The following is a 54,970-nucleotide window of genomic DNA, read 5'->3' as shown; positions in this document are numbered from 1 at the left end:
CTCGATGCTAAGACGGCTATCCAGCGCGCCCTGAGCGAAACGCTCGCCCATCACCGGTCGGCCCAAGCAGAGCGTTTCCCAGGCCAGCAGGCGAGCACCGGGCTCAAGGGTGAAGCGGCTGTCGAGGCTGGCCCGTGCACCGGAAAAGAAAATGCTGTCCTGGGGCAGCCACTCCAGGGTGCTGCCCGCTTGCAGATGAAAACGTTGGGTCAGCCATGCGGTGGGGCCGATACTTCGATAAAACTTGCTGGCGCCAGGCATGGTCAGCAATGCATGGCTGCCAGGCTCTAGCTGAAGATCCAGTTCCAGGCGATCACCGGCAACGATGCCCCCTGGCGGGTGCAGCACATAGACGTGGCACGGCGCACCTTCCGGGTAGAACGGCCGCTGCACCAAAAGCGGGCCAAAATGACGACGCGCACCAAGGCGGGTCACGCCAGCACGCGCGACAAAGCGCAACTGCAGGTAGGCGCTCCATCCTGCATCATGTTCAGATTTTTCGACGCGCTCCGCCAGCAACATCCTATAGCCCCTGATTTTCACGGCCTCATGGCCGTTGCGAGCACCAGCGCCGCGCACTGACGTGCTGCAGGCCTGACCACTCGATCAAATTCGATTGGCTGGGATATAGCAGTTTGCGGGCCAACTACGCAGGTGAAGCCACATGAAACATAAAGCGCAAGGCTCTGGCGTGGGGCATGCCCGCTCATGGCGCACGACACGAGGGCACGCATCAGCCCTGTTTCGGTGCTCGAATCAGCCAGGGTGTTTCCCCGCGAACAGGACAGCCCGCCGCCACAATCGGTAGACTGGCAACCCAGTCACATACCGTCCACGGCCAAGGAACCGCCATGCCTCTCGCCCCTGCCATCCCCATCCTGCGTATTTTCTCGGTCGAAAAGGCCAAGGAGTTCTACCTCGACTTCCTCGGCTTCACCCTGGACTGGGAGCACCGCTTCAGCCCGGACCTGCCTTTGTATGCGCAAATTCATCGCGACGGCCTGATCCTGCACCTGAGCGAGCACCACGGCGACGCGTGCCCAGGCTCGTCGGTGTTTGCCCGCACCGACGAACTGCTGGCACTGCAACGTGAACTGCAGGACAAGCAGTACGGCTATGCCCGCCCACAGGCTGAGCGCGTCGATTGGGGCCTACAGATGCAGATACGCGACCCGTTCGGCAACCTGCTGCGTTTCTGCCAGCAGATCGATGACGAGGCCGCGCCATGAAAGCATTGGGCAAACGCGAACTGGCTCGCCTTGAGCGTGAACTGGTGGCATGCCTGACCGACGCATGCGAAACGGCCAAGGCACAGATCGTCGGATTCAGCTGGCTGACCCATCGCCTGGACCCTGAACAGTTCCCTGCCAGCTTGCGCATCACCTGGGTCTTCGAGCGCGAAGTCGACAAGGCCGCAGCGCTGGCGGGTGATGCCAAGGCTCGCATGCTCAAGCTGACAGCCCAGGCGCTGGACGAAGCAGGCGTAACGCTGGATCACCCGGCATGGCATGTGCGCTTTGACAGTGAAGAGGCGTGTGAGCGAAGCCATGGCGGGGATTGGAACAGGCGGCTCGGTGCTGCGCGCTAGCGCTGGAGGCAGTCACATGGCGCAATGCTGGCCCTGATCGGCCCCAAGGACACCGCGAATCCATCGCCAGCCCCGCGCCCCCAATTCGTGACTGGGCGTTCCCGATCCGCGGCGGATGTATTATCGTGGCGAGGTGCGCATATAACAGCAGCCCGAGCGATCGGGCACTTGCAAGACAATCGAGGGTGTCATGAGTAACGAAAGCATTAACTGGGACAAGCTGGGTTTCGACTACATCAAGACCGACAAGCGCTACCTGTCCGTATGGCGCAACGGTGAGTGGGACAAAGGCACCCTGACCGAAGACAATGTGCTGCACATCAGTGAAGGCTCCACTGCCCTGCACTATGGCCAGCAGTGCTTCGAAGGCCTGAAGGCCTACCGCTGCAAAGACGGCTCGATCAACCTGTTCCGCCCTGACCAGAACGCCGCCCGCATGCAGCGCAGCTGCGCTCGCCTGCTGATGCCGCAGGTGCCGACCGATGTGTTCATCGAGGCCTGCAAGCAAGTGGTCAAGGCCAACGAGAAATTCGTCCCGCCACACGGCAAAGGTGCCCTGTACCTGCGCCCGTTCGTGATCGGCACCGGCGATAACATCGGCGTGCGCACCGCCCCCGAGTTCATCTTCTCGGTATTCGCCATCCCGGTTGGCTCGTACTTCAAAGGCGGCATGAAGCCGCACAACTTCCAGATTTCCAGCTTCGACCGCGCCGCGCCGCAGGGCACCGGCGCCGCCAAGGTCGGCGGCAACTATGCAGCCAGCCTGCAGCCAGGTGCTGAAGCCAAGAAAGCCAACTTCGCCGACGCCATCTACCTCGATCCGCTGACCCACACCAAGATCGAGGAAGTCGGCTCGGCCAACTTCTTCGGCATCACCGCCAACAATGAATTCATCACCCCGAAATCGGCCTCGGTACTGCCAGGTATCACCCGCCTGTCGCTGATGGAACTGGCGTCCTCGCGCCTGGGCCTGACCGTGATCGAAGGCGATGTCGAAATCAACAAGCTCGACCGCTTCATCGAAGCGGGTGCCTGCGGTACCGCCGCGGTGATCACCCCGATCGGTGGCATCGAGTACAACGGCAAGCTGCACGTGTTCCACGACCTAGAAAAAGTCGGCCCGGTCACCCAGAAGCTCTATAGCGAGCTGACCGGCATTCAGAGTGGCGACGTCGAAGCACCGGCTGGCTGGATCGTCAAGGTCGCCTGAGCCTTCGCGCAACGCTGAACCGCAGGGCATGCCAGACGCTGGCATGCCCTTTTTTCTGCCTGATAGGACCGGCCTCATCACTGGCAGGCCGCCTCCCCCGCAATTGCGTCGACTTGTGCCAATCTGCAGCCAGATGAATTTTTCTTAAATTCCCGGCAGTCTATTCTTTGGCACAATCAAGCCTCCACTAGACGCCCAGGAACCAGCATGCCACGCGTACTGACCATCGAAGACGACGCCGTCACCGGCCAGGAAATCGTCGCCGAACTCACCAGCCACGGTCTGGAAGTGGATTGGGCAGACAATGGCCGTGAAGGCCTGGCCAAAGCCATCGGCGGCGGCTATGACCTGATCACCCTGGATCGCATGCTGCCTGAGGTCGATGGCCTGACCATCGTCACCACCCTGCGCAACCTTAAAATCGCAACGCCAATCCTGATGATCAGCGCTCTGTCCGACGTCGATGAGCGTGTCCGAGGCTTGCGTGCCGGTGGCGACGACTACCTGACCAAGCCGTTCGCCTCCGACGAGATGGCTGCACGGGTGGAAGTGCTGCTGCGGCGCAACAGCGTGCCGATGACCCAGACCCGACTGCAGGTCGCCGACCTGCAACTGGACCTGATCAGCCATGAGGCCCGCCGCGGCGACCAGACGCTCAACCTGTTGCCAACCGAGTACAAACTGCTGGAGTACCTGATGCGCCACAGCGGCCAGGTGATCACGCGGATGATGATCTTCGAGGAAGTCTGGGGCTACCACTTCGACCCTGGCACCAACCTGATCGATGTGCATATCGGCCGCCTGCGCAAGAAGATCGATTCCCCCGGGCAAGCGCCGCTGATCCGTACCGTACGGGGCTCCGGCTATGCCATTGCTGAACCCAACTAAGGGCTGGAGCTCCTCGACCAGCCGCCTGCTGGCGTTGTACAGCTTCCTCTTCGTGGCCTGGAGCAGCATCCTCATGGGGGTGCTGTATTTCGAGGTGTCCAGCTACCTGAACAAGCTTACCCGCCACTCCATGCTGCAGCGCCAGCACCTTTTCGCACACATGAGCGGCAAGCAGCTGGACGACGCCCTGATCGCCAGCCAGGCATTCGAGGAGCGTGCCTTCGATGCCTACGGCCTGTTCGACGCCCAGCTCAACCCGATCGGCGGGCGCATCCGTGCTATCCCGCCGGAACTGGGCCTGGACGGCAAGGTGCATGAACTCGAGCGCTGCCTGGACGCCGATGACCCGCACATGCCGCGTGACAGCTGCGACGCGGTGGCAATCAAGGTTCAGGACGGCCGCTGGCTGGTCCTGCTGCGCGACAACGGCTCGTTGTTCGTGGTGACACGCATCATCCTGCACGCGTTGCTATGGGGCATATCGCTGACACTCATCCCTGGCTTCGCTGGCTGGTACATGCTGCGGCGCAGGCCTTTGAAACGCATTCGCGCGATACAGGCGCAGGCAGAGCTGATCGTCGCCGGCGACCTCACCCACCGCCTGCCACTGTCGGCCCGGCGCGACGAACTGGACATGCTGGCAGCCATCGTCAACGCCATGCTTGACCGGATCGAACGGCTGATGCACGAGGTCAAGGGCGTGTGCGACAACATTGCCCACGACCTGCGCACACCGCTCACCCGCCTGCGAGCGCAGCTGTACCGCATCCGCCAGCAGAGCGGGTTGGACTCAGCGCAAGCCGAAGCACTGGACCAGGCCATCGGCGAAACCGATACCCTGATGGCACGTTTTCGTGGCCTGTTGCGCATCAGTGAGCTGGAGGATCGCCAGCGCCGCGCCGGCTTCATTGAGCTTCACCCGCGTGAGTTGCTGGTGGAGTTGCACGATTTCTACCTGCCCCTGGCTGAAGATGGCGGCATCCGCCTGCAGCTGCAGCAGCCTGAGCACCTGGCGGCGCTGCATGGGGACCGTGAGTTGCTGTTCGAAGCGCTGGCCAACCTGGTGGGCAATGCCATCAAGTTCACGCCAGAAGGTGGCCGGGTAGCCATTACCGCGACGCAGGACGAGACAGGCGTGCATATCGCTATCGAGGACAGCGGACCTGGGATTCCGGAACAAGAGCGCACTGCAGTGCTGAAGCGGTTCTATCGCAGCGATGAAGGCCACCGCCACCCGGGATTCGGCCTCGGTTTGTCGATCGTTGCGGCGATCGTCGACTTGCACGGGTTTGGGCTGGAGGTGGGTGACAGTGAGCTGGGCGGGGCCAAGCTGGTCTTGCATTGCCCATTGGCGGGGTTGCCGAGGTAAAAGCGGGAACTGCTGTGCAGTCCATCGCCGGCAAGCCCACCACGACAGCACAACCGTCAAGCCCTGCACAATACCTGTGGGCTTGCTCAGCTCTCACCAACACCACGCAACCTTCAAGCCCTGCGCAATACCTGTGAGCTTGTTCGGCTCTCACCACCACGCAACCTTCAACCCCTGCGCAATACCTGTGGGAGCCGGCTTGCCGGCGATGGGGCCGCTAAGCGGCCCCCGTTAATCAGTCAGCCAGACGCCAGGTAGTGCCACCCTTGCCGTCTTCCAGCACCACCCCCATGGCGGTCAGCTGGTCACGGATCCGGTCGGACTCTGCCCAGTTCTTGTCGGCACGCGCCTGCAGACGCGCCTGGATCAGCGCCTCCACTTCAGCCGCATCGACCTTGCCTTCAGCCCCTGCACGCAGGAAGTCATCGGCCTCCAGCTGCAGCACACCCAGCACATCACCCAGCTCGCGCAGGCGACCGGCCAGGCCAGCAGCCGCATCCGGCTCGCTGTCGCGCAGGCGGTTGATCTCGCGCACCAGGTCGAACAGCACGGCACAGGCTTCGGGGGTGTTGAAGTCGTCGTTCATCGCCACGCTGAAGCGCTCGACGAATTCCTCGCCACCCTTGGCTGCCACACGCGGCAAACCCCGCAGTGCGTGATAGAAGCGCTCCAAGGCACCTTTGGCATCACGCAGGCTGTCTTCGGAGTAGTTGATAGCACTGCGGTAGTGACTGGCCACCAGCAGGTAGCGCACCACCTCCGGGTGGTATACGTCGAGCACGTCACGGATGGTGAAGAAGTTGTTCAATGACTTGGACATCTTCTCGCCATTGATGCGGATCATGCCGCAATGCATCCAGGCATTGGCGTACTGCTTGCCGGTCGCCGCTTCGCTCTGGGCGATTTCGTTCTCGTGGTGCGGGAACTCCAGGTCGCTGCCGCCACCGTGGATGTCGAAGCTCTCGCCCAGGCAGCAGGTGGACATCACCGAGCACTCGATGTGCCAGCCCGGACGGCCCGGCCCCCACGGCGAATCCCAGTACGGCTCGCCCGGCTTGACGCCCTTCCACAGGACGAAGTCGAGCGGGTCCTGCTTGGCCTCATCGACCTCGATGCGGGCACCGATGCGCAGGTCCTCGATCTTCTTGCGCGACAGCTTGCCGTAGCCGACGAACTTGCCGACCCGGTAGTACACGTCGCCATTGCCGGGCGCGTAGGCGTAGCCCTTGTCGATCAAGGTCTGGATCATCGCGTGCATGCCGGCGATATGGTCGGTGGCACGCGGTTCCTGGTCCGGCTTGAGGATGTTCAGGCGCCGTTCGTCCTCGTGCATCGCATCGATCATGCGGGCCGTGAGCGCGTCGAAGGTTTCGCCGTTCTCGTTGGCCCGGTTGATGATCTTGTCATCGATGTCGGTGATGTTGCGCACATAGGTCAGCTCATAGCCGCTCTTGCGCAGCCAACGGGTGACCAGGTCGAAGGCCACCATGCTGCGGCCATGGCCCAGGTGGCAGTAGTCGTACACGGTCATGCCGCACACGTACATACGCACCTTGTTGCCATCGAGCGGCTTGAAGACTTCCTTGGTTTTGCTCAGCGTGTTGTAGATGGTAAGCACGGCGGTTCCTTAGCTGCCCCAGGAGTCACGCAGGGTGACGGTGCGGTTGAACACCGGGCGGCCCGGCTGGCTGTCCTTGAGGTCGGCGCAGAAGTAGCCTTCGCGCTCGAACTGGAAGCGGTCTTCAGGCTGCGCCTGGCCCAGCGACGGCTCGGCACGGCAGCCGGTCAGCACTTGCAGCGAGCCCGGGTTGATGTTGTCGAGGAAGCTGGCGCCCTCCTCGGCCTTCTCTGGGTTCGGCGAGCGGAACAGGCGGTCGTACAGGCGCACTTCGCATTCGACACTGGCGTCTGCCGGCACCCAATGGATCACGCCCTTGACCTTGCGGCCCTCGGGGTTCTTGCCCAGGGTCTCCGGGTCGTAGGAGCAGCGCAGCTCGACGATGTTGCCATCGGCGTCCTTGACCGCTTCGTCGGCGCGGATCACGTAGCTGCCACGCAGGCGCACTTCACCGGCCGGCTCCAGGCGCTTGTAACCCTTTGGCGGCTCTTCCATGAAATCGTCGCGGTCGATGTACAGCTCGCGAGCGAAGGGCAGCACGCGCACGCCCATGTCTTCCTTGGGGTGGCGCGGCAGTTCGAGCTGCTCGACCTGGCCTTCAGGGTAGTTGGTGATGACCACTTTGAGCGGGCGCAGCACGCACATGGCGCGTGGCGCGGTGCGGTCGAGGTCGTCACGGATGCTGAACTCGAGCATCGACATGTCGACGACGCCGTCGGAGCGGTTGGTACCGACCATCTCGCAGAAGTTGCGGATCGAGGCCGGGGTGTAACCGCGACGGCGGAAGCCCGACAGGGTGGACATGCGCGGGTCGTCCCAGCCGCTGACATGTTTCTCGTCGACCAGCTGCTTGAGCTTGCGCTTGGAGGTGATGGTGTAGTTCAGGTTCAGGCGGCTGAACTCGTACTGACGCGGGTGCGCCGGTACCGGCAGGTTGTCGAGGAACCAGTCGTACAGCGGCCGATGGCCTTCGAACTCCAGGGTGCAGATCGAGTGGGTGATGCCTTCGATGGCATCGGACTGACCATGGGTGAAGTCGTAGTTGGGGTAGATGCACCACTTGTCACCGGTCTGGTGGTGGTGGGCATGACGGATGCGGTACAGGATCGGGTCGCGCAGGTTCATGTTCGGCGAGGCCATGTCGATCTTGGCCCGCAGCACGCGCTCGCCATCCTTGAACTCGCCAGCCTTCATGCGGGCGAACAGGTCGAGGTTCTCTTCGACGCTGCGCTCACGGAACGGGCTGTTCTGGCCAGGCTCGGTCAGGCTGCCACGGTAGGCCTTGGCCTGATCAGGGGTCAGGTCGCAGACATAGGCCTTGCCACGCTTGATCAGTTCAACGGCCCAATCGTGCAGTTGGTCGAAGTAGTTCGAGGCATAACGCACCTCGCCGGCCCAGTCGAAGCCCAGCCATTTGACGTCGCGCTGGATGGCATCGATGTACTCCTGGTCTTCCTTGGCCGGGTTGGTGTCGTCGAAGCGCAGGTGACAGACGCCGCCGAACTCCTTGGCCAGGCCGAAGTTGACGCAGATCGACTTGGCATGGCCAATGTGCAGGTAGCCATTGGGCTCCGGCGGAAAACGAGTGACGATGCTGCTGTGCTTGCCCGAGTCCAGGTCGGCCTGGATGATCGGCCGCAGGAAGTTCGCAGGGACGGCGGGGGCGCCTTTGGCAGCGGCGTTGGGCGCGTTGTCGGCAGTGGGCTTGCTCATAGGATCCTTGAATGCACGTGTCCGGCCTGGGTAGGCCGATTGAATCAAAGGGCCTATCATAGCCGAAGCAGTCAAGCTGCTGACAGCCAGGCTCGGACAAACTGCCGTGATTTATCGCAGCTTTTTGTCGCGGCCTGGCAAAATGGCCAGTGCGCGCCATGTGTCGCGGTCGCCCGATCCTGCGTCAGGTGACTACAGGCGCACTGCGCACCCTAATTCCCGAATGCCTTGAAAGAGCGAATTCCAGCATGTCCAAAGTCAAACTGACCACCAACCACGGCGTTATCGTCCTGCAACTGGACGCCGAAAAGGCGCCGCTCACCACGGAAAACTTCGTTCAGTACGTCAAGGACGGTCACTACGACGGCACCGTGTTCCACCGTGTGATCAAGGGTTTCATGATCCAGGGCGGCGGCTTCGCGCCAGGCCTGAGCCAGAAGAAGACCCGCGCCAGCATCCAGAACGAAGCTGACAACGGCCTCAAGAACACCAAGTACAGCATCGCCATGGCCCGCACCATGGACCCGCACTCGGCCTCGGCCCAGTTCTTCATCAACGCCTCCGACAACGACTTCCTCAACCACAGCGGCAAGAACACCCAGGGCTGGGGCTACGCGGTGTTCGGCGAAGTGACCGAAGGCCGTGAAATCGTCGACGCCATCGAAAAGGTCGCCACCGGTTCCAACGCTGGCCACCAGGACGTACCTAAAGACGACGTGATCATCGAGAAAGCCGAGATCGTTGAGTGATACTGCTGATCTCTGATCTGCATCTGCAAGAAGAACGCCCGGACATCACCCGGGCGTTTCTTGATCTGCTCGACGGCCGCGCACGCCACGCCGATGCGCTGTACATCCTCGGCGACTTCTTCGAAGCCTGGATCGGCGACGATGCCATGACGCCCTTTCAGCAGTCGATCTGCCAGGCCCTGCGCCGGCTGAGCGACAGCGGCACGGCCGTCTACCTGATGCACGGCAACCGCGACTTTTTGATTGGCGAGGGCTTCTGCCAAGCGGCCGGCTGCACCTTGCTGGCCGACCCCAGCGTGATCAGCCTTGGTGGCGAGCAGGTTTTGCTGATGCATGGCGACACCCTGTGCACCCGCGACATCGGCTACATGAAAATGCGCCGCTATCTGCGCAACCCGTTGAGCCTGTGGGTTCTACGGCACTTGCCGCTTGCCACCCGGCAGAAGCTGGCGCGCAAGCTGCGTAGCGAAAGCCGTGCCCAGACGCGCATGAAAGCCACCGACATTGTCGATGTCACAGCCGAAGAAGTGCCAGCGGTGATGGCGGCGCACGGTGTAAAAACGCTGGTACATGGCCACACTCACCGGCCGGCGATCCACAAGCTGGTGGTGAACGGGGAGCCGGCCCGGCGCATCGTGCTGGGCGATTGGGACCGTCGCGGCTGGACCCTGCAGGTCGATGCGCAGGGCTTTCAGTTGGAACCGTTCGAGTTTTCCTGAAACGGATGGCTTGGCCATACCGGCCTGATCGCCGGCAAGCCGGCGCTACAAATACGCTGTGGCGAACCTGTAGATGCCGGCTTGCCGGCGATCAGGCCGGCACTCGTTTGCAACTCAAGGCCGGCTCGCCACCGCCGCCTTGTCACCTTCGCTGATCACATACTGCCGATACTCAGGGTCAGCCTTGATTTGCGCCTCGGTGAACGGAATGGGCGCCAACTGCTTGGCCGAGAAGGCCTTGGTCTGGTCGCTCGAATGTGCCGAAGCGGCTTCGCTGGATTGCGAGAAGGCCAACAGCCCCCGCGCCTGCGGCCCATCCTCGGTGAAACTGACCAGTTGCAGGTAACTGGTGCCACTGACCACCAAGCGCTTGCCCGGCCCATGCGGGATGCTGTAGATCGCGTTGTACACCCCCATCGCCTGCGCGCCGCCCGGTACCGGCGTGCCATCGGCCGCCTGCTGGATCTGCCCCCAACGGCTGCCTTCAGCAACCCCGGCTTTGGCGACCTGCTGCAGGGAGGCCAGCGCCGCTTCGCGCAGCAACTTGCGCACCGCGGCCTGCTCCACTGCCAAGCCGCGCGGCGTGTGTTGCGGGTCTGCCGGATCAAACGCCACCCGCCAGCTTTGCGGATGCCTGGCCATGTTTTCGACGATGTTCTGGAAATGCACCAGGCCAATCCCACTGTCAAGGTCAGCCTTGCCATCCCAGCTTGTCAGGCTCGAACATAACGCCTGCAAATCGGCCTCAGCGCCTTTGCACCATTGCAGCAAGTCTGGGAGCACCAGGCTGGCCAGGTAGACCTCGTCATCCATCACCATACGCTGCAGGTCATCCACACCCAGCTTGGCCTTGCCTTGCAGGCGCTCGAGCGCGAAGCGCCCGCGCATACCCAATGGCTGGTCGCTGCGGCTGATCAGCGGTGAGTACCCGGTCAACGGCTGGGCGGGGTTGGTCATCCACGCCGGGTCGTTGGAGCTCTGCACGAAATCGTTGCGCGCAAGGCTGGGCAACAGACGTGGCGGGAAGATGCCCGGCTGCGCCGCCTGGGCATCGACCTTCCACTGGCAGGCGCTGCGTGAGCCATCGAGCACTACCAGCGGGCCTTGCGCCGCCGGGTTGCTGCACTGGCTGAGCAACTGCTGGTCCACGTAGGGCACTACTGACTGGTTAAGGTAGAGCGCCTTACCGCCCGAATCGACAGCCAAGGTGTTGACCCAGGGTATGCCTTGCAACTGCTCGATCGAGCCCTGCAGTGCCGCCAGGCTATCGGCACGGTTGATGTGATACCACTGCTGCAGCACACGGGTATTGTCCAGATTGGCGTCACGCAGGCTGTAGGCCGTTTTGCTGTCCCAGTCCAGGCGGCCTGGCCACTGCACCACGGGCCCGAATTTCGAGCTGTAGACCTGGCGCTCCACCTGGCTCAGCGTGCCATCTTCGGCCTTGACCGTGACACTCACAGCCTGCTGGGTCAAGGGCAAGGACTTGCCATCGAACAGGTAGCGCGTCGGGTCTTGCGGGTCCAGTTGCAGTTTATAGAGCGTGAAGTGCTTGGAAGTATCGACCGTATGAGTCCAGGCCAGATGACGGTTGAAACCAATGTTCACTACTGGCAAACCAGGCAGTGCGGCCCCCATCACGTCCAGCTGGCCTGGGATGGACAGCTGCATCTGGTAGAAGCGCATCCCGCCCATCCAGGGGAAATGCGGGTTGGCCAGCAACAGGCCGCGGCCGTTGGCCGAACGCTCTGCGCCCACGGCAACGGCATTGCTGCCCCGTTCCGAAGCGAAACGCTGTTGCTGGGCCAGTGCCTCGCCGAACGTATGCGCTGCCTGCTGGCTGGTCAGCTGTGGCGGTTGAGCCCCCGCCAACGCCTCGGCGAATTGCCCCAACCCGCCCTCCGCCAGCAGACGGCGGGTCAGCTTGATCAGGTCCAGGCTGGTGATCGGCCGCAACCACTGGCCATCCCCGCATTCTGCCGGCAGCCCTTGGCTACGGCGCTCGGCCAGGGCGCGGTTGAAACCACTGGCATAGCCTTCCAACAAATCGCGCACCTCAGAGGGTTGGGACTGGAGGAAGCTGTTGACCGCGGTCGGCGTATTGAGCCAGGTGAAGAACAGGTCGCTGGCCAGGTTATCGCGCTGCTCGAGGGTTTTGCCCTGCGCGCCAAAAAAGCGCGAGCGTTCACCGTTGACCGTCAGCACTTCATTCGCCAGCAGGCACAGATTGTCTTGGCCATAGGCATAACCGATGCCGTAACCCAGACCGCGCTCATCCTTGGCCACGATATGCGGCACGCCGAAACTGGTGCGCCGGATTTGCGCAGTGGCATCGCTACTGGCCGCTTGCGCCTGCGCGGCGAGGCTTGAGGCAACCAACGCGGCCGCAAGGCCAACGCAGGTCATAGGTCTTGAAATTGAGAGCACGGGCACTCCTGGGCTTCTGGGATCATTCCCAATCAGACGAACACCCAGATGAAAATTTTACGCAGCAGGCGCATCAGATTCGTCTTCATGACACAGGCAGCGATTTTTTTTGCGCAAAAGCTGCAGTTTCTCCGCGCTCATTCGTCCTAGTAAGTGAGGCACCCATATTTCGGGACAGTCCACGAAAAGGAGCATTCACATGTACAACCCGCAACCTTCACTTCAGCTCGGGCGAACCCCGGCCGAGGCGGCCAATGGACAGGACGCCTGCGGGGAAGAGCGTGTCGGCAACGAACAGATCCGCGAGTTGCTGCGCACCTATGGGCTGCGTACCAGCCTGATCCGTCTCAAAGTGATCGATGCCCTGCACAGTGCCGGCCGCGCCGGGCGCAGCATTGGCGTGCGCGGGGTGCACGCGCACCTGGAACAACTGGATATTCCGCTGTCGTTTCTCAGTGTGCGGGAGGTGCTCAAGCGACTGTGCGCAGAGGGCGTGATCCACTTGGGCAACGACAAGTGCTACAGCCTCAACCCGCAAGCGCGCGCCGTGCTCGAGCAGCCCTCTTCGCGCTGAGCGCAAGGCCGGCCATCGCTGGCCGGCCGGCAAGGGTCAGGGCTTGACCTTGCGCCGCAGAATCCCGTTGATCACGACCACCACGACTGCAATGGCGATGGCCAGCATCTGGAAGGTCTGTTCACTGATGGTGCCCTGTTTCTGCAGGTGCGAAAGGCCCAGCATGAGGCCCAGCACCACCAGGATGATCAGAATCGAATATTTGAGGCGCTGCACGTGTGTCATCGATAGTTCCTTGCAACATCGGGGGCAAATGGCTCGCAACGAGCCGGCGCCATGATACAACGCCCGTGGCTTTTGGCGCTGCATTTCCTGCTTAGCGCGGCCCCTCAAGCCTGAAAGCATTGGCCTCCCCACCCCCCTGTTGGAGGCTCCATGCTCAAGCCCGCCCTGCTCATTCTGTTGTTACTCCCCGCTCTGCCCACCCACGCGCTGGATGTCCGCCAGATACCGCCTGAACGATTGCTCGAACTGGGCCGCGACCTGGCGGCCCACGCCGGCAGCAGTCAATGGCAGCAGTTATGGCAGCGAACGAGGGCGGCCGGACACCTGATCGCCGAGCCTGGCCACGCCCATTTCACCCTCGAGCAGCCGCAGCTGCCCAAGCTCGCCTACGAAACCTTGGCCAACGCCGGGCAGGTCGAAGCCGTAGGCCAGACCCTGGCGCTCTACCGCAGGTCCTTCCCCGATAAGGTACTGGGCCGGCACGACAAACAATCGCTCAGTGCACTCTGCCTCGTGGTGGATTGGCGCAGCCTGCCTCAAACCATGGCCAGTCGGCCCCACGCCTACCTCGCCAACGTGAGCTTGATGCATGTTTACCCCTGCGTTGAGGGTACTGGCACCCAGTTGCCTCACGGAAAAGCGCCCCCCTGAGTATCAACGCCTGTAGGGCAACGCCAGAGCGATGTCCTACAACCCGCGAAATCGTTGCCTTCAAATCCTGCACCTTGAGGCTACAACAGCTGGACCACTTGGCGCCTAGCGACAGTATTCGTCACTCACTGACAATCCGCTCATGCCAGCGACAGAGCGCCGATGCTAATCGCCGACACGTCATTGCGGCATATCCAAGCATCGCGCCCCATCAACCGCGAGGGAGCCACATATGGAATTGCAAGATCTCACAGCCATAGACATCAGCCAGCTACCGCATTCGCTGCAGTCCCTGATCGAGTGTATCGGCATCGAAAACGCCTACCAGCTCACCTGTGCCTTTGGCGGCAGACCCAAGTACATCCCCAAGCACCGCGAGCGAACCAAGCTCGCCGAGATACTCCCGGGTGAGGCCCTCGACGCCCTGATCAAGCGCTTTGCCGGTGTGGCGCTGGAAATTCCCAAGCCAGACCACTTCCTGCGGCAATTGCGCAACCTGCAAATCCAGAAAGAAAGCGCCGAGGGCCTGTCACGCAGCCTCTTGGCCGACAAGTACGGCCTGAGCCTGCGCCAGATCGGCAATATCCGTCGCCAGGAGCCTTGCACGCGCTGACGACACCCACCCGGCCGCACTGACGGCCGTCTTTGCAGCACCCATTAAAAAGAGAATCGAGCTATGTCCATCGACAACAGCCTAATCGGATCGGTCATCAATGCCTTGCCCATGGACCGGATGATCGCCGGGCCACTACAAGCCATGGTTCAGGCGCAGGTCACTGCGAGCAAGTCCTATGCGGACTTCCTCATGCAGGTCTGCGTACAGGATGGCAAAGCGGTCGCCATCCAGTTCGACTATGACGAGACCATCGTCAACGAACAGGGCGAATACAAAGGTGTCGTCAACAAGTCCATGAAGGTGCCGCTGCTGGCGGCCATCACCCACCCCAACATTGTCATTGAAGAAGGAACGGTCGACTTCGAACTGACCATCAGCCAAGCGGCTGAGGATTTCAGTGAGTCGAGCAAAAGTGGCGAAGTGGCTGGGTCACTCGGCTGGGGACCTTTCAAGCTGGACATGAAGGGCAGCATCAGCCACAAGTCCACGCAGACCCGCAAGACCGATACCCGCGCCCGCTACGCGTTCAATACCACCTTACGCCGCCAGGACCCGCCAGAGGCCGTGATGAGAGTCATCGATTTTCTCACCGATGCCGCCACCAAACCAACGGTGGTACCTAACTCGACCCTGGTGAGCACCGATACGATTTCCGATGCCGACGTACTGAAGGGCGATACAGCGAACACCCCCTCCCCAAGTCCCAGCACGCCCTGACGCTTAGCCCTGTCTCAAAATGTCCGCCTCGCTGAGCACAGCGGGGCTCCCGTGTACCAAGGAGACAAGTGAGTGGACAATCACCCTGCCCCCATGACCGCGATCGACCTGCGGGATATCACCCGTGGCCTGCAGGAGGCCGCAGCGGCCACCAATAGCCTGATTGCCCAGCAGTACATCAATCTGTTCGACCACTTCTTCGACATCGACCCCCAGGCCCTCGGGGCACCTATGAAGGCCAAGATGGTCGAGGTCGCCATGGACGACCAGCATGTGATACGCGTGCCGTTGTTCGCCCTGGTATCACCCAAGGGGCTGGCCTTGGAGCGCATGCAAGTCGACCTCTCGGTGCGCGTCAACGGCACGGAGGCGCTGCGTGCGATGCAGGCCAACGCTGAGGCCGGCGGCGCAGCGGCATTCAAGGTCACGATCGGCGCCCAGGGCCGCCAGGGCGAAACGCGAGACCCGGACGAGGTGCAGATCCGCATGCAGTTTCAGGCCAGCGACCCCCCCGAAGCGCTGAACCGCCTGATCGAGGAATACACCAAACTGATCAACCCTACCCGCAAGCCACCCGCTGCGCCCGGCCCTGATACCAACGAGTTCATCGAGGCCGCCACCGTGCGTTGATGGCGCCCTTCAGAAGTCGCGCTTATAGAAAATATCCAGCGAACTGGCCAGGCCGCTCGCCGCCTCAAGGTAAACCCTCTTGCTCAGTTTGTAGCGCAACGCAATGGTATTGGCCGGCTCGAACACCCCTACCCCATATCGCAGGCTCAGCTTCTCGGTCAGGTTGCCGCTGGCCACCACACTGGTGGTATTGCCCGAGCCCTCGGTGTCCAGCTGGAAGTCGTCAATCCCCAGGCTGGACGCGATGCTGCCGGTAACCCCTGCGCTGCCCGCCAGGCCCAGGCCCAGGGCCGCCTCGGCCAACATGTTGTTGTCCTCGCCCGAAGTGCCCAGCGGGCGGCCCAGCACCAGGTAGGACAGGGCCTGTTCCTGGCTCATCGCCGGTTCCGAAAACACTTGGGTGGTAGGCTGCTCGGCACTCCCGCTCAGGCGGATACCGGCGATCACGTCATCAACTTGGCGGATGGCCTCGATGTCCAGGTAGGGCTGGTCGATGGGCCCGGCGAACAGCAAGCGCGCTCGGCGGATGGTCAGGCGCTGACCATAGGCGCGGTAACGTCCGTCAGCCAGGCTCAACTCACCACGGGTGTCCATGTTATCGCCGATGTGTACATGGCCGAGCAAGTTGGCGGTAAGCCCAAACCCGCTGAACGACAGTTTGTCCTGCCCCACTTCGACATCTATGTCCATGGCCATCGCCATCGGCGTTTTGCCTTCCTCGGTCTGGTGGCCGACGATGACCGTGTCGTCGGATACCTTCACGGTCGATGGCGGCAGCTCGCGCACCGTGATCTTGCCCTTGGGCACCTGCACCTTGCCGGACACCGCCAGTTTGTCGTCGATCAGGCGCAGGTTCAGGTCAGGCGCGACTTCAAGCGTTGCATAGGGTTCTACGGTCACCGGCAACTGCTGGCCCTGCAGGCGCAGGTTCATGCCCAGGGCCTGGCCCCAGGTCAGGTCGCCGCTCAGCCGGCCACGGCCCGCCTCGCCACTGCGCCAGCCACCGTTCAGCTGAACCTGCTCGCCAGCGATCAAGGCTTGCAGCGACAGGTCCTGCAAACTGACGGGCAACTCAGCACCACTGACCTCGCCACCACTGAGCATCAGGTTGCCGTTGACTTTGGGCGCCAGCAAGGTGCCGGACAACTGGCCACTGCCATTCAATTGGCCTGCCAGCCGCTCGACCATCGGTACGAAAGGCCGGGCAACCGACAGGTCCAGGCCGGCGAGGCGGAAGTCACCCGACAAGGGCTTGTCCTTGCCCAGCGGGTCGAGACGGGCGTTGAGGCGCAACTCGCCAAGGCGCTCGCCACGGAAATTCAGCTGCGTATCGATGCGCCGAGGCGCCAGGGTGCTGTCCAGGCGCAGCGCCTGGTAAGGGAAGTCGATCCAGCGCCCATTGTCCCGCACCCGCAGCGTGCCGCCGCTGGCATCGACGCGCACGGTCCCCTTGGGGCCGCTGGCCGGGATGTCCAGATTGACGTCAGCGTTGAGCAGCCCCTGCCAGGCGAAATCCTTCGGCAACCATTGAGCCAGGCTGTCCAGCGGGAACTGTTTGAGGTGATAACGCAGGCGCGGCTCCGGTGCCAGGCGTTGGTCCTCGCCACACAGGCTGGCCTGACCGGAGCGCCAGCAGTGGGCGCCGAAGTCCAGTTGGCCGCTGGCCAGGCGCTGCAGGCGAGCCGGCGCCTGCAATTGCCAGTCCTGGCCACCGGCCTGGACTCTGCCGCTGGCCAGCCGCCCACGCCAGTCGCCCTTGCTCAACTGGCCGTCGAGCCCCAGGTCAAGCTTCAGCAGCGGGCCATCGAGCCCCAGGGTCAGGGCTTGCTGGCGGATATCGCCCTTGCCGTTGGCCTGCAAGGTGCCCAGCACCGTATCGCCCAGGCGGATGCCACTGGCCTTGAGGTCGACCAGCCCACGCTGGGCGTTGTCCAGGCGTGCGTTGAGGTCAAGACGCTGGATCCGGTTCTGCTCCTGCGCCAACTGCTGCCCTTGCAGGGTCAGGGTACCTTGGGGAGCGCTGAGCGTGCCGCTGGCATCCAGCCGCCCTTTTACCTGGCCTTGCAGCCCGGGCCACAGCTGCCCGAGCCGGGGCAGGTCGAGGTCGACACGCCCGGCCAGGCGCTGTTGCAGGCTGCCACTGCCGTTGATGCGGTTGTCGCCCAACTGCACGGCCAGCGTACCGAGGGTCCAGCGCTGGCCGGCGCCTTCGGCCTGTACCTTGAGCATTGCCGGCTGGCCGCGCAGGCGCCCCTTCAGGTCAAGCTGGGCATCGAGGTTGAGCTGCTCACCCTTCATTTCACCTTTGCTGCGCAACGGGCCAGCCAAGGTGCCGGGCAGTTCGGCGAGCCAGTAGGCAGGGTCGAGTGCCGACAGCTGCAGGTCAACGTCCCAGGCCAAGGTATCGGCAAAGCGCACCGCGACACTGCCGGCAGCCTTGCCTTGCCCGGCCGTCAGGGCCAACTGCGGCAGGCGCACCTGGCCAAGGTCACCCTCGAAGGGGCTGGCCAGGGTAAAGGCCCCAGCCGGGCCGTCGAGGTCGCCATTGAACGTCCCCTGGTAACTGCCATCGCGGTATTGCACCTGCGCGGTCAAGCGCTTGAGCGTGACCTCTGGCGGCGTGTCCAATGGGTACAAACGCAGCCAAGGGAAATCCTGCCAATCGAGCTGGGCATTGGCCGCCAGGCCTTGCTGCCAGTCGGCGCTGGCCTGCAGCTTCAGGTGCTGGGCGTCGCTTGCAACAAGGTCCAACGCCTGGATGTCCGCCCCTTTGGCATCTACCTTGCCGTTGAGCAGCAAGGCGACCGGTGCCTGTTCGGCCGGCAGGCTGGCGCTACCAGACACCTGATACCCCTTGAGCAGATCGCCCTCGGCGTCGAGCTTGAGCTGGTTGAGCTGCAGCGTATCCGGTAGCGTCTGCGCGGGTTTGAAGGCATCGGAGCGCAGTTGCAACCTGGCTGGCAAGTGCTCGGCCAGTGCCTGCAACTCACCGGTCAGACGCGCGTTGAGATAGCCGCTGCTGGTCGCATCCAGTTCGAGGGTTTTCTGCAACTCGCCCTTGGCGGTAAGTGCAAGTTGCCAGGCCTGCCCTTGCACGGCTGGCAGTTGCACCTGCCCCTGCAGTTGCACCGGCCAGTCCCCCTCGGGCTGCAGATCGCCCTGCACATTCACGTGCAGGTCGTCGCGCTGCAGTTGCAGGCTGTCGATCTTCAGCCCTGTGGCAGTCCAGTGCGCCGCCAGGTGCAGATCGCCGAGCAGGTCGCTGCCATCGAGGCGCACCTGGCCAACCTTGATGTCACCCAGCTCGATGGCCACCGGCAGCCGCAAAACCGGTAACTGCAGCGGCCCGCTGTCAGCAGGTTGATCGCTCGGCGCGAATGCCATGTCGATCCGCTGGGCATGCAGTTGATCGATGCACAGCGTTGCCCGTAACAAACAGCCAGGCGTCCAGTTCAGCAGCGGAGCTTGCACGTCGACGCGGCTGCCGCCGTCAACCCAGGTCAACTGGCTCGCCTGCCAGCGGCCCGCAAGGTGCCCTTGAAAATCACTGACCTGCAAACCTGGCACGCGCCCGAGTACCCAACGGCTGCCACCTTCGGTGGCCAGTAATGCCCCCAGCGCCAGAACAACCAGCAACACGCTGCCGAGCAGGCCCAGCAGAATGAATTTGAACACACGCATCACAGCTCTGGCCCCATGGAGAAATGCAGGCGGATACCACCGTCGTCATCGAGGGCCTTGGCCAGGTCGAGGCGCAATGGCCCGACCGGCGAAACCCAGCGCACGCCGAAACCGACCCCGGTCTTGAGGCTCGGCAGCTCCAGCGTGTTGAACGAATTGCCCTGGTCGACGAACGTCGCCACACGCCACTTCTCGGTCAGCGAATACTGGTATTCGACGCTGCCTGCGACCAGATAACGGCCACCGATACGGTCGCCGTCGCTGTTCTTAGGCGACAGCGTCTGATAGTCGTAGCCACGCACGCTCTGGTCGCCACCGGCGAAGAAACGCAGCGAGGGCGGGATGTTGTTTTTGTAACCGTTGGTGGCGCTGCCTCCGAACTGCAACCTGCCGAGCAAGCGGTGGTTGTGCCCGAGCGTGGTCAGGCCCTTGAGCAGTACGTTGCCATGCAACAGGTTGGTGTCGGACACCAGCCCTTCCTTGGCCACCTGGGTATCGAATTGCAGGCGGTAGCCGTTGTGCGGGTCAATGCGGTTGTCGCTGCGCAAGTAAGAGAAACTTACGCCCGGCATAAGCAGGTTGCTCAGGCCTGAATCGTCGCCAAGGCGATACTCTTCGCGCTGGTACTTGAGCGAGATCACGCGCTGCCAGCCACTGGGCAGCTTGCTGTGCCATTCGGGCCCCACGGTCAGCAGCTTGCTGAGTGTGTCTGTGCCGGCGATCTCTTCATTCTGATAGCCGCCAGCGAAACGCAACTTGTCGGTCAGGGGTGGGTCAAGGGGTACGTCGTACCACAGCCCGACGTTTTGCCGGGGGGCAGAAAGCTCTGTCTCCCAGCCGTAGCTATGGCCTTGGGCGTTGACCCAGTGGCGCGTCCAATTGGCTTTGCCGCGAGGCCCGACATCCGTCGAGAAGCCCAGACCAAGGCCCATGGTCCGCGGTTTGCGGGTATCGAGGCGTACGTCCACAGGAATTTGCTCGGCCACTGCTGCAGTGGGCGCGGCATCGACCCTTACACCTTCGAAATAACCGCTGGACTGCAGGTCATTGTTCAGTTCCGCGATCAACTCGGAGTCGTAGGGCGTGCCCGGTTTGAACGACACCATCCGCTGCAGCAGGTCTTCGTCCAGCGGGGTATCGCCACTGAACCTGACCGCCCCCAAGCGATAGCGTGGGCCGCTCTGATACACCAGTTCGATATCGGCCACCCCGGCCTGCGGGTCGACGGCCAGGCGCTGACGGGTGAAATGCCCGCTGAAGAAACCGTAGCGTGAGGCCTGGTTCTGGATCAGCCGCTTGGCATCCTCGTAAAGCCCATGGTTGAGTTGCTCACCAGCGCGCAGGGCTTTGCTGTCAGGTACGCGAAACGCCTTCATCTCGCTGGCAGGCCCCTCGATGCGCACGGTCACGTTGCGCAGGCGCACAGGCTCGCCCGGTTCGATATGAAGGATCAGCTTCGCAGGTTCGTCGGCCCTGGCAGAAGGCCTGACCTCGCTGTCGATCTGAGCCTGGTAGTAACCCAGCGCTTGCGCCGCTTTTCGCGCCTGCTCCTGAGCCCCGCGACTGAAGCGCAACAGCGCCTCTTCATCGCGGTCCCCAAGGGTACCTACATAGCCTTCGACATTGGCTTTGAGCGCCTTGTTGGCAGGCTTTACCTGCACCAGCAATTCGCTCTGCCCCCATGCTGTGAAACTGGCAACCCAGAAAACCAGGCCCCAAGTCAGTCTTCCTGAATACGTCATGCGGCGCATGCTACCAGAGCCAGGCGCTCAAGGGAGCCGCCTGGCGAGCTTTCAAGCAGTCGGGGAAACTGAAGGTAACGGACAGGGATGAAAAAACACCCGTTCACGGATTGGCCCTACAGCCACCTCACCAATCTCCTGATACCCCTGGCGCTCATAGAACGGGAGGTAATGCTCGTTACCCGAATCCAGCACCACGCCTTGAGTGTTGGGGTCTTCTGCACACCAGTCGTGTACGGCTTGTAACAATTGTTCGCCGTAGTGCTGACCGCGAAACGCTGGATGCACCCCCAGAAGCGGCAACATGTGAACCTGCGGTGTTGGCAGGCAGCCGACCAGCGCCGCCTGGTACTCCATGTAACGTCGCGTGCAGCGTTGCCCGGTGCCCAGCAGCATGCGCAGACGCCAGGCCCAGCTGTCGGCCACGCCCAGGCGGCGCTGCGGCGGTACGATCAGTGCCAATGCGATCAGGCGGTCATCCAGCAACAGGCCAATGGCCGGCAACTGCAGGTAGAAATGCTGACGAACCCACTCGCGCACCATCACGCGCAACCGTCGTTCGTAGCCAGGGCGCTGGGCCTCGAAGATGTAGGCGAAGGTGGGGTCGTTCAGATAAGCGTTGTACAGCAGTGAGCGGGCCTCACGGCTGTAGCCGTCATCGAGTGTGCAGACGCGAGCCTGGGCGGCGGTGGCTTCGGGCATTGCGGGCAGACCTCCTGGAGTGGGCATACAGTGCCTTGGAGGAGCCCGGCGGCGCATCGTTCCCCCGTGAGTGCACGTTAGCAGCGCCTCGGCGAAGCCGCCACGCTGGTGATCAGGGGCGATGTCGGCTAGCATCCGACCTTTTTACCGGGATTGTCTTTCCATGAAGATCGTCTGTTTCAACATCAACGGCCTGCGGGCCCGCCCGCACCAGCTGGCGGCCCTGATCGAAAAGCACCAGCCGGACGTGATCGGCCTGCAGGAAACCAAGGTCAGCGACGATCAGTTCCCCTTGGCCGACGTTCAGGCCTTGGGCTATCACGTGCACTACCACGGGCAAAAAGGCCACTACGGCGTCGCCCTGCTTTCGCGCCAGCCGCCGCTGAGCCTGTTCAAAGGCTTCGCCACGGACGAAGAAGACGCGCAGCGCCGTTTCATCTGGGGTACGTTCGCTGATGCCAATGGCACCCCGATCACCATCATGAATGGTTACTTCCCGCAGGGCGAAAGCCGCGACCACCCCACCAAATTCCCGGCCAAGCAGCGTTTCTACAGCGACCTGCAGGCGTTGCTGGAGGGGCAGTTCCAGCACGACCAGCCCGTGCTGGTGATGGGCGACATGAACATCTCGCCCCAAGACTGCGACATCGGTATCGGCCCTGACAACGCCAAGCGCTGGTTGAAAACAGGCAAGTGCAGCTTCCTCCCCGAGGAGCGCGAGTGGATGGAGCGCCTCAAGGGCTGGGGGCTGGTGGACAGTTTCCGCCACCTGCATCCTGAGGTAACGGACCGCTTCAGTTGGTTCGACTACCGTAGCCGCGGCTTCGAGGACGAACCCAAGCGTGGGCTGCGCATCGACCTGATCATGGCTTCGCAGCACCTGGTGCCGCGGATCAAGGCAGCGGGTGTGGACTATGAGCTGCGCGCGATGGAAAAACCCTCCGACCATGCGCCGATCTGGCTGGAGTTGAGCTGACCGGCTTGGCGCGATGCGGGCACTGTGGTGAATGGCACCGGCTTCGCCGGTGATCGCCGGCAAGCCGGCTCCCACAAGGATCGCGCCAGCTTTTCGATTCCTCTCACAGGGGGGGACTGTCGTACCCAATTGCTAAAAGTTGACGCGATTCTTTTTGTGGGAGCCGGCTTGCCGGCGATGAGGCCCGCCCTGCCAGCGACCGACTAACCGGCAAGACCAACGAGTTTCCGGGCCAACCGCTCTCACAGAAGTTGCGTCAACTTCCAGAAATTGGGTAAGGCTGTTACTCCAGCGCACACGTTGCTCAATGGCCCGTGACCGGGCTTACCCAACCCTAAAGGCCCGAACGCAAGGCCTCCCCCACCCCGGCCCCGCGCACATCATCCGCCGCACTGACCAAGGCAAAGTTGTAGGCCCCATGCGACCAGTACCTCGCCTCCAGTTGGCCATCGACACGCTGCCCTTGCGGCATGCGTTCGAAACGCTCGCCAGGTGAGCGCAGGAACAGGCTGATGCGCTGCCCTTGGCGGTCCTGGAACACCAGCAACGCCGCAGGCCCTTGCTCATTACTCAACAATCGTGCCCCCACAGGCTGGAACCCGTAACCGGTCAAGTCAGGCAATTGCCCCACCCTGCTGAAATGCCTGCCCAGCCAGTCGCGCAACTGCGTGGGGTCACTGGCCTGGATATCCAGCGCCTCACTGCCGGCGAACAAACGATGCGCCTGGACCGCATCGGCCATGGGCAACGCGCTCCCTGCCAACGTGACCTGCCGCGCCTGCCAACCACCCACCCCGCCCACGCCCAGGGCCAGCAGCAGCACTGCAGCCGACGCCAGGCGCCGCTGGCGCCGTTGACGCACACGCCGTTGCAACTGGCCGAGATCCAACTGCGCCCCGGGTTGATCACCGAACCCGGCCAGGGCCGTGCGCAAGCGCCGAGCGTCGTTGAGCCAGCCCTCTATACGTGCAGCTTGCTGAGGGTTGGCCGCCAGCCAGGCCTGCACCTCGGCACGCCGCGTCGGCTCGAGTCGATCATCAACGTAGGCATGCAACTCGTCTTCGCTGGGTATCAGGCGCGTCATTTCAGTCTCCGCAGAGCCGGGGGCTGGGGGTTGCCCTCGGTCAGTTCACGCAGGGCGGCACGGGCACGTGACAGGCGCGACATCACCGTGCCGATGGGGATGCCGAGTGTCTGGGCCGCCTCTTTGTAGCTCAGCCCTTCGACACTCACCAACAGCAGCAAGGCACGCTGCTCGGTCGATAGCCGGGCGAAGGCTTGCAGGTCGGCCTGGGCCAGAACGATGCTTTCGATGTTGCCGCCGAGTGCTTCGCTTTCCTGTTCCGCCCGGCCGAACCACGATAACCAGCGGTTGTGCAGGCGCTCACGGCGTTTACCGTCAAGAAACAGCCGGTAAAGAATGGTGAACAACCAGGCACGCAGCGCATCGGCATCACGTTGCTGGGTGCTGCGGCTAAGGGCTCGCTCCACCGTGGCCTGCACCAGGTCGTCGGCGCTGCCCGGTTCGCGGCTCAGCCACAAGGCAAAGCGGCGCAGGCGCTGCAGCAACTCGCGCCACTGCTGTTCGTCCAGGTCGTGCATGGCAAGGTACCGGCTCGGGGGTGGTCAGTGTATGGGGCAGACGCTCCGCCACAAAATATATTCCCACCCATGGAATAAATATTTCCCAGCCCCGTCGTACCGGCATCTTCACAGAACCGGATGAACACCATGAACTCACCCTTGCACGGCCCGGACAAGGCCCTGCGCCTGGCCGGCATTGGCGCCGTGATGCTGGCCCTGGGCGCAGGCTTTGCCTACGCCGCAGGCTGGATCGGCGGGCCAGAGCTGACCCCGCAACGCATCATCGACACCTTCGAAGCCCAGGCCGGCCACTATCCCGGCTATCGCAAGAACCACGCCAAGGGCCTGTGCGTGAGCGGCTATTTCCAGCCCAGCGGCCAGGCCGCCGCGCTGTCGACAGCACGCGCGTTCACCCAGGATCGCGTACCGGTCATCGGCCGTTTCGCCATCGGTGGCGCCAACCCCTTCGCCCCCGATACCGGCGTCCCGGTGCGCAGCCTGGCCATTGAGCTGAGCACCGACGACGGTCAAGTCTGGCGCACTGGGATGAACAATCCGCCCGTGCTGGCGATCAGCACGCCACAAGGGTTTTACGACCAGGTGCTGGCCAACGCGCCCGACCCTGCTACCGGCAAGCCGGACCCGGCAAAGCAGCAGGCCTTCTTTGCCGCCCACCCGGAAAGCGCCGCCTTCCGCCAATGGGCCGCAAGCTACAAACCCAGCGACAGTTTTGCCAACACCCAGTATCACAGCATCAATGCCTTCCGCCTGATCGATGCCAGTGGCGCTGCGCACCCAGTGCGTTGGCAGCTGGAGCCGCAAACGCCTTTTGCGGCCTTGCCCGGCAAGGTCGACGACAAGCAGTTCCTGCAGCATGACCTGCAGCAACGCCTGAACCAAGGCCCGTTGCGTTGGACCCTGCGCCTGGTATTGGCCAACCCCGGCGATGCGCAGGACGACCCGGCCCAGCCCTGGCCCGCCGAGCGGCGCAGCGTCGATGCCGGCACCCTGGTCATTGAACAGGTGGATGCACCGGAGCAAGGCGCCTGCCGTGACGTGAATTTCGACCCGTTGATCCTGCCCAGCGGCATCCAGCCCTCCAATGACCCGATCCTCGCTGCCCGTTCGGCGGCCTACTCGGAATCCTTCAACCGCCGCAGCCGCGAAGCCCTCGGCGCAGGAGCCCGCCCATGAAACCTGAAGCCTTCCACCCCCTCGCCCGCCTGGTGCATTGGCTGATGGCGGTTCTGATCATCGCCATGCTGTTCATTGGCGTGAGCATGGTGGGCGACCTGTCGCTGCGCCACCCCGTGCTGGTAGAGTTGCACAAGGCCACGGGCCTGGCCCTGCTGCTTCTGGTGATCGTGCGTATCGGCCTGCGCCTGAGCCTGCCCCACCCCCCTCTGCCACAGGAACTGCCCGCGCTGCAGCGGGTCGCTGCAGGCGCATCGCACCTGTTGCTCTACGCGTTGATGCTGGCAATGCCGCTGTTGGGTTGGGCCATGCTCTCGGCAGGCGGGTACCCTCGCCCACTGCAACTGCCCGCGATCGCCCCCCACGACCTGCAACTGTACGCAATACTGCGCCAGGCGCATGGCTGGGCCGGCTACCTGCTGTTCGCTACGGTGCTGGTGCACCTGGGCGCCGCGCTGATGCATGCGCTGGTGCGCCGGGACGGGGTATTGCGTAGCATGTGGCCAGGGCCGCTGCGCCGCAGTGACTGACGGCAGGTGGTGCATGGGCAGCCCCGACAACCGATGAATGTTCCCATCCATTTGCACGCCGTCTGCCCAACTGCCCTGGAATGCCCAATGAATGTCGCGAAGGACCCTGCCACCCTGACCCCCGCCAGCACACTGGACACGCGCCCGTTGCTGCTGGCCAACATGGCCTGCACCATGGCGATGATGGCCTTCGTCGCCTTGATCGGGCCCATCGCCCGCCTGCTCGGCATGGCCACCTGGCAAGCCGGCGCTGCGGTGACCGTATCGGGTGTGGTGTGGGTGCTGCTGGCCCGCCCATGGGGGCGCGCAGCTGATCGACTGGGCCACCGCCGCATCCTGTTGCTGGGCAGTGCTGGCTTCACGCTGGCGTACTGGCTGCTGTGCCTGTTCGTCGAAGGCGCTTTGCGCTGGCTGCCAGGGGCTACCTTGGCGTTCGTCGGCCTGATGCTCGCGCGCGGCTGTATCGGCGCCTTCTACGCGGCCATTCCGGTGGGCTGCAATGCGCTGATCGCCGACCATGTCGGGCCACAGCAGCGTGCCCGTGCCATGGCATCGCTGGGGGCAGCGAATGCTGTAGGCCTGGTATTGGGGCCGGCGCTGGCAGCCTTGCTGGCACGGCACAGCTTGAGCCTGCCCTTTCATGTGATGTCGCTGCTGCCTGCCAGCGCGTTTCTGGTCCTGCTGTTCAAACTCAAGCCGCAACCGCTCGCACATCGCCATACGCCCAGTCCGGTGCACCTGAGCGACCCGCGCCTGCGCCGGCCGCTGCTGGTGGCCTTCAGCGCGATGCTCAGCGTGACGGTGTCGCAGATCATCGTCGGCTTCTTCGCCCTTGACCGCCTGCAACTGGGGCCGGCGGAGGCCGCCCAGGCCGCCGGCATCGCCCTGACCACCGTCGGGGTGGCACTGATCCTGTCACAGGTCATCCTGCGCCAGGTGGAATGGCCACCGCTGAAGATGATCCGCGTCGGCGCCAGCGTTTCGGCACTGGGCTTCGCCGCCGGCTCGCTGGCTACCACCGCGCCATGGCTGTGGGGGTGCTATTTTGTCGCCGCCGCCGGCATGGGCTTTGTTTTCCCGGCGTTCTCGGCACTCGCCGCCAATGCCATGAACGCCGCAGAACAGGGCGCCACTGCCGGCTCCATCGGTGCCGCTCAAGGCATGGGGGCGGTGATCGGCCCGCTGGCCGGGACACTGATCTACGCCCTCGACCCGCGCCTGCCCTTCCTGGTCGTGGCTGTGCTGTTGCTGCTGGTCGGGCTGTGGCCGATGCCGCGCGCGCGGCCCTGACAAGCACAGCGCGCGCGTGCAGAGTGTGTTTTAATGCGCCAATTATTTTTAACACCTCTGATTACAAGGCGGCTATGGACACGGGGACACGACTCAAACTGGTGCGTGAACGCAACAACCTTTCCCAACGCGAACTGGCCCGCCGCAGCGGGCTGACCAACTCGACCATCTCGCAGATCGAGCAAAACCGCGTCAGCCCGTCGGTCAGTTCCCTGAAGAAACTGCTCGAAGGCATCCCCATGACCTTGGCAGAGTTCTTCAGTTTCGACGAGCCGGTACGAGAAGAGCGCTTCGTGTTTCGCGCCAGCGAGCAGCCTGACCTGGGCCGCAATGGCCTGCGCATGCTGCTGGTCGGTGCCAGCGTCGAGGCACGGCAGATGCGCATGCTGCGTGAGTTGTATGCGCCAGGTGCCGATTCGGGTGAACCGATCGTGCATGCCGAAGGCGAGGAATGCGGGCTGGTCACACGAGGGACCGTGGAATTGTGGGTCGATGGCCAGGTCAGCGTTCTCAACTCTGGCGATGGTTACTACATCCCCACCACCCTGCCGCACAGCTTCAAGAACATTGGTCAGGACGAGGCGGAGATCATCAGCGCCAACACACCGGCCAACTTCTGACTCAAGGGCCAATGGTCCGGGCTGTTCGCGTGTGACGCCGCGAACAGCCCGCTGCGCTCAAGGCTTGAGTGCATCGGCCACGAAGTCCAGACGATCCTGGCCAAAGTACATCTGCCCGTCGACAAAACAGGTCGGTGCGCCGAACACCCCTCGCTCCACAGCCTCCTCTGTCGTCTGTTTCAATGCCGCCTTCACCTCTGCGTCGCCAATCAGCACCTGAAATTCAGCGGCGCTAAACCCCGCATCTGCCAGCACCTGCTCCAATACGGCGGCATCCCCCAGGTTGCGCCGTTGAACCCATAACCCGTTGAACAGCGCCGCCAGCAAGGTTTCGAAGCGTTCCGGGGCGCGCAGCTGCGTGCCCACCAGGCCGCGCATCAAAGCCAAGGTGTTGATGGGGAACCCAGGCGGGAGCCCGAACGGCACCCCATAGCGCGCGGCGAACCGCCCCAGGTCGGTGAACATGTATCGCCCCTTGGCGGGGATCATCGCTGGCGACGCGTTGCCTGTGGCCTGGAACACAGCGCCCAGCAACATCGGCCGGTACTGCAACGTTGCGCCATGGCGGGCGCACAGTGCCGGTAGCTGGGTCCAGGCCAGATAGCTGGCGGGGCTACCCAGGTCGAAGAAAAACTCCACGGTCTTGCTCATGCAACGCACTCCTTTTCAGGGTAGGCCTTACCAGCGCTCCATCCACGGGCGCAGGTCGAGTTCGAAGGTCCAGGCGTCGCGGGGCTGCGCGTGCAGGAACCAGTAGTTGTCGGCGATGTGCGCCGGATCCAGAACACCGTCCTGATCCTTGAGGGCGTAAAGGTCGGGGAAACTGTCGCGGATGAACGCGGTGTCGATGCCGCCATCCACTACCACATGGGCAACGTGGATATTGCGCGGCCCTAACTCACGCGCCATGCTTTGCGCCAAGGCCCGCAGGCCATGCTTGGCACCGGCAAAGGCAGCAAACCCGGCTGCGCCACGGGTGCCAGCGGTGGCACCGGTGAACAGGATCGTGCCGCGCTCACGCACGACCATGCGCCTGGCCACCGCCTGGGCGGTCAGAAAGCCTGCGAAGCAGGCCATTTCCCAGATCTTGAAGTATTTGCGCGGTGTTTCGTCAAGGATGCTGCAGGGCACATTGGCGCCGATATTGAAAACAAAGGCTTCGATCGGGCCAATGTCGCGCTCGATGGTCTCGACAAGCTCAGCGACCTCGTCTTCCTTGCGTGCATCGGAGGCGAAACCCTGTGCCTGCCCGCCTGCAGCGCGGATCTCGTCCACCAGCGGTTGCAGCTTGTCGGCCTGGCGCCGAGTGACGCAGGCGAAATACCCCTCACGGGCAAACCGCTTGGCGATTTCGCCCCCAGTGGCATCCCCCGCACCGACCACCAGCACCACTTTTCGTTGTTCTGTCATGCGTGCCCCCATTGGTGAACGATCGTTTAGTAAACGAACGCTATGTTATGATCACCGCCATCGTCAAGCCGCGCGTGAGGCTTTCAAGTGCGCTACTCAACCGACCACAAGCAACAAACCCGTGACAAGCTGCTTGCCAGCAGCGGCGCGCTGGCCAAGCGTGGTGGTTTTGCCAGCACTGGCGTGGCCGGGCTGATGAAGGCCATCGGCCTGACCGGCGGTGCCTTCTACAACCACTTCCCGTCCAAGGACGACTTGTTTACCGAAGTGGTCCGCCAGGAGCTGTGCAACAGCCCGCTGGCACGCCTGGCCAACCAAGGCGCCAGCCGCGAGCGCTTGGCGCGCTGCCTGCAGCAGTACCTGAGCCTGGCGCATCTGCACAATGCCGAGGGCGGCTGCCCGCTGCCGCCGTTGGGGGTGGAAATCGCCCGCGCTGAACGGCCGGTACGTGAAGAAGCCGAGCACTGGCTGGTGAGCCTGCACAGTGCATGGAGCCAGACGCTGGAGGATGAAGCCTTGGCCTGGGTACTGATCAGCCAGTGTGTCGGGGCGCTGGTGGTCGGGCGGATGCTGGCTAGCGAGACGGTTCAAAGCCAAGTGTTAGAGGCCAGCCGAAGCCACGTCGAAAGGGCTCTGAATGAGAGCGGCTAGCCTGCTGTGCGCCCTGTTGCTGAGCACTGCGGCCTCTGCCGAACAGGTGTGCCCACCGGGGCAGTACCCAGTCTGCCTGATGGGCTGCTTCTGTGCGCCGATCGACCCCGGCCAGGTGCTCAAGGACGTCGAGGTCATGGCCGCCAGTAGCCTGGCCTTCGGCTTGCGCCAGGCGCGCGATGAAGCAACCGCCAGCGGCAGTGAACCGATCCCCTTGCACATACGGGCCCAGCTCGAAGGCTGGTATGACTTCGCCGTGCTCGATGCCGCGCGCTTTCGGGTTGGCGACGAGCAGCAGATCAGCGCTGCCAACGCCCTGCTGCAAAACCCGGATGTGAACGCGGTAACGCTGATCGACACGATCATCTTCCGCCATGCCCGCGATGCCGAGGACAACGTGGCCCTGTGGGCGCATGAACTCAAGCATGTGCAGCAGTATCAGGAACTGGGGGTGGAGGAATTCGCCCGGCGCTATACGCGCAACTACCAGGCGCTGGAAGAGCCCGCCTACAAGGTCGAGGCCGAGGTCAGCAAAGCCTTGCGTCAGCGCAGTTCGGGGCAGGCACGTTAGTCGATACCGGCCTGGTCCGAGCCAGGCCCACGCAGGCCGGTATCGATGACTCATCACGAGGAAGCTGCAGCCGCCTCGCCTTCCTCCACTCGGCTTGCATACCGCTGTGCCAGCACCGCACACACCATCAACTGGATCTGATGGAACAGCATCAGCGGCAAGATCATGGCCCCGATGCCACTGCCCACGAACAGCACCTGCGCCATTGGCACGCCCGTAGCCAGGCTCTTCTTGGACCCTGCAAACAGAATGGTGATGCGGTCTTCAAGGCTGAACCCCAGCACCTTGCCCAGCAGCCGCGTGCCGAACAGCACCACCGCCAGCAGGATCCCGCACACGGCGAACAAGCCTGCAAGATGCTGTGGCGATACGGTGTGCCACAAGCCCGTCACCACCGCCTCACTGAACGCGGTGTAGACCACCAGCAGGATCGAACTCTGATCGACCAGTTTGAGCCAGCGCGCATTGCGCTTTACCCAGGCCCCGATCCAGCGGCGCGCGATCTGCCCGGCGACGAAGGGTACCAACAGTTGCAGGGTGATTTTCAGCACGGCGTCCAGCCCCGAACCGGTTTCCCCTCCGGCCCCCAGCAACAGCATCACCAGCAGCGGTGTCAGGAAGATCCCGATCAGGCTGGAGGCCGCTGCACTGCAAATGGCTGCCGGCACGTTGCCGCGGGCCAACGACGTGAAGGCGATCGCCGACTGCACGGTGGCCGGCAAAGCGCACAGGTACAGCACGCCCAGATACAACTCGTTGCCCACCAGTGGCACGAACAGTGGCTTGAACGCCAGGCCAAGCAATGGGAACAACACGAAGGTGCAGGAGAACACCAGCAAGTGCAGGCGCCAGTGCCCCGCCCCGGCGATAATCGCCTCGCGTGACAGTTTGGCACCGTGAAGGAAGAACAGCAGGCCGATGGCCAGGTTGGTCAACCAACCGAAATACACCGCGCCATCGCCAGAACAGGGCAGCACGGTGGCGATCAGCACCACCCCGAGCAGGGCCAGGGTGAAGTTGTCGAACAACATGCGCAAATGCTTCATAACAGTTTCCATCTTGTCGTTGTGCAAGGGCAGACGATAAGGTTTCGGGCTTTATTCCGCTAACGCCGGAACCCCCATCGGTGTCGCTGAACGGACACAGCCTGAAAGGATCTTCGTATGCACTTCGCTTCCCTGACTGCCGCCGCCGCGCTGGCCTTGATTGCCGCCCCTGCAAACGCAGCCGATCCGCTGCAGGCTCAGGTGGACGCCATCATCCACCCACTGATGCAGGAGCAGGACATCGCCGGCATGGCCGTAGGGCTGTACGTCGACGGCAAAGCGCACTACTTCAGCTACGGCGTGGCCAGCAAGGCCGACGACAGGGCTATCACCGCCGATACGCTGTTCGAGATCGGTTCCCTGAGCAAAACCTACACCGCCACCCTTGCCGCACTGGCCAGCGCCGAAGGCAAGCTCGATCTCGACGCCCCGGCCCAACGCTACCAGCCAGCGCTTGCCGGCACGGCGCTGGGCAAGGCCAGCGTGCTCGAACTGGGGGCTTACAGCGCCGCGTGCCTGCCCCTGCAGTTCCCTGACACTGTGCAGACTGATGCGCAAGCGCTGGAGTTCTTCCGAACCTGGAAGCCTCGTGCCGCACACGGCACCCAACGCTGCTATTCGAACCCAAGCCTTGGGCTGTTCGGTGACCTGGCGGCACGTGCGCAGCAGCAGCCATTCGCTGAACTGATGAGCAAAAGCCTGTTGCCGCAAATGGGCCTGAAGCATACCTACCTTCAGGTACCTGCCAGCGCGCAGGGCCTCTATGCCCAAGGGTATGACGCGCAAAACCGGGCGGTGCACGTCAACCCGGGCCCGTATGCCGATCAGGCCTATGCAATCAAGACCAGCGCCAGCGACCTGCTGCGCTACGTGCGGCTGCACATGCAGCCAGCCGAGCTATCGCCTGCGTTGAGAAACGCGGCCGCCATCACCCAGTCGGGCTATTTCCAGGTCGGCGCAATGACCCAAGGCCTGGGATGGGAACGCTACCCCTACCCCACAGCGCTCGATACGCTGGTCGATGGCAACAGCTCACGGATGGTTCGGGAGCCTCAGCCCACCCAGCGCCTTACCCCGACGCGCCCCGCCCTGGCCCAGGCCTGGTACAACAAGACCGGTTCCACAAGCGGTTTTGGTGCCTATGCCGCGTTCATTCCGGCCGAAGGCAAGGCCATCGTGCTTCTCGCAAACCGTAATTATCCCAACGAGGAACGTGTGCGTGCAGCCTACCGGATCCTCTCCCGTATTGGCCGCTGACAGGCGCCTCGAGCAGGATTGTCGGACAAGATGTAGTGACCAAAAATATTCACTACAAAACGGTTGACGCCATTCATCGCGCTTGGGCATGATGAAGCCGTCTCCCCGATCGGGAGCGGTGGCAAGGGTGTTCCAGATGGCCTGCGCGGTAACGCAGGCCATCCGTGGAGAGGGAACTGTCCAAAAGGCAGCGTGAGAAAGCCCCTGTTGCGATGCTGCTGTAGCAGCCTAGGTAGTGCGCTACATGCGGTAGCGCCAACTGTGAAAATCACCAACAAAAACGGGTAATGGGGGCTTTATGATGAACTTGAACAACAATCCCACAATTGACCAACTGGCCCAGCTGTTCGCCATGCGCAAGGACAGCCTCGACGACCACTTGCTGTGGGTCAGCCAAACCGGCGAAGTGCGCCTCGACCGCCTGCCGCCGAATACCGTAGAAGATGAATTCGAAGAGCACCTGCCCAGCATGCGTGCCCGCTTCAAGGTCTACCGCCGTGGCCAGGGCTACGTCGGCAAGAAGGCCGCCGCCGACACCGAGTTCGTTGGCCGCGTGCTGCAGACCCTGCAACAAGAATGGCCCGCCGCCCGTGAGCGGCAGGCAGTCAAGGTGATCGAGCCGCTCAACTGACCCTTCATTGAGTTGCCGCACCACTTCCTGAGCCCGGCCCGCATAGGCCGGGCTTTTTCATGCCTGGCGACGCTGCTGCTGCGGCAACGCCAATGCGCCGGTCGCCAGCGCCCTGGCCCGCTCCACGCCCCATACCAAGGCACGTGTCATGGTCTCACCCGGGCGTGCCGGGTAGTACTCTTCCAGCAACGCTTTGCCACCCTGGCCGTACAGCCCCAGGAACAGCTGCGTGGCGCCCAGCCGAGACAGGCGTACCTGCACATCGATGGTGGTGCCATCGCTCAGCGCTTCATCGTGGCTGCGGCAGTGCAATTGTGCGTCGGCCCACTGCCAGTAAGTTTCTTCCCTGACCCGCATACAGCGGTGCTCCTTTGCTGAGATCCCCTGGCAGAAGACCACAGCGGCATCGATTCGGCGAGCACAACCGAGCGTTACCATGAGCAAGGTCAAACAACGCATAAAAAAACCCCGCGATAGGTGCGGGGTTATGTGAACGGGGTCACTTTCTCGGCGCGACCCTCGGCGTGAAGCGGCCCTTTTTGCTGCGCTGCAGATGCGCCGGTTGCAGCTGCTCCGAATCATCCAGTGTCATGTGGGCAAAGCCCAGCCGAAACGCTGCCTGACCGCAACGCACCTGGCTGTTGATGGGGAACGCATCATTCATGTCTTCGAAAAAGGACTCGCTCATGCCCTGTCTCCATTTCAGTGGCGACCGCGTCGGCAAAGGAAGGGTTTTGCCTGAAAAACGCAGCCTGTGAAAGTGAGACTAGCCGGTCATTTACGGACTGCCCGGGCAAAACAGCGGGACCCGACCAGTGGCACAATGCCTTTATTTCAGGCGCACAGCGGTGCCCGTGGCGAACACTACGACCATGCCGCCTTGCACTGAGGGCATGCTGATTTCGAAATCCACACCCACCACTGCATCGGCTTGCAACTGCCGTGCCCGGACTTTCAGCTCCTCGGTCGCCTGCTCGCGGGCAAGGCGTAGCGCGCCCTCCAGCGTCTGTGAACGGCCGCCGAAGAAGTCGCGAAAGCGTGCAAAGAAATCGCGCACGAAGTTGATGCCTTGCACCGATTCGGAGCTGACTACGCCAAGGTACTCAGCGATTGGCCGGCCTTCGAGCTGGCTGGTGGTGGAGATGATCATGGGGGCTCCGGTGGCGTGACAAAGAGCCCGAGTCTAACAAAGCATCGGCCCTTCGGGTTTACCCGGGAGGGCCGAACGGCTCTACACAACCGTTATTGCGCGCTGGCGGCCCGTAAGCGCTGGCCAAGCTTGGGTCCGAACACATTGACCAGCAACCCGAGCATCACCAGCAGCGCCCCCCACCCCTGCACCGCCGTGAGCCGCTCCCCCAGCAACCAGGCGGACGAACTCAAGCCGATTACCGGCACCAGCAACGAGAACGGCGCAACTTTGCCCGCCGGGTGCCGCGACAGCAGGGTGCTCCACAGGCTGTAGCCGAGCATGGTGGCTACGAACGCCAGGTAAGCCAGCGCCAGCACCGAGCTCCAGCCGATATTGGCCAACGCATGGCCGATGCGTTCCGGCCCTTCCAGCCACCACGACAAGGCCAGGAACGGCAGCGGCGGGATCAGCCCGCCCCATATCACCAGCGCAACCAGGTCGACCGAGCCAAAACGCCTTGTGATGATGTTGCCCATGCCCCACATGGCGCCTGCACACAGGGTAAGCAGTAGCGCCACCATTGGCACGTGGCCACTGTCCTCGCTGCCGATCAACGCCAGCCCGCTGGCTGCCACCAGCAAACCCAGCAGGCTTGCCAGGCGCAAGCGCTCCCCTAGAAACAGCGCGGCAAAGCCAAGGGTGAAGAAAGCCTGGGACTGCAACACCAGTGACGCCAGGCCTGGCGGCATGCCGCTGTACATGGCCTGGAACAGGAAAGCGAACTGGCCCAGGGAGATCGTGGCGCCATAGGCGATCAGCCAGCCCCATGGCAGGTTAGGCCGTTTGACCAGCAGGATCGCCGGGAACGCAACCAGCAGAAAGCGCAGCGCCCCCAACAACATCGGCGGCAGACCATCAAGGCCTACCTTGATGACCACGAAATTGACTCCCCAGGCGACGATCACCACCAGGGCGATCAGCAGGTCCTTGAGCGGCATTGCAGCTTCCTTCTTCAGGCGTACTAGACATATTTGGTTACAGCATAAAGCCATTTGCCCAGCCTGGACCGGCACAGTTAGGCTTCGGCCTTACGCAACAGTACAGATAATCGGCATCCGGCCTGGGCATTCACCCCGCCGCGAAGTCCCTGTAACGTTGCCCTGCGCGAGCAGTTGAAGCCCTGGAAGGCCGTTGCGTTACCCTAATAGTCAAGCGCCACTTTTCGTTGAATCAGGCCAAACCATGACCGATATCGCAGGGCAAAACGTGTGGGCTACCGCATCCAAAGTGGTACCGAATGCCGTTTGCCCTACGACCGCCTGATCATGGCCTGTGGCAGCGTACTCAACCGACCGGACATGGTCGGGATCGAACATATGTTCGACGTCGACAAGATCGACAGCGCCGCACGTCTTGAGACCCACCTCAAATCCCTGGCCAGCCTGCCCGACACCCCGGCACGCAATACCGTGGTGGTTGCGGGGGGCGGCTTCACCGGCATCGAGACTGCGACCGAGCTGCCATCGCGCTTGCGCAACATCCTTGGCGAGCAGGCACGGCTGCGTGTGGTGGTGGTCGACCGCGGCGTGAAGATCGGTGCAGCCCTGGGTGACGGCATTCGCCCCGCCATCGAACAGGCGTGCGAGTCACTGGGTATCGAATGCCTCGACCTGGGAGCCTGGGGTGCGGTGTACACCGAAGGCTGGGAGCGCAAGGTTTCGCCGCCGACAGACAAGGCCGAAGCCAAGGTGCTGAAATTGCAGATCAACTCGATCTGGATCTACCCGCCGGCAGCCGAGGACCGCCAGGCCGCACTGGCAGCGGCAGACCCGACCATCCCAGTGGCCTGAGCCGGCACACAGGGCCCAGGCTTGGGCCCTTTTCCTTCAGCCGCGCAGCGCCGCCTCGATGGCGGCCACATCGATCTTGCCCATGCCCATCATCGCCTCGAAGGCCCGCTTTGCTGCCGCCCTGTCCGGGTTGCCAATGGCCTCGATCAGCACCCTTGGGCAGACCTGCCAGGATATCCCCCACTTGTCCTTGCACCAGCCGCAGACGCTCTCTTGCCCACCATTGCTGACGATGGCGTGCCACAGTCGATCGGTCTCGGCCTGGTCCTCAGTGCTGACCTGGAACGAGAACGCCTCTGAGTGGCTGAATGCCTTGCCGCCATTGAGCCCCACGCAAGGGATGCCCATGACGGTGAACTCGACCGTGATCACATCACCCGCCTTGCCTGAGGGGTAGTCGCTCGGTGCCTGGTGCACCGCGATCACCTCACTGTCGGGAAACGTACTGGCGTAGAAGTGCGCAGCGTCCTGCGCGTCGTGATCGAACCACAGGCAAATCGTGTTCTTGGCAGTCATGGCATGGCTCCATGGATAGGCCGGAAACGTTCAGTGTAGCCCTTGGGCACCCTTGGGCACGGCACGACGATGGGCAGAGCGCACGCTTGAACGCAGCGCGTCAAGCGCAAGGATTGCCGATCTCCGGGCAAATCAGAAACGCCCTACACGTAGCGGAGAATTATCCAGCCTTTGCGCGCTTCACTTATCCATTCGGCAAGCACGATCATCCTCAAAGCGGGCTATTACCGACTTTTCAGGGAGATTCAGGTTTGTCGGACTTCCAAGCAAAGCTGCAGCACCTTAGCGCCGAACAGGTCGAGGCGCTGTACAGCGAATACATCAGCGGTGAAAAGATTGCACACCTGCTCGAGCGCTACGCCATCGACGTAGCACCCAGCAGCCTGATCAAGGCCTTTCCACCCCTTCCCTGCGCCGCCCTGCGTTGCCCCTACTGCAAAACCAGCCTGTTCGAGCGGCGCAAAAGCCGCACGGCGTCCAGCTGCCACGACAACATGGCATTCTGCAAAACCTGCGACCACCGCCATTACTTCCCCGGGCCTACGAAGTGGCGCCGTGTTTGCGCGTGCCAGCCATGCCTGGCGGCGCGTCAGCAAGCCAGGCTGGAGCTGCAAGCACAGCAGCGCCAACGCATCAGGGAACACTGGTCACTGGCCAGACGCCAGCCGATACCTCTGCGCAGCCTTTCGATAACCCGCAAGCTGCAACTGTTGGCGCTGCTCGAGGTGCGGATGGACAAACAACACGAGCGGCTGCTTCCGGCCGAGCACCCCACTGGCGAGGAACATGTCAGCCCTTCGAAGGCCATGGATGCAAGCCTGCTGCAGGCTTTGCAAGAGGACCTGATTCTGCTGGTCGACCCGGATTCCCCACCGGCATCGTTCAGCAATGACCCAACACCCAAGGCGTGGCGTGACAAAGTGTACTGGGTGGTGAATGTAAGCCTGCACGGGCACCAACGTGCGGGCCTGATGCCGTTGCGTCGCGTGCTGCTTGACCTGTTGGGCGTAGGCCCCCGCCCCGAATGGCGCGAACAGCTTAGCGAGGCAATCACGGCCCTATCGATTGAACATGTGTGTGCCTGCATCGCCTCGCGCTGTGCAGCGCATGGCCTGCCTTTCGAACCCCGGGAAAAGGCCACGCAGGTTGCCGCGCAATTGCTCGGTATGCTGCCGGTGGCGTCTGCCCTGTCGCTGGTCGACGACGCGGTGCACAGCGCGCTTACCTACATAGCGCGCAGCCATGTCACGCCGCATCACGCCAGCAGCACCATTCCTGCCAACATGCTGGCGGCGGCTGAGCGGGCCGTGAGGGAGCAGTGGCAGTTCGGCCCGTGCAGCTACGCCAGCAGCGCAGCGCGTAGCGCTTATAGCCGCGTGCTGTTCGATGTGCTGCTGCGACAGGACGACCACGGCCTGCGGCGCAGGATTGCCGAGTACATCGTGGAGCTCCCCCGTCGTGGCACATGACGGCAGCCACTTCAAGGCTGTTGCCAGGCACATGACGCCCCGCGAATAGGCCGCTTGCGACACGCAAAGCAGCCTGTTCGCCGCGAGGGCTCTAGCTCGCCTTTTGCAACATCCTGCAGACAATTCCCACACCCAGCAGTGAACCTGCCTTCAAAAATGAGGTCTTTCGCTGACGGTCAATTCACCGACCGGTTCGCCGGCCCAACTGACGCGCAAACGTCACCGGGCCTATTTTTCCTGATGCAGCGAAGACCCAACATGCCTGAATCCCGCCCAGCCTCCCTCGCCCTCCCTGCCCTGCGCGGCAGCTTGATCGCCGCCCTTGTGGCGCTTGCCGCCCCCGCGCATGCCCAAGAGCCGGCCAGCGATGCGCGCTGGGTCAGCGACAGCCTGAGCACCTATGTACGCAGCGGCCCTACCGACGGGCACCGCATCGTCGGCACACTCAAATCCGGACAGAAGCTGACCCTGATCGGCACCCAAGGCAACTACAGCCAGGTGCGCGGGCAGAACGGTGACCTGGTGTGGATCCTCTCCAGCGACCTGCAATCGGTCCCGGGCCAAGGCGAGCGTTTGCCTGAACTTGACGCACAAGTGGCGCAGTTGTCCGAGCAACTGAAAACCATCGACGACAGCTGGAAGAACCGCGTGCAGGGCATGCAGGAAACCCTCGACTCGCGCAAGAAACTGGCCGACGAACTGCAAGCACGCAACCAGGCATTGAACGAACAGCTCGATCAGGCCCAGTCGAACCTACGCGACGCGCAGGCGCGCCTGGGCGATGAGAACAAGCAAGTCATGATGCGCTACATGGTCTACGGCGGCAGCATTGCCGGCGCGGGCCTGCTGGCGGGGCTGATCCTGCCGGCGCTGACCCGCGGCCGCAAGAAGAACGACCGCTGGTTCTGAAGCCTGCCCGACCAGGCACCGGGTTGGCAGTACCGGCCTGATCGCCAGCGAGCCGGCTCTCACAGGCCCAGAATGCGGATCCTGTTGAGCGGCTTGCCAGCGGGCCAGGCCAACCTGGTCTGCCTGCTATTTGTTGCGTGCCTTGTTGTAGATGGTCTTGGCCTGGTCGGCTGAGGACTGGCACTTGGTCATGTCACCGGCATCGCGGGCATCTTTGGCATTTTGCATATGCACCTTGAAGTCATGGGCCATGCCACCGTGCATTGCCTGACCACTGGCCTTGTGCATGTCTTCCAGTTCCTTGATCTTCGCATCGCAATTGCTGGCGGGATCGGCATGGGCGGCAAAACTCAGCACAGAAGCAATCACCAGAACTGTCATGGATTTCATGGAGCGTTCTCCTCGGAAATCGGAAAGGTCATCGAGAGGCATTGGCTCGACGCAGCACATAGCATAGTCGGCCAAGCGCACTGACGCTTGGGCTCGGCCCTGCGGTCGCAGCCCTGTGCCGGCCGCCAGCTACTGGCGCAACCGCTCCAGCGCCTGCAGCACGTACCCCGTCGCCCGCTCGACCTCGCCTTCCCGGCAGGCAATCCCCAGTTGCCGCCACAACCCTGGGCGCAGCGGCCGGCGCGCAATGCGCCGGTCCAGTTCGGCCATCTCGCCTTCCTGGGGCAGCAAGGTAGCGCCATAACCGGCCCCCACCAGGCTCTTGATCGCGTCGTTGTAGTTCAACTCGATCCGCGGCTCAGGATACAGCCCGGCGGCAGCGAACCACTCTGCGGTCACCCGCGAAAGCTGGGTGCTGCTGTCATTGAGAATCAGCGCTCGCTGCCCCAGCCAGGCCGGGGTGACCCGGGCAGGCGGCTGCCAGTCTGCCGGCACGTAGGCCAGGATCGGGTCGCGCCGCCAGGCGGTGACCTTGATGCCCTTGCTCGCTACCTGCGGCAAGGCCACCAGGCCGATATCCAGGGCGCCTTCGCGCAGGCGCACCAGCGAAGCCTGGGAGGTCAGGACCTGCACCTGCACATCGATACCGGGATGTGCCACCCGCAGGTGCTCCAATGCCTGCGGTAACAGGTGGGCAATGGCGCCGGTCGAGGCGCCCAGGCGCACCCGTCCTGCCAGCCCTTCGACCTGGCGCCGCACTTCATCCAGAGCAAGATCGGCATCGGCCAACAGCCGGCGGGCGCGTACCAGCAGGGTTTCGCCAATGGCGGTGGGGCGTACCTGGTTACGGTTGCGGGTCAACAGCGGCGCTCCTACCCGCGCCTCGAGTTCGGCCACGTGCAGGCTGATGGTAGGCGGCGCCAGGTTGAGCTGGCGCGCGGCCTCGGCGAAAGACCCCAGGTCGGTGATGACCACAAGGGTGCGGAGGCGATCGAGGCTGATTTCACGCATGGGCTGGGCCGCTTAAGAATGACATTAGTTCAGAAAATATGAAGGTCTGCATCATGATATTCAAATTTTCTTTACCACGGCGACAGGCGAGCATAGGCCACCTTTCTTGTGACCGGACCCGACCATGCGTACCCCAATTGTCTTCATCGACGGCGACCAAGGCACCACCGGCCTGCAGATCCATGCCCGCCTGCAAGGGCGCACCGATGTGCAACTGCTGACCCTGCCCGAGGCAGAACGCAAGCACCCACAACGGCGCAGCGACGCCATCAACAGCGCCGACATCGCCCTGCTCTGCCTACCCGACGACGCTGCGCGCGAGGCCGTGTCGGCCATCCGCAACCCAGCGCTGCGGGTGATCGATGCAAGCTCCGCGCATCGCACCACCCCCGGCTGGGTCTACGGGCTGCCTGAACTGGACGAGCGGCAGGCCGAGCGCATTGCCCTGGCCAAGCGGGTCAGCAACCCCGGCTGCTACCCCACTGGCGCCATCGCCCTGCTGCGCCCGCTGGTGCAGGCCGGCCTGTTGCCCGCCGACTACCCGCTGAGCATCCATGCCATCTCCGGCTATTCCGGCGGTGGCCGTGCGGCGGTCGAGCGCCATGAGCAGCCCGGGGCTCAGCGCGCACCGACGTTGCAGATGTACGGCCTGGAGCTTGCGCACAAGCACGTGCCGGAAATCCAGCTGCACGCCGGCCTGGCAGCCCGGCCGGTGTTCTTGCCTGGCTACGCGGCCTATCGCCAGGGCATCGTTTTAAGCATCCCGCTGCAGTTGCGCCTGTTGCCAGGGCAGATCCGCGCCGAGCACTTGCAGGCATGCCTTGAACAGCACTACCAGGGCGCACGCCATGTGACCGTCGCCCCCCTGCACCAGCAGGGGCCGGCCTCACCGCTGGACCCTGAGGCATTGAACGACAGCAACGATTTGCGCCTGAGCGTGTACGCCAACCCCGAACACGGCCAGGTACTGCTCACGGCAGTGTTCGACAACCTGGGCAAGGGCGCCTCGGGTGCGGCGGTGCAAAACCTCGAGCTGATGCTTGCCGCGCTGCAGGCCCAAGGCTGACAGGTAAAAAAAGGGGTAGACTGTGCGTCCCGCATCAACCGGTGCGGGGCGATTCAACAGCCGCCGGAGCCCGTCCACCGATGTTCATTCTGAGCCGCCTTGACAGCGTGCCGCCCGAATCTTTCCAGAATCAGATCCGTGACCTAGTGATCCACCATGTCGGTGAACTGAGCAGCGTCGCCATTCGTGCCGACAATCCGTTGTACCCGCTGTACCAGTACGGCGTCGGCATGGAGGTGCATCAGTACCTGCAGGCCATGGACGGCACTCGCGGCCTGGCCGTGCAGCTGACCCTGGCGCTGGACGCCGAAGCCCCCGACCAGATGCTCGGTTTCGCCCTGACGTTGCCGGCCCAGGACACTCCGCAGGCCTGTGCACTGGCCTTTCTCGCCGTTGTGCCCGGGCATCGCCGCCACGGTATCGGCAGCGCCTTGCTGGCCGATGTGCAGGCGCGCTTTGCCAGCGTCGAACTGAACGCGTTTGCCAACCAGGTGCCTTGGTTCGAAGCGCGGGGCATGCAGGTGGTAGCCGCCAGCGGGCCGCAAGTGTTGATGAGCAGCACCGGCCAGGCCAGCGGCGCGCTGATCGGCCGGCTTGATATCGCGCCGATTTACCAGGCCACTGAAGTGCACCAGATTCACACCTACCTGCTCAATCAGCAGGGTGAAGATGCGATGATCGAAGCCGAGCAACAGCGCGATGAGTGGTTGGATGAGCTGACTGAACAGGCTCGCGCCTGTGTGAGGCAACGCAAGACAGTGCATTGACCCCCGGGCCTCGTTGCAGGCCCCAAGAACAGCCTGAACCAGCACTTGAGCTTGGCCTGGCTCACCGGATTGTCCCCCCGCCCCCGCACCGCTCCCCTCTCCGCGCACTGCGCGCCGCTCGCCTGCCCAACAAGACATGGGCCGATACCCTGGCAACGAGGCCATGGCCGGCCTATCTGGCGAGCGGCCATTTGCGTCAAAAGCCAGAGCCTGGCCCTTCGCCCGGAATACTATCGCCCCATTGATTCCGGCGGTTTGACCACATTTTCCTGACAGATCCGTCAATAAATGACGGATTTACCAGCAGATGACGTTAGATTGAATGCCTGGTCAATAATGATGGCAATGTGGCACTATTCTGAAAAACAAGAATCAGAGGTGAGTCCCATCACTATATTGCAGCACATTAGGAGCATGGCACCGTCGGTGAGCGGGGTTTGCCCATGGTCTTGATTGCGCACCACCCTCAAGGAACATTCCATGCAGTTACGGAATATGAAGATCGGCATTCGCGCTGCCAGCGTATTTGCCCTGTTGGGCGCCCTGGTCCTGTTCATGGGCCTTATCGCCCTCTATGAAACCCGGCAGATGGACGCGGCTACGGACGAAATCCGCGTCACCTGGATGCCTGCCGTGGTCGCCCTCGGTGACGTCAGCACCAACCTTGGCCGCGCCCGTGCTATCACCATGCGCGCTGCGCTGGATGACAACCCCACTGAGCGCATGCGCAACATCGAGTTGTTCAAAGGTATCAATGACCAGCTCGACAAGGGCCTGAAAGAGTATGAGGCCACCATCGTCGCCGCCGATGACCGTGCCCTGTTCAACGCACTGATCGCGGCCCATCAACAGTATTTCGACCTGCAGGCACAGGTACTCAAAGACATCGCTGCCGGCCGGATGGCCGAGGCCAGGCAACAGATCAGCGGCCCACTCACGCAGTATGCCGATAACATGATGAAAGCCCTGTCGGCGTTGACCACCTACAACAGCAGCGGCGCCGAACAGGCCTCCCAGCGCAGCAGCGACGTGGCCGACGAAGCCTTTGCGGCCATTATCGGTTCATTGCTGGTGATCATGATTGCCTTGGTAGCCATTGCCACCGTGCTCACCCGTAGCATCGTCGTGCCGTTGGCAGATGCCGTGGCCGTGGCCGAACGTGTGGCCACGGGCGACCTGACGCGGGAAATCACGGTTACCGGTCGCGATGAGCCAGCCTTGCTGCTGCGCGCCCTGAGCCGTATGCAGGCCAGCCTGCGCGACACCATTCGCAAGATTGCGGCCTCGTCGGACCAGCTGGCCTCGGCCTCGGAAGAGCTGCACACGGTTACCGAAGATACCAGCCGTGGCCTGCACCAACAGAGCGCGGAGATCGACCAGGCGGCCACGGCCGTCAATCAGATGACTGCCGCCGTGGAAGAAGTGGCGAACAACGCGGTGAGCACTGCCGATGCGTCCCAGGGCGCCGACCGCAGCACGCGCGATGGCCGCGATCAGGTCAACCAGGCGCTGGCCTCGATCCAGCACCTGGTCGATGACGTGACCGGCACCTCTGCCGAAATCGAGCAGTTGGCCAGCAATGCCAACGAGATCAGCCGCGTGCTCGATGTGATTGGCTCGATTGCCGGGCAGACCAACCTGCTGGCCCTCAACGCTGCCATCGAAGCCGCCCGCGCCGGTGAGGCGGGCCGTGGTTTTGCCGTGGTCGCCGATGAAGTGCGCGCCCTGGCCCACCGCACCCAGCAGTCCACCGCCGAAATCGAACAGATGATTGCCGGGATTCAGAACGGTACCGAGCGGGCGGTCACGGCCATGCACAGCAGCCAGGGGCGTGCCACCGGTACGCTGGAAGTGGCACAAGGTGCCGGGCAGGCGCTGGAAGTGATTGCCGAGGCGATCGCGTCGATCAACCAGCGCAACCTGGTGATCGCCAGTGCTTCGGAAGAACAGGCACAAGTGGCGCGGGAAGTGGACCGCAACCTGGTCAACATCCGCGACCTGGCGATGCAGACATCGGCGGGCGCCAACCAGACCAGCGCGGCGGCACAAGACTTGTCGCGGTTGGCGGTGGACCTGAATGGCATGGTGGCGCAGTTCAAGGTTTGATCGGACAGAGCCGGGGCCGCGGTGCGGCCCATCGCCGGCAAGCCAGCTCCCACCCCAACCACGCAGTTCTTCAGACCTGCTCTGTACTTGTGGCAGCAACCGTCTTGCCCAATCTCTAAAAGACGGTGCAATTCATGTGGGAGCCGAGCTTGCCGGCGATGGGCCGCAAAGCGGCCCCAAATGCTCGCGGGTCCCGTCGAGCGCGCTCAGGCGATTACAGCTCCGTTATGGGGGCTGCTGCGCAGCCCCTGTTACAGCAACCGCAATCTCTCAGTCGTTGACACTCACAACCCGCCCCGCCTGCTCGGCAGCCTTGCCGCGCGTGGCCAGGCAGTAGTACAGCGGCACCGTCACGATCAGGCCGAACAGCCAGGACAGATCCGCGCCCTCGACGATGTTCGAATAGGGCCCTACATACAGCGATGTGTTGGCAAACGGCAACTGCACCAGAATCCCGCACGCATAGGCAATGATCGCGTGGGGGTTGAAGCGCCCGTAAATCCCGCCATCGGCGCGGAAGATCGAGGCAATGTCGTACTCGCCTTTCTTGATCAGGTAAAAGTCGATCAGGTTGATCGAAGCCCACGGCACCAGCACCAGCAACAGCGCCAGGATCAGCCCGATGAAGTGACCGATGAAGTCTGCCGAGGCATTCAGGGCGACCATCCCGCACGCTGCCAGAATCACCGCAGCCAGCATTACCCGCACCTTGATGCTAGGCGTCCATTGGGCGAAGAACGTCTGGATGGCCGTGACGATCGACAGCACCGCGCCGTACAGGTTGAGCGCGTTGTGGCTGATGATATTGAGCAGGAACAGCACCATCAGGATCGGGCCCAGCCAGCCGGTGGCCTGCTTGACCGCGTCCATCGCGTCGGTGCCTTGGGGCACGCACAGCACTGCCACTGCACCGAAGCTGAAGCACAGTATAGTGCCCAGGGTGGCGCCGAAATACGTCGCCCAGAACGGCTTGGCGATACCGACCTCTTTGGGCAGGTAGCGCGAGTAGTCGGAAGTGTACGGCGAGAAACTGATCTGCCAGATGGTGCCCAGCGAGACGGTGGCGATGAAGCCGGACAGGTTGAACGCGCCCCGGCTGAAGAAGTCGGCCGGCAACTCTTGGGTAAACATCATGATGAAACCGGCCAGCAACGCCGACCCCATCACCCAGGTGCCGATGCGGTTGAGGCTATGAATGAAGCGGTAGCCGATGACACCGATCGCCGTGGCGCTCAGCGCACCGATGACGATCGCCGTAGGCATCGGCACGCTCGGCGCAATGCCGTGGATCGACTTGCCTGCCAATACGATGTTGGAAATGAAGAAGCCAACATAGATCAATGCCGTGAAGAACACGATCAGCAGGGCACCATAACGCCCGAACTGGCCGCGGCTCTGCACCATCTGTGGAATGCCCAGCTGCGGTCCCTGCGCAGAGGCCAGGGCGATGACCACACCCCCGATCAGGTGGCCCAACACGATGGCGATCAGGCCCCACAACAGGTTCAGGTGGAACACCTGGACCACCATGGCGCCGGTGACGATGGGCAGTGGCGCGATGTTGGTACTGAACCAGAGGGTGAACAGGTCGCGGGCCTTCCCGTGGCGCTCGGCAGGTGGAACGTAATCGACCGTGTGATTCTCGACAAACTGGTGTTGCGATGACGGTTGGGACATGGTTTTCAGCTCGAAAGGTCGTTTTTATCTTTGTAAGGAAACCGCGTCTAGGCGGCCTCTCAGCTGCGGACCATATTATGGTATTCCAAACTTTTGACAACACTGATTCGGTTTAAAAAAGCCCGACTGATCCGGTTCAGCACTCTCGGCCAGGCCTTCATGCTTTGAGCAAAGCCCCATTTCATGCGGCTTTTAGCCATTCATCGTGTTTTACCCAGCCCTGAAAATTCCGCTTGCAAAACGAGTATTACGGTATACCATCAGACACATCAACGATAAAAAGCGGCTCACCGCTACCCCCTTTCGAGGTACACGCCATGATCGACGCAACCGTCTATAAGAACGTCTTGGGCTCCTTCCCCTCAGGCGTCACCGTCATCACCACACTGGACGACGACGGCTCGATCGTCGGCCTGACCGCCAGCGCCTTTTCCTCCCTGTCGATGGACCCGCCGCTGGTGCTGTTCTGCCCCAACTACAGTTCCGATTCCTACCCGGTATTGATCAAGAACAAGCGCTTTGCCATTCACCTGCTCTCTGGCGAACAGCAAGCTGAAGCCTACGCCTTCGCCAAAAAAGGCAAGGACAAGGCTGCGGGCATCGAGTGGACCCTGAGCGAACTGGGCAACCCGGTGCTGGCAGGGGCCACTGCGGTGATCGAATGCGAGTTGTGGCGTGAATATGAAGGTGGCGACCACGCGATCATGGTCGGCAAGGTGCACAACCTGATCGTTCCCGAGCAGGCACCACGGCCCATGGTCTACTGCCGCGGCAAAATGGCCAGCCTGCCCGCCTTCGCCTGAGGCGCCTGACGTTATTACTGACGCCTGGCACGCCAGGCGAGACTTTCAAGCTGCGAGGAATGCCCCATGAAATTTTCGTTGTTCGTACACATGGAACGTTGGGATGAACAGGTCAGCCACCGCCAGCTGTTCGAGGACCTCACCGAACTGACCCTGATGGCCGAAAACGGCGGTTTCAGCACCGTATGGATCGGCGAACACCACGCCATGGAATACACCATTTCGCCCAGCCCGATGCCGCTGCTGGCCTACCTGGCCGCGCGCACCGAGAAGATCCGTCTGGGCGCCGGCACCATCATTGCGCCGTTCTGGAACCCGATCCGCGTGGCCGGCGAGTGCGCCCTGCTCGACGTGATCAGCAACGGTCGCATGGAAGTGGGCCTGGCCCGCGGCGCCTACCAGTTCGAGTTCGACCGCATGGCCAATGGCATGCCGGCCACCGACGGCGGCAAGGCCCTGCGCGAAATGGTGCCGGCGGTACGCAAACTGTGGGAAGGCGACTACGCCCATGAAGGCGAGGTCTACAATTTCCCGACCTCCACCAGCGTGCCCAAGCCGGTGCAGCATGGCATGCCGCCGATGTGGATCGCTGCGCGCGACCCGGACTCACACAACTTTGCGGTGAAAAACGGTTGCAACGTGATGGTCACCCCGTTGATGAAGGGTGATGAAGAAGTACTGGACCTGAAAAACAAGTTCCAGGCTGCGCTGGACAACAACCCCGAGGTACCCCGCCCGCAACTGATGGTGCTGCGCCACACCCACGTGCACAGCCCGTCGGAGCCCGAGGGCTGGAAAGTCGGCGCCCAGGCCATCTCGCGCTTCTACCGCACCTTCGATGCCTGGTTTGGCAACAAGACGGTCCCGGTCAACGGCTTCCTGGAGCCGAGCCCGGAGTCGAAGTTCGCCGAGGTGCCGGCCTTCGCGTTGGAGAACATCCGCAAGAACACCATGATCGGTACGCCGGAAGAAATCATCGCGCGCATCAAGTACTACCAGGAACTGGGCGTCGACGAGTTCAGCTTCTGGTGCGACAACAGCCTGCCCCACGCCGAGAAGAAGAAATCGCTCGAGCTGTTTATCAAGGAAGTGGTGCCGGCGTTCGCCTGAATTCCCCTTACCTGAAAGCGTTGCTGGAACAGCCCGCTCCCCGGAGGCCGCCAAGGCCCTCGGGCGTGGGCGTTTTTTTTAGCTGCAAGCTACAAGCTTCAAGCTTCAAGTAACAGCGTACGTGCTCGGCCGTGAGCTCGGCGCTTGCAGCTTGCGGCTTGCGGCTTGCGGCCGCCTTTCGTCTCCTGCTTGGAGAAATTTTCAGCGGGCTCTTGCACAACAAATATTATGGTATACCATCAGACAACAAGAGCTGATAACCCTCACCAGGAGCCCCTCATGAGTTTCGAAATCCGCAAGATCGTCACCTACTCCGAAGAGACCCGCATCGAAGGCGGCAAGGCCACCGACAAGCCGGTGACCATGGTCGGCCTGGCCGTGGTGATCAAGAACCCATGGGCCGGCCGCGGCTTCGTTGAAGACCTCAAGCCAGAAATCCGCGCCAACTGCTCCGAGCTGGGTGCGCTGATGGTCGAGCGCCTCACCGCTGCCATTGGCGGTGCCGACAAGATCGAAGCCTACGGTAAAGCTGCCGTGGTCGGCGCCGATGGCGAGATCGAACACGCTTCGGCGGTGATCCACACCCTGCGCTTCGGCAACCACTACCGCGAAGCCGTACAAGCCAAGAGCTACCTGAGCTTCACCAACAAGCGCGGCGGCCCGGGCACCTCGATCCAGATCCCGATGATGCAGAAAGACGACGAAGGCCTGCGCTCGCACTACATCACCCTGGAAATGCAGATCGAAGACGCCCCGCGTGCCGACGAAATCGTCGTGGTACTGGGCGCTGCCGACGGCGGCCGCCTGCACCCGCGCATCGGTAACCGTTACATCGACCTGGAAGAACTGGCTGCCGAAAAAGCCAACGCTCAATAACAACAACCAAGACGGGCCGGGGCGTGGCGTGCTTACCCGCCGCGCCCGACCTTCAAGGAGCGCCCTCCATGATTCAGCCTGTCGCTGAACGTACACCGGCCGGGACCAGTTACCTGGCCCAAGGCCAGGGCCAACCCGTGGTGCTGATCCACGGCGTGGGCCTGAACAAGGAAATGTGGGGCGGGCAGTTCGTGGGCCTGGCCAACGACTACCGCGTCATTGCCTACGACATGCTCGGCCATGGCCAGAGCGCACTGCCTGCCGCCGATACCGGCCTGGAAGGCTACGCCGACCAGCTGGCAGAACTGCTCGACCATCTGCAGATCGCCCAGGCGACCGTGATCGGCTTCTCCATGGGTGGCCTGGTCGCACGCGCCTTTGCCCTGAACTACCCGCAGCGTTTGTCCGCGCTGGTGGTGCTCAACAGCGTGTTCAACCGCAGCCCGGAACAGAGCGCCGGGGTCATCGCGCGCGCAGCCCAGGCTGCCCAGCAAGGCCCCGACGCCAACGTCGACGCCGCGCTCGACCGCTGGTTCAGCCGGGAGTACAAGGCAGCCAACCCGGCGCAGGTCGCCGCGATTCGCCAGGTGCTGGCGAGCAACGACCCGCAGGGCTATCACACCACTTACTCGCTGTTCGCCACCCAGGACATGTACCGCGCCGCTGATCTGGGCAGCATCCAGGTACCGACACTGATCGCCACCGGCGAACTCGACACGGGCTCCACCCCGGCCATGACCCGCCAGCTCGCTGCCAGCATTCCTGGCGCGCAAAGTGTGGTCCTCGCCGAGCAACGGCATATGATGCCGGTGGAGGCCCCCCGAGAAGTCAACAAGATGCTGCTGGATTTCCTCAGCCAGGCCCGCACCCTCACCGAATCCGCCAAGGGGATTGTTGCATGACCCTCGTTCGTTTCCAGATGTGCATCGACGGCCAATGGCTCGATGCCCAGAGCGGCAAGACCTTCGATAGCCTCAACCCGGCCACCGCCCAGGCCTGGGCTCAACTGCCCGACGCCGATGAAGCCGATGTGGAGCTGGCCGTTCAGGCTGCCCAGCGTGCGTTCGACAGCAAAGCCTGGCGCAGCATCACCGCCACCGCGCGGGGCAAGCTGCTGCGCAGGCTGGGTGACCTGATCGCCGACAACAAAGAACACCTGGCTCAGCTGGAAAGCCGTGACAACGGCAAGCTGATCCGCGAAACCCGGGGCCAGGTCGGCTACCTGCCAGAGTTCTTCCACTACACCGCGGGCCTCGCCGACAAGCTCGAAGGCGGCACCCTGCCGCTGGACAAGCCGGACCTGTTCGCCTACACCGTGCACGAGCCGATCGGCGTGGTGGCCGGGATCATCCCGTGGAACAGCCCCCTGTACCTCACCGCGATCAAACTGGCGCCCGCCCTGGCCGCCGGCAACACCATCGTGCTCAAGCCTTCCGAGCATGCCTCGGCGACCATCCTCGAGCTGGCGCGCCTGGCTCTGGAAGCGGGCTTCCCTGCCGGCGTAGTCAATGTGGTCACCGGCTACGGCCCCAGCACCGGCGCGGCACTGACGCGCCACCCGCTGGTACGCAAGATCGCCTTCACCGGCGGCGCCGCCACCGCACGCCACGTGGTGCGCAGCAGTGCCGAGAACTTCGCCAAGCTGTCGCTTGAGCTGGGCGGCAAGTCGCCGAACATCATTTTCGCCGACGCCGACCTGGACAGTGCCATCAACGGCGCAGTGGCCGGCATCTACGCGGCCTCCGGGCAAAGCTGCGTGGCAGGTTCGCGCCTGCTGGTGCAGGACGAGATCTTCGACGAATTCGTCGCCCGCCTGATCGAACGGGCCAAGCGCATCCGCATCGGCAACCCCCAAGACGACGCCAGCGAAATGGGCCCGATGGCCACTGCCCAGCAGCTGGCCGTGGTCGAAAGCCTGGTTGCTGCGGCCAAGGCCGAAGGCGCCACGCTGCACATGGGCGGCAAACGTGCCGACGTCGAGGGCGAAGGCTGGTTCTACGAACCGACCCTGTTCGAGTGCGACAGCAACTCGATGACCATCATGCAGGAAGAAGTGTTCGGCCCGGTCGCCGCGGTCATCCGCTTCAAGACCGAGGAAGAGGCCCTTGCCATCGCCAACGACTCGCAGTTCGGCCTCGCTGCCGGCATCTGGACGCGCGACCTGGGCCGCGCCCACCGCCTGGCCCGTGACGTGCGTTCGGGGATCATCTGGGTCAATACGTACCGCGCCGTGTCGGCCATGGCGCCGATCGGCGGTTTCAAGAACAGCGGCTACGGCCGTGAAAGCGGCATCGATTCGGTGCTGGCCTATACCGAGCTGAAGACCGTGTGGATCAACCTGTCCACCGCGCCGATGCCCGACCCGTTTGTGATGCGCTAAGAGGTAATACACGATGATCGAACCAGGCATCTACAAAGACGTGATGGGCTCCTTCCCGTCAGGGGTCACGGTGGTCACCACGCTGGACGCCGACGGCGGCATTGTCGGCATCACCGCCAGCGCATTCAGTGCGCTGTCGATCGACCCGGCGCTGGTGCTGTTCTGCCCCAACTACGCCTCTGACACTTACCCGATCCTGCGCGACAGCAAGCAGTTCGCGATCCACCTGCTGTCCGCCGAGCAGACTGCCGAGGCTTACGCCTTCGCCGGCAAGGGCAAGGACAAGGCCAAAGGCATCGAGTGGCACCTGAGCGAGCTGGGCAACCCGTTGCTGAGCAAGGCCACGGCGATCATCGAGTGCGAGTTGTGGCGCGAGTATGACGGCGGCGATCACGCGATCATCGTCGGCGCGGTGAAGAACCTGGTGCTGCCCGCCGACCCGGTGACCCCGATGGTCTACCACAAAGGCAAACTGGGCGCCCTGCCCCCGCTGGGCTGATGCCCTCGGGGCCGCAAAGCGGCTCCGACAGTTCTTTTTTCAGGGGCCGCGCGACCCTCTCACCCTTGGTTGCGGCCCCTCTTTTGATTCGGAGCCAGACGATGAGCAACGAAAAGTATGAAAAAGGCTTGCAGATCCGTACCCAGGTGCTGGGCGAGGACTACGTGAACCGCTCGATCCAGAACGCCGACGACTTCACCAAGCCTTTGCAGGAGCTGGTTACCGAGTACTGCTGGGGCCACGTCTGGGGCCGCGATGGCTTGTCGCTCAAAGAGCGCAGCATGATAAACTTGGCCATGATTTCCGCGCTCAACCGGCCCCACGAGCTCAAGCTCCATATTCGCGGCGCCTTGCGTAATGGCCTGAGCCGTGAACAGATTCGCGAGATCCTGCTCCAGGTCGGCATTTATTGCGGCGTGCCCGCGGCGGTGGACAGTTTCCGCCTGGCCCGCGAAGCGTTCGCCGAAGCCGATGCGGAGTCAACCCGTTAACAACGGGCTGTTCGAACCACTGCAGGGAGCACCTCGGTTCGGGGTGTTCCGCGATGTTGGCGAAACAGCCTCATAAAGAGCGCACCTGATGAAACGCCAGCCACTCGACGACAGCTTCAAGGTCAACCGCAACCCCGTAACACTGCGTGAAATCGTGCTCGACAAGCTGCGCGGCGCGATCATGAATTTCCACCTGCTCCCCGGCGATCGCCTGGTCGAGCGCGACCTCTGCGACCGCCTTGGTGTCAGCCGTACCTCGGTGCGTGAAGCCCTGCGACACCTGGAGTCCGAAGGCCTGGTGGAATTCGCCGATGCCAAGGGGCCACGCGTGGCCATCATCACCCTGGAAGACGCCCGCGATATCTACGAGCTGCGCTGTGTACTCGAAGGCCTGATCGTGCAGCTGTTCACCCTCAATGCCAAAGCCAAGGACATCCGGGCCCTGGAACGGGCGCTGGAGGTCAACCGCGAGGCACTCGAGGAAGGCGAGCTGCAGCAGGTGCTGGACTCGGTCCAAGGCTTCTACGAGGTGCTGCTCGAAGGCTCCGGCAACCAGGTCGCAGCGCAGCAGCTGCGCCAGTTGCAGGCGCGCATCAGCTACCTGCGCGCCACCTCGGTGTCGCAGCAGAACCGCCGCGGCGCCAGCAACCTTGAAATGGAAAAGATCGTCGACGCCATCAAGAGTGGCGACCCGCTGGTGGCCCACCAGGCCTCGGTCGACCATGTGCGCGCCGCCGCCAAGGTGGCCCTGGACTACCTGCGCCAGAAGCAGGACGACAACACCAAGGTGCGCGACATGGTCGAGCCTCTGGCCCTCAAGGAACCCCGTATAGAACCCCGCATAGGCCGCTGACCATGCCCAACGCCCCGCGCTACTGCCCGCACTGCACCACAGAACTGGCCCGGGGCGTTCCCCATGGCGACACCCATGAGCGCCTGCACTGTACCGGGTGCGGCTATGTCCACTACATCAACCCGAAGATCATCGCCGGCTGCATCATCGAACGCGATGGCAAGTACCTGCTGTGCCAGCGGGCGATCCCGCCGCGCCCCGGCACCTGGACGCTGCCGGCCGGGTTCATGGAAGCGGGCGAAACCACCGAGCAGGCAGCGCTGCGTGAGGTGTGGGAAGAAAGCGGCGTGCGTGCCGAAATCGTCTCACCCTACTCGATCTTCAGCGTGCCGACAATCAGCGAGGTGTACATCATCTTTCGCGCGATCGCCACCGAGGAGACCGGCCAGTACGGGCCAGAAACGCTGGCCTACACGTTCTTCGAACCCGACCAGATCCCTTGGGACGAGATCTACTATCCGGCGATACGGCAGATTCTCGAGCGTTACATCCTCGAGCGGCAGGCTGGGGTGTACGGGATCTACATGGGCAATGACGACACCGGCAAGGTGCACTTCATTCGTTGACCCTGCTGCGGCTGATCACCGGCATGCAGCATAAAGCCCTCGCCAATCGGTTATGCTCGGTGCACCCTTGGCATCCCCGGCAAAAGGATGGGCGGAGCACACATGGCTAAATGGCTGGACGGCGGCGGGCTGATGGCCGAGCGCATTCGCAATCACGACTGGACCACGACCTCCCTGGGCCCGATCGAGGGATGGCCTGACGTACTCAAGACCACCGTGGCCCTGTGCCTGGCCTCGCGCTTTCCTCAGGCGATTCTCTGGGGCCCCGACCTGCTTACCCTGCACAACGACGCGTTCTTGCCAATCCTTGGCAAAAAACCCGGTGCGCTGGGCAAGCCGTTTCGCGAAGTGTGGCAAGAAGCCTGGGCAGACATCTCGGCCATGGCCGAACGCGCCCTGGGCGGCGAAGCCGTCTATATCGAAGACTTCCCGCTGACCATCGACCGCAACGGCGGCCCGGAGCGTGCTTACTTCACCTTCTGCTACAGCCCCATTCGTGACCAGAACGGCGAAGTGGTGGGCATGCTCGACACGGTCACCGAGACGACCAGCAGTGTGGTCACCAACCAGCGGCTGGCATTTCTTGACGACCTGGGGCGGGCCGTGGCGAATGCCACGGATCCGGACCGGGTAATGGCCATCACCACCGGCATGCTGGTGGAGCACCTGCAGCTGTCCAGTTGCGCCTATGCCGTGATGGATGCCGACCAAGATGGCTTCACGATCTGCGGCGACGCTGTCGCCCCGGGTTCCCCACGGCTGCTGGGCCAATACCGCCTGGCTGACTTCGGCCGCCTGGCCGTCAGCCAACTGCGCAACGGCCTGCCGCTGGTGATCAACGACAACCTGAACGAGTTGGCCAGTGACGAAGCTGCCACCTTCCAGGCCATCGGCATTACCGCCACCATCTGCATGCCATT

At 63.1% G+C, this 54,970-nt stretch carries 57 protein-coding genes and 1 pseudogene (2 of these 58 cut by a window edge); 37 read left to right on the top strand and 21 right to left on the bottom strand.

The genetic code is table 11. The annotated features are described in order from the left end of the window. Nucleotides 1–522 carry the 5' portion of an urease accessory protein UreD gene (locus ABRP30_RS11535; protein WP_349974237.1) on the bottom strand. It extends 312 nt beyond the left edge of the window, so 522 of the gene's 834 nt are visible here — the first part of the coding sequence; its start codon is at nt 520–522; its stop codon lies beyond the left edge, outside the window. Between the two features lie 329 nt (nt 523–851). On the opposite strand from ABRP30_RS11535, the gene ABRP30_RS11530 reads away from it, so the two are divergent. The 5 genes from ABRP30_RS11530 to ABRP30_RS11510 all read left to right on the top strand — a co-directional run bounded on the left by ABRP30_RS11530 (nt 852) and on the right by ABRP30_RS11510 (nt 5,055). Next, nucleotides 852–1,229, top strand: coding sequence for a glyoxalase superfamily protein (locus ABRP30_RS11530; RefSeq protein WP_267823398.1), 378 nt, complete (start codon nt 852–854; stop codon nt 1,227–1,229). Continuing rightward, entirely contained in the window at nt 1,226–1,588 is a 363-nt protein-coding gene (locus ABRP30_RS11525; protein WP_349974238.1) for a hypothetical protein, read from the top strand. Before ABRP30_RS11530 ends, ABRP30_RS11525 begins: the two co-directional genes overlap by 4 nt. A 190-nt stretch (nt 1,589–1,778) precedes the next feature. Beyond that, the gene (locus tag ABRP30_RS11520) at nt 1,779–2,798 is read left to right on the top strand and encodes a branched-chain amino acid aminotransferase (protein ID WP_349974239.1); all 1,020 of its coding nucleotides are present in this window, start codon (nt 1,779–1,781) and stop codon (nt 2,796–2,798) included. 207 nt (nt 2,799–3,005) lie between these two features. Beyond that, nucleotides 3,006–3,686 (top strand): response regulator transcription factor, encoded by a 681-nt coding sequence (locus tag ABRP30_RS11515; protein ID WP_241805783.1) that lies wholly within the window; start codon nt 3,006–3,008, stop codon nt 3,684–3,686. After that, nucleotides 3,664–5,055, top strand: a complete 1,392-nt coding sequence (locus ABRP30_RS11510; RefSeq protein WP_267823392.1) for a HAMP domain-containing sensor histidine kinase — start codon at nt 3,664–3,666, stop codon at nt 5,053–5,055. Before ABRP30_RS11515 ends, ABRP30_RS11510 begins: the two co-directional genes overlap by 23 nt. Before the next feature lie 235 nt (nt 5,056–5,290). Here the strand turns inward: ABRP30_RS11510 and cysS are convergent, their stop codons facing one another. Together cysS and ABRP30_RS11500 are read right to left on the bottom strand one after the other, a co-directional pair. Then, nucleotides 5,291–6,673 (bottom strand): cysteine--tRNA ligase, encoded by a 1,383-nt coding sequence (cysS, locus tag ABRP30_RS11505; RefSeq protein ID WP_267823390.1) that lies wholly within the window; start codon nt 6,671–6,673, stop codon nt 5,291–5,293. A gap of 9 nt (nt 6,674–6,682) precedes the next feature. After that, nucleotides 6,683–8,386 (bottom strand): glutamine--tRNA ligase/YqeY domain fusion protein, encoded by a 1,704-nt coding sequence (locus ABRP30_RS11500; protein WP_349974240.1) that lies wholly within the window; start codon nt 8,384–8,386, stop codon nt 6,683–6,685. Between the two features lie 248 nt (nt 8,387–8,634). Between ABRP30_RS11500 and ABRP30_RS11495 the strand changes: the two genes are divergently transcribed. Both ABRP30_RS11495 and ABRP30_RS11490 read left to right on the top strand, forming a co-directional pair. Further along, on the top strand, nt 8,635–9,135 hold the full coding sequence (locus tag ABRP30_RS11495) for a peptidylprolyl isomerase (protein WP_349974241.1): 501 nt from the start codon (nt 8,635–8,637) through the stop codon (nt 9,133–9,135). After that, nucleotides 9,132–9,854, top strand: a complete 723-nt coding sequence (locus ABRP30_RS11490) for a UDP-2,3-diacylglucosamine diphosphatase (RefSeq protein WP_241805788.1) — start codon at nt 9,132–9,134, stop codon at nt 9,852–9,854. The genes ABRP30_RS11495 and ABRP30_RS11490 overlap by 4 nt, the downstream gene beginning before the upstream one ends. Before the next feature lie 114 nt (nt 9,855–9,968). Here ABRP30_RS11490 and ABRP30_RS11485 read toward each other — a convergent pair whose 3' ends face one another. Next, on the bottom strand, nt 9,969–12,260 hold the full coding sequence (locus ABRP30_RS11485; RefSeq protein WP_349974600.1) for an acylase: 2,292 nt from the start codon (nt 12,258–12,260) through the stop codon (nt 9,969–9,971). A 220-nt stretch (nt 12,261–12,480) separates the two neighbouring features. Between ABRP30_RS11485 and ABRP30_RS11480 the strand changes: the two genes are divergently transcribed. Then, nucleotides 12,481–12,855 carry a fe2+ zn2+ uptake regulation protein gene (locus ABRP30_RS11480; protein WP_349974242.1) on the top strand — a complete coding sequence of 125 codons (375 nt, stop codon included), beginning with the start codon at nt 12,481–12,483 and terminating at the stop codon, nt 12,853–12,855. A gap of 36 nt (nt 12,856–12,891) precedes the next feature. Here ABRP30_RS11480 and ABRP30_RS11475 read toward each other — a convergent pair whose 3' ends face one another. Next, nucleotides 12,892–13,080, bottom strand: coding sequence for a hypothetical protein (locus tag ABRP30_RS11475; protein ID WP_016394938.1), 189 nt, complete (start codon nt 13,078–13,080; stop codon nt 12,892–12,894). Between the two features lie 150 nt (nt 13,081–13,230). On the opposite strand from ABRP30_RS11475, the gene ABRP30_RS11470 reads away from it, so the two are divergent. From ABRP30_RS11470 to ABRP30_RS11455, 4 genes are all read left to right on the top strand, one after another. Continuing rightward, nucleotides 13,231–13,731, top strand: a complete 501-nt coding sequence (locus ABRP30_RS11470) for a hypothetical protein (RefSeq protein ID WP_349974243.1) — start codon at nt 13,231–13,233, stop codon at nt 13,729–13,731. Nucleotides 13,732–13,963: 232 nt separating this feature from the next. Continuing rightward, on the top strand, nt 13,964–14,344 hold the full coding sequence (locus ABRP30_RS11465; protein WP_241805791.1) for a Mor transcription activator family protein: 381 nt from the start codon (nt 13,964–13,966) through the stop codon (nt 14,342–14,344). A 63-nt stretch (nt 14,345–14,407) separates the two neighbouring features. After that, nucleotides 14,408–15,064 carry a DUF2589 domain-containing protein gene (locus tag ABRP30_RS11460; protein WP_349974244.1) on the top strand — a complete coding sequence of 219 codons (657 nt, stop codon included), beginning with the start codon at nt 14,408–14,410 and terminating at the stop codon, nt 15,062–15,064. A gap of 72 nt (nt 15,065–15,136) precedes the next feature. Further along, the gene (locus tag ABRP30_RS11455; protein WP_241805793.1) at nt 15,137–15,694 is read left to right on the top strand and encodes a DUF2589 domain-containing protein; all 558 of its coding nucleotides are present in this window, start codon (nt 15,137–15,139) and stop codon (nt 15,692–15,694) included. 9 nt (nt 15,695–15,703) lie between these two features. On the opposite strand, the gene ABRP30_RS11450 is transcribed toward ABRP30_RS11455, so the two are convergent. From ABRP30_RS11450 to ABRP30_RS11440, 3 genes are read right to left on the bottom strand one after another with little or no spacing between them, the layout of a single operon-like run. Continuing rightward, a complete protein-coding gene (locus ABRP30_RS11450) occupies nt 15,704–19,378 on the bottom strand; it encodes a translocation/assembly module TamB domain-containing protein (protein ID WP_349974245.1) in 3,675 nt (1,224 codons plus the stop codon). Beyond that, a complete protein-coding gene (locus ABRP30_RS11445; RefSeq protein ID WP_241805927.1) occupies nt 19,375–21,117 on the bottom strand; it encodes an autotransporter assembly complex family protein in 1,743 nt (580 codons plus the stop codon). Before ABRP30_RS11445 ends, ABRP30_RS11450 begins: the two co-directional genes overlap by 4 nt. Before the next feature lie 51 nt (nt 21,118–21,168). Next, a complete protein-coding gene (locus ABRP30_RS11440; protein WP_349974246.1) occupies nt 21,169–21,819 on the bottom strand; it encodes a GNAT family N-acetyltransferase in 651 nt (216 codons plus the stop codon). Between the two features lie 163 nt (nt 21,820–21,982). Here ABRP30_RS11440 and xthA point away from each other — a divergent pair, with 163 nt between their 5' ends. Then, nucleotides 21,983–22,795 carry an exodeoxyribonuclease III gene (gene xthA / locus ABRP30_RS11435; RefSeq protein ID WP_349974247.1) on the top strand — a complete coding sequence of 271 codons (813 nt, stop codon included), beginning with the start codon at nt 21,983–21,985 and terminating at the stop codon, nt 22,793–22,795. 334 nt (nt 22,796–23,129) lie between these two features. On the opposite strand, the gene ABRP30_RS11430 is transcribed toward xthA, so the two are convergent. Together ABRP30_RS11430 and ABRP30_RS11425 are read right to left on the bottom strand one after the other, a co-directional pair. After that, entirely contained in the window at nt 23,130–23,879 is a 750-nt protein-coding gene (locus ABRP30_RS11430; protein ID WP_267823371.1) for an anti-sigma factor, read from the bottom strand. Further along, nucleotides 23,876–24,397: a sigma-70 family RNA polymerase sigma factor gene (locus tag ABRP30_RS11425; RefSeq protein ID WP_241805798.1), complete on the bottom strand. Its 522-nt coding sequence runs from the start codon at nt 24,395–24,397 to the stop codon at nt 23,876–23,878. The genes ABRP30_RS11430 and ABRP30_RS11425 overlap by 4 nt, the downstream gene beginning before the upstream one ends. A 129-nt stretch (nt 24,398–24,526) precedes the next feature. Between ABRP30_RS11425 and ABRP30_RS11420 the strand changes: the two genes are divergently transcribed. The 4 genes from ABRP30_RS11420 to ABRP30_RS11405 all read left to right on the top strand — a co-directional run bounded on the left by ABRP30_RS11420 (nt 24,527) and on the right by ABRP30_RS11405 (nt 28,013). Next, complete coding sequence (locus ABRP30_RS11420; RefSeq protein ID WP_241805799.1) at nt 24,527–25,573, top strand: catalase family peroxidase; 1,047 nt, start codon at nt 24,527–24,529, stop codon at nt 25,571–25,573. Then, nucleotides 25,570–26,103: a cytochrome b gene (locus ABRP30_RS11415; RefSeq protein WP_349974248.1), complete on the top strand. Its 534-nt coding sequence runs from the start codon at nt 25,570–25,572 to the stop codon at nt 26,101–26,103. Before ABRP30_RS11420 ends, ABRP30_RS11415 begins: the two co-directional genes overlap by 4 nt. Nucleotides 26,104–26,190: 87 nt before the next feature. After that, nucleotides 26,191–27,393, top strand: a complete 1,203-nt coding sequence (locus ABRP30_RS11410) for an MFS transporter (RefSeq protein ID WP_349974249.1) — start codon at nt 26,191–26,193, stop codon at nt 27,391–27,393. A 74-nt stretch (nt 27,394–27,467) separates the two neighbouring features. After that, on the top strand, nt 27,468–28,013 hold the full coding sequence (locus tag ABRP30_RS11405; protein WP_012314247.1) for a cupin domain-containing protein: 546 nt from the start codon (nt 27,468–27,470) through the stop codon (nt 28,011–28,013). Nucleotides 28,014–28,070: 57 nt separating this feature from the next. Here ABRP30_RS11405 and ABRP30_RS11400 read toward each other — a convergent pair whose 3' ends face one another. Further along, entirely contained in the window at nt 28,071–28,664 is a 594-nt protein-coding gene (locus ABRP30_RS11400; RefSeq protein ID WP_349974250.1) for a 2-hydroxychromene-2-carboxylate isomerase, read from the bottom strand. Between the two features lie 27 nt (nt 28,665–28,691). Beyond that, a complete protein-coding gene (locus ABRP30_RS11395; RefSeq protein WP_241805803.1) occupies nt 28,692–29,423 on the bottom strand; it encodes an SDR family oxidoreductase in 732 nt (243 codons plus the stop codon). Between the two features lie 87 nt (nt 29,424–29,510). On the opposite strand from ABRP30_RS11395, the gene ABRP30_RS11390 reads away from it, so the two are divergent. Both ABRP30_RS11390 and ABRP30_RS11385 read left to right on the top strand, forming a co-directional pair. After that, nucleotides 29,511–30,074 carry a TetR/AcrR family transcriptional regulator gene (locus ABRP30_RS11390; RefSeq protein WP_241805804.1) on the top strand — a complete coding sequence of 188 codons (564 nt, stop codon included), beginning with the start codon at nt 29,511–29,513 and terminating at the stop codon, nt 30,072–30,074. After that, a complete protein-coding gene (locus ABRP30_RS11385) occupies nt 30,061–30,645 on the top strand; it encodes a DUF4157 domain-containing protein (protein ID WP_267823356.1) in 585 nt (194 codons plus the stop codon). Before ABRP30_RS11390 ends, ABRP30_RS11385 begins: the two co-directional genes overlap by 14 nt. A gap of 53 nt (nt 30,646–30,698) precedes the next feature. Here ABRP30_RS11385 and ABRP30_RS11380 read toward each other — a convergent pair whose 3' ends face one another. Continuing rightward, nucleotides 30,699–31,691 (bottom strand): bile acid:sodium symporter family protein, encoded by a 993-nt coding sequence (locus ABRP30_RS11380; RefSeq protein ID WP_372490440.1) that lies wholly within the window; start codon nt 31,689–31,691, stop codon nt 30,699–30,701. Between the two features lie 117 nt (nt 31,692–31,808). On the opposite strand from ABRP30_RS11380, the gene ampC reads away from it, so the two are divergent. Together ampC and ABRP30_RS11370 are read left to right on the top strand one after the other, a co-directional pair. Continuing rightward, nucleotides 31,809–32,948, top strand: coding sequence for a class C beta-lactamase (ampC, locus tag ABRP30_RS11375; RefSeq protein ID WP_267823352.1), 1,140 nt, complete (start codon nt 31,809–31,811; stop codon nt 32,946–32,948). Between the two features lie 298 nt (nt 32,949–33,246). Next, nucleotides 33,247–33,579: a hypothetical protein gene (locus tag ABRP30_RS11370; RefSeq protein WP_241805808.1), complete on the top strand. Its 333-nt coding sequence runs from the start codon at nt 33,247–33,249 to the stop codon at nt 33,577–33,579. 57 nt (nt 33,580–33,636) lie between these two features. On the opposite strand, the gene ABRP30_RS11365 is transcribed toward ABRP30_RS11370, so the two are convergent. The 4 genes from ABRP30_RS11365 to ABRP30_RS11350 all read right to left on the bottom strand — a co-directional run bounded on the left by ABRP30_RS11365 (nt 33,637) and on the right by ABRP30_RS11350 (nt 35,709). Then, nucleotides 33,637–33,936: a hypothetical protein gene (locus ABRP30_RS11365; protein WP_241805809.1), complete on the bottom strand. Its 300-nt coding sequence runs from the start codon at nt 33,934–33,936 to the stop codon at nt 33,637–33,639. Between the two features lie 142 nt (nt 33,937–34,078). Further along, entirely contained in the window at nt 34,079–34,267 is a 189-nt protein-coding gene (locus ABRP30_RS11360) for a hypothetical protein (protein ID WP_012314238.1), read from the bottom strand. A 141-nt stretch (nt 34,268–34,408) separates the two neighbouring features. Then, nucleotides 34,409–34,729: a YbjQ family protein gene (locus ABRP30_RS11355; protein WP_267823348.1), complete on the bottom strand. Its 321-nt coding sequence runs from the start codon at nt 34,727–34,729 to the stop codon at nt 34,409–34,411. Between the two features lie 92 nt (nt 34,730–34,821). Next, a complete protein-coding gene (locus tag ABRP30_RS11350) occupies nt 34,822–35,709 on the bottom strand; it encodes an EamA family transporter (RefSeq protein ID WP_267823346.1) in 888 nt (295 codons plus the stop codon). Between the two features lie 261 nt (nt 35,710–35,970). Here ABRP30_RS11350 and ABRP30_RS11345 point away from each other — a divergent pair. Then, nucleotides 35,971–36,561, top strand: a pseudogene (locus tag ABRP30_RS11345) (FAD-dependent oxidoreductase); the annotation flags it as partial. Nucleotides 36,562–36,597: 36 nt separating this feature from the next. On the opposite strand, the gene ABRP30_RS11340 reads toward ABRP30_RS11345, so the two are convergent. After that, nucleotides 36,598–37,077 carry a VOC family protein gene (locus ABRP30_RS11340; protein ID WP_267823344.1) on the bottom strand — a complete coding sequence of 160 codons (480 nt, stop codon included), beginning with the start codon at nt 37,075–37,077 and terminating at the stop codon, nt 36,598–36,600. Between the two features lie 251 nt (nt 37,078–37,328). On the opposite strand from ABRP30_RS11340, the gene ABRP30_RS11335 reads away from it, so the two are divergent. Both ABRP30_RS11335 and ABRP30_RS11330 read left to right on the top strand, forming a co-directional pair. Beyond that, a complete protein-coding gene (locus tag ABRP30_RS11335) occupies nt 37,329–38,546 on the top strand; it encodes a hypothetical protein (RefSeq protein ID WP_267823342.1) in 1,218 nt (405 codons plus the stop codon). A 258-nt stretch (nt 38,547–38,804) separates the two neighbouring features. After that, nucleotides 38,805–39,455, top strand: a complete 651-nt coding sequence (locus ABRP30_RS11330) for a TIGR04211 family SH3 domain-containing protein (protein WP_349974252.1) — start codon at nt 38,805–38,807, stop codon at nt 39,453–39,455. A gap of 126 nt (nt 39,456–39,581) precedes the next feature. Here the strand turns inward: ABRP30_RS11330 and ABRP30_RS11325 are convergent, their stop codons facing one another. Together ABRP30_RS11325 and ABRP30_RS11320 are read right to left on the bottom strand one after the other, a co-directional pair. Continuing rightward, a complete protein-coding gene (locus tag ABRP30_RS11325) occupies nt 39,582–39,845 on the bottom strand; it encodes a hypothetical protein (RefSeq protein ID WP_241805815.1) in 264 nt (87 codons plus the stop codon). Nucleotides 39,846–39,974: 129 nt separating this feature from the next. Next, the gene (locus ABRP30_RS11320; RefSeq protein ID WP_349974253.1) at nt 39,975–40,856 is read right to left on the bottom strand and encodes a LysR family transcriptional regulator; all 882 of its coding nucleotides are present in this window, start codon (nt 40,854–40,856) and stop codon (nt 39,975–39,977) included. A 124-nt stretch (nt 40,857–40,980) separates the two neighbouring features. On the opposite strand from ABRP30_RS11320, the gene argC reads away from it, so the two are divergent. From argC to ABRP30_RS11305, 3 genes are all read left to right on the top strand, one after another. Next, the gene (argC, locus tag ABRP30_RS11315) at nt 40,981–41,922 is read left to right on the top strand and encodes an N-acetyl-gamma-glutamyl-phosphate reductase (RefSeq protein WP_349974254.1); all 942 of its coding nucleotides are present in this window, start codon (nt 40,981–40,983) and stop codon (nt 41,920–41,922) included. 80 nt (nt 41,923–42,002) lie between these two features. Further along, the gene (locus tag ABRP30_RS11310) at nt 42,003–42,689 is read left to right on the top strand and encodes a GNAT family N-acetyltransferase (protein WP_349974255.1); all 687 of its coding nucleotides are present in this window, start codon (nt 42,003–42,005) and stop codon (nt 42,687–42,689) included. 480 nt (nt 42,690–43,169) lie between these two features. After that, nucleotides 43,170–44,795 (top strand): methyl-accepting chemotaxis protein, encoded by a 1,626-nt coding sequence (locus ABRP30_RS11305; RefSeq protein WP_349974256.1) that lies wholly within the window; start codon nt 43,170–43,172, stop codon nt 44,793–44,795. A 270-nt stretch (nt 44,796–45,065) separates the two neighbouring features. On the opposite strand, the gene ABRP30_RS11300 is transcribed toward ABRP30_RS11305, so the two are convergent. Continuing rightward, complete coding sequence (locus ABRP30_RS11300) at nt 45,066–46,472, bottom strand: cytosine permease (protein WP_349974257.1); 1,407 nt, start codon at nt 46,470–46,472, stop codon at nt 45,066–45,068. A 317-nt stretch (nt 46,473–46,789) separates the two neighbouring features. Here ABRP30_RS11300 and ABRP30_RS11295 point away from each other — a divergent pair, with 317 nt between their 5' ends. From ABRP30_RS11295 to ABRP30_RS11250, 10 genes are all read left to right on the top strand, one after another. Then, the gene (locus ABRP30_RS11295) at nt 46,790–47,275 is read left to right on the top strand and encodes a flavin reductase family protein (protein WP_012314149.1); all 486 of its coding nucleotides are present in this window, start codon (nt 46,790–46,792) and stop codon (nt 47,273–47,275) included. A gap of 66 nt (nt 47,276–47,341) precedes the next feature. After that, nucleotides 47,342–48,385: an LLM class flavin-dependent oxidoreductase gene (locus ABRP30_RS11290; RefSeq protein ID WP_241805821.1), complete on the top strand. Its 1,044-nt coding sequence runs from the start codon at nt 47,342–47,344 to the stop codon at nt 48,383–48,385. Between the two features lie 279 nt (nt 48,386–48,664). Next, a complete protein-coding gene (locus ABRP30_RS11285) occupies nt 48,665–49,261 on the top strand; it encodes an amino acid synthesis family protein (RefSeq protein ID WP_003256068.1) in 597 nt (198 codons plus the stop codon). A gap of 68 nt (nt 49,262–49,329) precedes the next feature. Next, nucleotides 49,330–50,163 carry an alpha/beta fold hydrolase gene (locus ABRP30_RS11280; RefSeq protein WP_241805822.1) on the top strand — a complete coding sequence of 278 codons (834 nt, stop codon included), beginning with the start codon at nt 49,330–49,332 and terminating at the stop codon, nt 50,161–50,163. Further along, nucleotides 50,160–51,641: an aldehyde dehydrogenase gene (locus tag ABRP30_RS11275; RefSeq protein ID WP_349974259.1), complete on the top strand. Its 1,482-nt coding sequence runs from the start codon at nt 50,160–50,162 to the stop codon at nt 51,639–51,641. The genes ABRP30_RS11280 and ABRP30_RS11275 overlap by 4 nt, the downstream gene beginning before the upstream one ends. A 13-nt stretch (nt 51,642–51,654) precedes the next feature. Beyond that, nucleotides 51,655–52,140, top strand: coding sequence for a flavin reductase family protein (locus ABRP30_RS11270; RefSeq protein ID WP_267823299.1), 486 nt, complete (start codon nt 51,655–51,657; stop codon nt 52,138–52,140). A gap of 101 nt (nt 52,141–52,241) precedes the next feature. Next, a complete protein-coding gene (locus tag ABRP30_RS11265; protein ID WP_012314144.1) occupies nt 52,242–52,631 on the top strand; it encodes a carboxymuconolactone decarboxylase family protein in 390 nt (129 codons plus the stop codon). A gap of 88 nt (nt 52,632–52,719) precedes the next feature. Beyond that, on the top strand, nt 52,720–53,484 hold the full coding sequence (locus ABRP30_RS11260) for a GntR family transcriptional regulator (RefSeq protein ID WP_012314143.1): 765 nt from the start codon (nt 52,720–52,722) through the stop codon (nt 53,482–53,484). 2 nt (nt 53,485–53,486) lie between these two features. Beyond that, nucleotides 53,487–54,050 (top strand): NUDIX hydrolase, encoded by a 564-nt coding sequence (locus ABRP30_RS11255; RefSeq protein WP_241805825.1) that lies wholly within the window; start codon nt 53,487–53,489, stop codon nt 54,048–54,050. Between the two features lie 102 nt (nt 54,051–54,152). After that, nucleotides 54,153–54,970: the 5' portion of an ATP-binding protein gene (locus tag ABRP30_RS11250; RefSeq protein WP_349974261.1), read on the top strand. The gene runs 1,366 nt beyond the window's last position; the window shows 818 of its 2,184 coding nt (coding positions 1–818); the start codon lies at nt 54,153–54,155; its stop codon lies beyond the right edge, outside the window.

It is taken from the genome of Pseudomonas sp. WHRI 8519 (genome assembly GCF_040224055.2).
GTDB lineage: Bacteria > Pseudomonadota > Gammaproteobacteria > Pseudomonadales > Pseudomonadaceae > Aquipseudomonas > Aquipseudomonas putida_X.
Note: the sequence above shows the minus strand (reverse complement) of the source record. Positions and strands in the feature narration are given on the sequence as shown.

Bases quoted from the DNA above. Each gene is read 5' to 3' on its own strand.
- ABRP30_RS11340 (WP_267823344.1), bottom strand. From the start codon at position 37,077: ATGACTGCCAAGAACACGATTTGCCTGTGGTTCGATCACGACGCGCAG.
- ABRP30_RS11520 (WP_349974239.1), top strand. From the start codon at position 1,779: ATGAGTAACGAAAGCATTAACTGGGACAAGCTGGGTTTCGACTACATC.
- ABRP30_RS11460 (WP_349974244.1), top strand. From the start codon at position 14,408: ATGTCCATCGACAACAGCCTAATCGGATCGGTCATCAATGCCTTGCCC.
- ABRP30_RS11525 (WP_349974238.1), top strand. From the start codon at position 1,226: ATGAAAGCATTGGGCAAACGCGAACTGGCTCGCCTTGAGCGTGAACTG.
- ABRP30_RS11275 (WP_349974259.1), top strand. From the start codon at position 50,160: ATGACCCTCGTTCGTTTCCAGATGTGCATCGACGGCCAATGGCTCGAT.
- ABRP30_RS11415 (WP_349974248.1), top strand. From the start codon at position 25,570: ATGAAACCTGAAGCCTTCCACCCCCTCGCCCGCCTGGTGCATTGGCTG.
- ABRP30_RS11445 (WP_241805927.1), bottom strand. From the start codon at position 21,117: ATGACGTATTCAGGAAGACTGACTTGGGGCCTGGTTTTCTGGGTTGCC.
- ABRP30_RS11405 (WP_012314247.1), top strand. From the start codon at position 27,468: ATGGACACGGGGACACGACTCAAACTGGTGCGTGAACGCAACAACCTT.
- ABRP30_RS11270 (WP_267823299.1), top strand. From the start codon at position 51,655: ATGATCGAACCAGGCATCTACAAAGACGTGATGGGCTCCTTCCCGTCA.
- ABRP30_RS11475 (WP_016394938.1), bottom strand. From the start codon at position 13,080: ATGACACACGTGCAGCGCCTCAAATATTCGATTCTGATCATCCTGGTG.
- ABRP30_RS11350 (WP_267823346.1), bottom strand. From the start codon at position 35,709: ATGCCGCTCAAGGACCTGCTGATCGCCCTGGTGGTGATCGTCGCCTGG.
- ABRP30_RS11485 (WP_349974600.1), bottom strand. From the start codon at position 12,260: ATGACCTGCGTTGGCCTTGCGGCCGCGTTGGTTGCCTCAAGCCTCGCC.
- ABRP30_RS11380 (WP_372490440.1), bottom strand. From the start codon at position 31,691: ATGAAGCATTTGCGCATGTTGTTCGACAACTTCACCCTGGCCCTGCTC.
- ABRP30_RS11515 (WP_241805783.1), top strand. From the start codon at position 3,006: ATGCCACGCGTACTGACCATCGAAGACGACGCCGTCACCGGCCAGGAA.
- ABRP30_RS11440 (WP_349974246.1), bottom strand. From the start codon at position 21,819: ATGCCCGAAGCCACCGCCGCCCAGGCTCGCGTCTGCACACTCGATGAC.
- ABRP30_RS11290 (WP_241805821.1), top strand. From the start codon at position 47,342: ATGAAATTTTCGTTGTTCGTACACATGGAACGTTGGGATGAACAGGTC.
- ABRP30_RS11425 (WP_241805798.1), bottom strand. From the start codon at position 24,397: ATGCACGACCTGGACGAACAGCAGTGGCGCGAGTTGCTGCAGCGCCTG.
- ABRP30_RS11355 (WP_267823348.1), bottom strand. From the start codon at position 34,729: ATGATCATCTCCACCACCAGCCAGCTCGAAGGCCGGCCAATCGCTGAG.
- ABRP30_RS11360 (WP_012314238.1), bottom strand. From the start codon at position 34,267: ATGAGCGAGTCCTTTTTCGAAGACATGAATGATGCGTTCCCCATCAAC.
- ABRP30_RS11370 (WP_241805808.1), top strand. From the start codon at position 33,247: ATGATGAACTTGAACAACAATCCCACAATTGACCAACTGGCCCAGCTG.
- ABRP30_RS11265 (WP_012314144.1), top strand. From the start codon at position 52,242: ATGAGCAACGAAAAGTATGAAAAAGGCTTGCAGATCCGTACCCAGGTG.
- ABRP30_RS11305 (WP_349974256.1), top strand. From the start codon at position 43,170: ATGCAGTTACGGAATATGAAGATCGGCATTCGCGCTGCCAGCGTATTT.
- ABRP30_RS11510 (WP_267823392.1), top strand. From the start codon at position 3,664: ATGCCATTGCTGAACCCAACTAAGGGCTGGAGCTCCTCGACCAGCCGC.
- ABRP30_RS11395 (WP_241805803.1), bottom strand. From the start codon at position 29,423: ATGACAGAACAACGAAAAGTGGTGCTGGTGGTCGGTGCGGGGGATGCC.
- ABRP30_RS11300 (WP_349974257.1), bottom strand. From the start codon at position 46,472: ATGTCCCAACCGTCATCGCAACACCAGTTTGTCGAGAATCACACGGTC.
- ABRP30_RS11480 (WP_349974242.1), top strand. From the start codon at position 12,481: ATGTACAACCCGCAACCTTCACTTCAGCTCGGGCGAACCCCGGCCGAG.
- ABRP30_RS11420 (WP_241805799.1), top strand. From the start codon at position 24,527: ATGAACTCACCCTTGCACGGCCCGGACAAGGCCCTGCGCCTGGCCGGC.
- xthA (WP_349974247.1), top strand. From the start codon at position 21,983: ATGAAGATCGTCTGTTTCAACATCAACGGCCTGCGGGCCCGCCCGCAC.
- ABRP30_RS11400 (WP_349974250.1), bottom strand. From the start codon at position 28,664: ATGAGCAAGACCGTGGAGTTTTTCTTCGACCTGGGTAGCCCCGCCAGC.
- ABRP30_RS11530 (WP_267823398.1), top strand. From the start codon at position 852: ATGCCTCTCGCCCCTGCCATCCCCATCCTGCGTATTTTCTCGGTCGAA.
- ABRP30_RS11325 (WP_241805815.1), bottom strand. From the start codon at position 39,845: ATGAAATCCATGACAGTTCTGGTGATTGCTTCTGTGCTGAGTTTTGCC.
- ABRP30_RS11470 (WP_349974243.1), top strand. From the start codon at position 13,231: ATGCTCAAGCCCGCCCTGCTCATTCTGTTGTTACTCCCCGCTCTGCCC.
- ABRP30_RS11430 (WP_267823371.1), bottom strand. From the start codon at position 23,879: ATGACGCGCCTGATACCCAGCGAAGACGAGTTGCATGCCTACGTTGAT.
- ABRP30_RS11320 (WP_349974253.1), bottom strand. From the start codon at position 40,856: ATGCGTGAAATCAGCCTCGATCGCCTCCGCACCCTTGTGGTCATCACC.
- ABRP30_RS11260 (WP_012314143.1), top strand. From the start codon at position 52,720: ATGAAACGCCAGCCACTCGACGACAGCTTCAAGGTCAACCGCAACCCC.
- ABRP30_RS11310 (WP_349974255.1), top strand. From the start codon at position 42,003: ATGTTCATTCTGAGCCGCCTTGACAGCGTGCCGCCCGAATCTTTCCAG.
- ABRP30_RS11410 (WP_349974249.1), top strand. From the start codon at position 26,191: ATGAATGTCGCGAAGGACCCTGCCACCCTGACCCCCGCCAGCACACTG.
- ABRP30_RS11385 (WP_267823356.1), top strand. From the start codon at position 30,061: ATGAGAGCGGCTAGCCTGCTGTGCGCCCTGTTGCTGAGCACTGCGGCC.
- ampC (WP_267823352.1), top strand. From the start codon at position 31,809: ATGCACTTCGCTTCCCTGACTGCCGCCGCCGCGCTGGCCTTGATTGCC.
- ABRP30_RS11280 (WP_241805822.1), top strand. From the start codon at position 49,330: ATGATTCAGCCTGTCGCTGAACGTACACCGGCCGGGACCAGTTACCTG.
- ABRP30_RS11330 (WP_349974252.1), top strand. From the start codon at position 38,805: ATGCCTGAATCCCGCCCAGCCTCCCTCGCCCTCCCTGCCCTGCGCGGC.
- ABRP30_RS11495 (WP_349974241.1), top strand. From the start codon at position 8,635: ATGTCCAAAGTCAAACTGACCACCAACCACGGCGTTATCGTCCTGCAA.
- ABRP30_RS11285 (WP_003256068.1), top strand. From the start codon at position 48,665: ATGAGTTTCGAAATCCGCAAGATCGTCACCTACTCCGAAGAGACCCGC.
- ABRP30_RS11365 (WP_241805809.1), bottom strand. From the start codon at position 33,936: ATGCGGGTCAGGGAAGAAACTTACTGGCAGTGGGCCGACGCACAATTG.
- ABRP30_RS11500 (WP_349974240.1), bottom strand. From the start codon at position 8,386: ATGAGCAAGCCCACTGCCGACAACGCGCCCAACGCCGCTGCCAAAGGC.
- ABRP30_RS11255 (WP_241805825.1), top strand. From the start codon at position 53,487: ATGCCCAACGCCCCGCGCTACTGCCCGCACTGCACCACAGAACTGGCC.
- ABRP30_RS11295 (WP_012314149.1), top strand. From the start codon at position 46,790: ATGATCGACGCAACCGTCTATAAGAACGTCTTGGGCTCCTTCCCCTCA.
- argC (WP_349974254.1), top strand. From the start codon at position 40,981: ATGCGTACCCCAATTGTCTTCATCGACGGCGACCAAGGCACCACCGGC.
- ABRP30_RS11465 (WP_241805791.1), top strand. From the start codon at position 13,964: ATGGAATTGCAAGATCTCACAGCCATAGACATCAGCCAGCTACCGCAT.